General features: G+C 60.7%; 52 protein-coding genes. 18 read left to right on the forward strand and 34 right to left on the reverse strand.

Annotated elements, in window-relative coordinates; genetic code table 11:
* Positions 1–185: 185 nt before the first annotated feature.
* From MA04_RS18830 to pedF, 5 genes are all read right to left on the reverse strand, one after another.
* Positions 186–1,169, reverse strand: a complete 984-nt coding sequence (locus MA04_RS18830; RefSeq protein WP_163121426.1) for a zinc-dependent alcohol dehydrogenase family protein — start codon at positions 1,167–1,169, stop codon at positions 186–188.
* Between the two features lie 172 nt (positions 1,170–1,341).
* On the reverse strand, positions 1,342–2,862 hold the full coding sequence (exaC, locus tag MA04_RS18835) for an acetaldehyde dehydrogenase ExaC (protein ID WP_163121428.1): 1,521 nt from the start codon (positions 2,860–2,862) through the stop codon (positions 1,342–1,344).
* Between the two features lie 129 nt (positions 2,863–2,991).
* Entirely contained in the window at positions 2,992–3,978 is a 987-nt protein-coding gene (locus MA04_RS18840; protein WP_262462172.1) for a quinoprotein relay system zinc metallohydrolase 1, read from the reverse strand.
* Positions 3,965–4,729 (reverse strand): quinoprotein dehydrogenase-associated SoxYZ-like carrier, encoded by a 765-nt coding sequence (locus MA04_RS18845; protein WP_262462173.1) that lies wholly within the window; start codon positions 4,727–4,729, stop codon positions 3,965–3,967. Before MA04_RS18845 ends, MA04_RS18840 begins: the two co-directional genes overlap by 14 nt.
* Before the next feature lie 28 nt (positions 4,730–4,757).
* Positions 4,758–5,201 carry a cytochrome c-550 PedF gene (gene pedF, locus MA04_RS18850; RefSeq protein WP_026948930.1) on the reverse strand — a complete coding sequence of 148 codons (444 nt, stop codon included), beginning with the start codon at positions 5,199–5,201 and terminating at the stop codon, positions 4,758–4,760.
* Positions 5,202–5,555: 354 nt separating this feature from the next.
* On the opposite strand from pedF, the gene MA04_RS18855 reads away from it, so the two are divergent.
* From MA04_RS18855 to MA04_RS18865, 3 genes are all read left to right on the forward strand, one after another.
* Complete coding sequence (locus MA04_RS18855; RefSeq protein WP_262462222.1) at positions 5,556–7,376, forward strand: methanol/ethanol family PQQ-dependent dehydrogenase; 1,821 nt, start codon at positions 5,556–5,558, stop codon at positions 7,374–7,376.
* 100 nt (positions 7,377–7,476) lie between these two features.
* Positions 7,477–8,151 (forward strand): pentapeptide repeat-containing protein, encoded by a 675-nt coding sequence (locus MA04_RS18860; RefSeq protein ID WP_163121437.1) that lies wholly within the window; start codon positions 7,477–7,479, stop codon positions 8,149–8,151.
* Position 8,152: 1 nt separating this feature from the next.
* On the forward strand, positions 8,153–8,686 hold the full coding sequence (locus MA04_RS18865; protein WP_240342636.1) for a rhodanese-like domain-containing protein: 534 nt from the start codon (positions 8,153–8,155) through the stop codon (positions 8,684–8,686).
* A gap of 146 nt (positions 8,687–8,832) precedes the next feature.
* On the opposite strand, the gene MA04_RS18870 is transcribed toward MA04_RS18865, so the two are convergent.
* The 6 genes from MA04_RS18870 to MA04_RS18895 all read right to left on the reverse strand — a co-directional run bounded on the left by MA04_RS18870 (position 8,833) and on the right by MA04_RS18895 (position 14,664).
* On the reverse strand, positions 8,833–10,239 hold the full coding sequence (locus MA04_RS18870) for an ATP-binding response regulator (protein WP_262462177.1): 1,407 nt from the start codon (positions 10,237–10,239) through the stop codon (positions 8,833–8,835).
* Positions 10,232–11,449 (reverse strand): nitric oxide-sensing protein NosP, encoded by a 1,218-nt coding sequence (gene nosP / locus MA04_RS18875; protein ID WP_240342637.1) that lies wholly within the window; start codon positions 11,447–11,449, stop codon positions 10,232–10,234. The genes MA04_RS18870 and nosP overlap by 8 nt, the downstream gene beginning before the upstream one ends.
* Positions 11,450–11,522: 73 nt before the next feature.
* Positions 11,523–12,224 (reverse strand): response regulator, encoded by a 702-nt coding sequence (locus MA04_RS18880; protein ID WP_163121441.1) that lies wholly within the window; start codon positions 12,222–12,224, stop codon positions 11,523–11,525.
* Between the two features lie 201 nt (positions 12,225–12,425).
* Complete coding sequence (locus tag MA04_RS18885; protein ID WP_240342638.1) at positions 12,426–12,893, reverse strand: PaaI family thioesterase; 468 nt, start codon at positions 12,891–12,893, stop codon at positions 12,426–12,428.
* Positions 12,894–12,936: 43 nt separating this feature from the next.
* Entirely contained in the window at positions 12,937–13,746 is an 810-nt protein-coding gene (locus MA04_RS18890) for an IclR family transcriptional regulator (protein ID WP_031228102.1), read from the reverse strand.
* Between the two features lie 129 nt (positions 13,747–13,875).
* The gene (locus tag MA04_RS18895; RefSeq protein ID WP_262462180.1) at positions 13,876–14,664 is read right to left on the reverse strand and encodes an SDR family NAD(P)-dependent oxidoreductase; all 789 of its coding nucleotides are present in this window, start codon (positions 14,662–14,664) and stop codon (positions 13,876–13,878) included.
* 313 nt (positions 14,665–14,977) lie between these two features.
* Here MA04_RS18895 and MA04_RS18900 point away from each other — a divergent pair, with 313 nt between their 5' ends.
* Positions 14,978–16,402, forward strand: coding sequence for an aldehyde dehydrogenase family protein (locus tag MA04_RS18900; protein ID WP_163121443.1), 1,425 nt, complete (start codon positions 14,978–14,980; stop codon positions 16,400–16,402).
* A gap of 123 nt (positions 16,403–16,525) precedes the next feature.
* Entirely contained in the window at positions 16,526–17,917 is a 1,392-nt protein-coding gene (locus MA04_RS18905) for a sigma 54-interacting transcriptional regulator (RefSeq protein WP_163121445.1), read from the forward strand.
* A 3-nt stretch (positions 17,918–17,920) separates the two neighbouring features.
* On the opposite strand, the gene MA04_RS18910 is transcribed toward MA04_RS18905, so the two are convergent.
* From MA04_RS18910 to MA04_RS18945, 8 genes are all read right to left on the reverse strand, one after another.
* Positions 17,921–18,901 carry a carbon-nitrogen hydrolase family protein gene (locus MA04_RS18910; RefSeq protein WP_163121447.1) on the reverse strand — a complete coding sequence of 327 codons (981 nt, stop codon included), beginning with the start codon at positions 18,899–18,901 and terminating at the stop codon, positions 17,921–17,923.
* A 287-nt stretch (positions 18,902–19,188) separates the two neighbouring features.
* Positions 19,189–20,106 (reverse strand): SMP-30/gluconolactonase/LRE family protein, encoded by a 918-nt coding sequence (locus tag MA04_RS18915; protein ID WP_262462183.1) that lies wholly within the window; start codon positions 20,104–20,106, stop codon positions 19,189–19,191.
* A gap of 36 nt (positions 20,107–20,142) precedes the next feature.
* A complete protein-coding gene (locus MA04_RS18920; protein WP_262462185.1) occupies positions 20,143–20,943 on the reverse strand; it encodes an SDR family NAD(P)-dependent oxidoreductase in 801 nt (266 codons plus the stop codon).
* A gap of 55 nt (positions 20,944–20,998) precedes the next feature.
* Complete coding sequence (locus tag MA04_RS18925; protein ID WP_262462186.1) at positions 20,999–21,781, reverse strand: SDR family NAD(P)-dependent oxidoreductase; 783 nt, start codon at positions 21,779–21,781, stop codon at positions 20,999–21,001.
* A gap of 66 nt (positions 21,782–21,847) precedes the next feature.
* Positions 21,848–22,612, reverse strand: coding sequence for an SDR family oxidoreductase (locus MA04_RS18930; RefSeq protein ID WP_262462188.1), 765 nt, complete (start codon positions 22,610–22,612; stop codon positions 21,848–21,850).
* A gap of 49 nt (positions 22,613–22,661) precedes the next feature.
* Positions 22,662–23,693 (reverse strand): phosphotransferase family protein, encoded by a 1,032-nt coding sequence (locus MA04_RS18935; RefSeq protein WP_262462190.1) that lies wholly within the window; start codon positions 23,691–23,693, stop codon positions 22,662–22,664.
* A 115-nt stretch (positions 23,694–23,808) separates the two neighbouring features.
* Complete coding sequence (locus tag MA04_RS18940) at positions 23,809–25,017, reverse strand: acyl-CoA dehydrogenase family protein (protein ID WP_163121459.1); 1,209 nt, start codon at positions 25,015–25,017, stop codon at positions 23,809–23,811.
* 71 nt (positions 25,018–25,088) lie between these two features.
* On the reverse strand, positions 25,089–25,766 hold the full coding sequence (locus MA04_RS18945; RefSeq protein WP_262462193.1) for a histidine phosphatase family protein: 678 nt from the start codon (positions 25,764–25,766) through the stop codon (positions 25,089–25,091).
* Positions 25,767–26,094: 328 nt separating this feature from the next.
* On the opposite strand from MA04_RS18945, the gene MA04_RS18950 reads away from it, so the two are divergent.
* Positions 26,095–26,865, forward strand: a complete 771-nt coding sequence (locus MA04_RS18950; RefSeq protein WP_163121463.1) for an enoyl-CoA hydratase/isomerase family protein — start codon at positions 26,095–26,097, stop codon at positions 26,863–26,865.
* Between the two features lie 94 nt (positions 26,866–26,959).
* On the opposite strand, the gene MA04_RS18955 is transcribed toward MA04_RS18950, so the two are convergent.
* Positions 26,960–27,589: a TetR/AcrR family transcriptional regulator gene (locus MA04_RS18955; protein WP_063140152.1), complete on the reverse strand. Its 630-nt coding sequence runs from the start codon at positions 27,587–27,589 to the stop codon at positions 26,960–26,962.
* A gap of 316 nt (positions 27,590–27,905) precedes the next feature.
* Here MA04_RS18955 and MA04_RS18960 point away from each other — a divergent pair, with 316 nt between their 5' ends.
* Genes MA04_RS18960 through MA04_RS18980 form a run of 5 tightly spaced genes read left to right on the forward strand, consistent with a single transcriptional unit; the run spans position 27,906 to position 32,931 of the window.
* Positions 27,906–29,090, forward strand: coding sequence for an acyl-CoA dehydrogenase family protein (locus tag MA04_RS18960; RefSeq protein WP_022994027.1), 1,185 nt, complete (start codon positions 27,906–27,908; stop codon positions 29,088–29,090).
* A gap of 26 nt (positions 29,091–29,116) precedes the next feature.
* Positions 29,117–30,202, forward strand: a complete 1,086-nt coding sequence (locus MA04_RS18965) for an acyl-CoA dehydrogenase family protein (protein WP_262462198.1) — start codon at positions 29,117–29,119, stop codon at positions 30,200–30,202.
* A 55-nt stretch (positions 30,203–30,257) separates the two neighbouring features.
* Positions 30,258–30,725: a MaoC family dehydratase gene (locus MA04_RS18970; protein WP_014993971.1), complete on the forward strand. Its 468-nt coding sequence runs from the start codon at positions 30,258–30,260 to the stop codon at positions 30,723–30,725.
* A gap of 46 nt (positions 30,726–30,771) precedes the next feature.
* Complete coding sequence (locus MA04_RS18975; RefSeq protein ID WP_163121469.1) at positions 30,772–31,692, forward strand: SDR family oxidoreductase; 921 nt, start codon at positions 30,772–30,774, stop codon at positions 31,690–31,692.
* 36 nt (positions 31,693–31,728) lie between these two features.
* Positions 31,729–32,931: an acetyl-CoA C-acyltransferase gene (locus tag MA04_RS18980; RefSeq protein ID WP_014993969.1), complete on the forward strand. Its 1,203-nt coding sequence runs from the start codon at positions 31,729–31,731 to the stop codon at positions 32,929–32,931.
* 332 nt (positions 32,932–33,263) lie between these two features.
* On the opposite strand, the gene MA04_RS18985 is transcribed toward MA04_RS18980, so the two are convergent.
* The 7 genes from MA04_RS18985 to MA04_RS19015 form a co-directional block, all read right to left on the reverse strand.
* Complete coding sequence (locus MA04_RS18985) at positions 33,264–34,610, reverse strand: MFS transporter (RefSeq protein WP_262462200.1); 1,347 nt, start codon at positions 34,608–34,610, stop codon at positions 33,264–33,266.
* 57 nt (positions 34,611–34,667) lie between these two features.
* The gene (locus MA04_RS18990) at positions 34,668–36,407 is read right to left on the reverse strand and encodes a long-chain-fatty-acid--CoA ligase (RefSeq protein ID WP_262462202.1); all 1,740 of its coding nucleotides are present in this window, start codon (positions 36,405–36,407) and stop codon (positions 34,668–34,670) included.
* Between the two features lie 371 nt (positions 36,408–36,778).
* Complete coding sequence (locus tag MA04_RS18995; protein WP_262462203.1) at positions 36,779–37,477, reverse strand: ABC transporter ATP-binding protein; 699 nt, start codon at positions 37,475–37,477, stop codon at positions 36,779–36,781.
* Complete coding sequence (locus MA04_RS19000) at positions 37,474–38,220, reverse strand: ABC transporter ATP-binding protein (protein WP_163121477.1); 747 nt, start codon at positions 38,218–38,220, stop codon at positions 37,474–37,476. Before MA04_RS19000 ends, MA04_RS18995 begins: the two co-directional genes overlap by 4 nt.
* Entirely contained in the window at positions 38,217–39,485 is a 1,269-nt protein-coding gene (locus MA04_RS19005) for a branched-chain amino acid ABC transporter permease (protein WP_163121479.1), read from the reverse strand. Before MA04_RS19005 ends, MA04_RS19000 begins: the two co-directional genes overlap by 4 nt.
* Positions 39,482–40,423 carry a branched-chain amino acid ABC transporter permease gene (locus MA04_RS19010; protein ID WP_163121481.1) on the reverse strand — a complete coding sequence of 314 codons (942 nt, stop codon included), beginning with the start codon at positions 40,421–40,423 and terminating at the stop codon, positions 39,482–39,484. Before MA04_RS19010 ends, MA04_RS19005 begins: the two co-directional genes overlap by 4 nt.
* A 67-nt stretch (positions 40,424–40,490) precedes the next feature.
* Positions 40,491–41,714, reverse strand: a complete 1,224-nt coding sequence (locus MA04_RS19015) for a branched-chain amino acid ABC transporter substrate-binding protein (RefSeq protein ID WP_014993964.1) — start codon at positions 41,712–41,714, stop codon at positions 40,491–40,493.
* 1,235 nt (positions 41,715–42,949) lie between these two features.
* Between MA04_RS19015 and MA04_RS19020 the strand changes: the two genes are divergently transcribed.
* The 3 genes from MA04_RS19020 to MA04_RS19030 all read left to right on the forward strand — a co-directional run bounded on the left by MA04_RS19020 (position 42,950) and on the right by MA04_RS19030 (position 46,468).
* Positions 42,950–44,695 (forward strand): DUF1302 domain-containing protein, encoded by a 1,746-nt coding sequence (locus tag MA04_RS19020; RefSeq protein WP_262462205.1) that lies wholly within the window; start codon positions 42,950–42,952, stop codon positions 44,693–44,695.
* 55 nt (positions 44,696–44,750) lie between these two features.
* Positions 44,751–45,371 carry a hypothetical protein gene (locus MA04_RS19025; RefSeq protein ID WP_262462207.1) on the forward strand — a complete coding sequence of 207 codons (621 nt, stop codon included), beginning with the start codon at positions 44,751–44,753 and terminating at the stop codon, positions 45,369–45,371.
* Between the two features lie 128 nt (positions 45,372–45,499).
* A complete protein-coding gene (locus tag MA04_RS19030; RefSeq protein ID WP_240342640.1) occupies positions 45,500–46,468 on the forward strand; it encodes an alpha/beta fold hydrolase in 969 nt (322 codons plus the stop codon).
* Positions 46,469–46,513: 45 nt separating this feature from the next.
* Here the strand turns inward: MA04_RS19030 and MA04_RS19035 are convergent, their stop codons facing one another.
* Positions 46,514–47,458: a GlxA family transcriptional regulator gene (locus tag MA04_RS19035; RefSeq protein WP_262462209.1), complete on the reverse strand. Its 945-nt coding sequence runs from the start codon at positions 47,456–47,458 to the stop codon at positions 46,514–46,516.
* Between the two features lie 86 nt (positions 47,459–47,544).
* On the opposite strand from MA04_RS19035, the gene MA04_RS19040 reads away from it, so the two are divergent.
* Complete coding sequence (locus MA04_RS19040) at positions 47,545–48,687, forward strand: DJ-1/PfpI family protein (protein ID WP_262462211.1); 1,143 nt, start codon at positions 47,545–47,547, stop codon at positions 48,685–48,687.
* 19 nt (positions 48,688–48,706) lie between these two features.
* Here the strand turns inward: MA04_RS19040 and MA04_RS19045 are convergent, their stop codons facing one another.
* Positions 48,707–49,579, reverse strand: a complete 873-nt coding sequence (locus MA04_RS19045; protein WP_014993960.1) for a LysR family transcriptional regulator — start codon at positions 49,577–49,579, stop codon at positions 48,707–48,709.
* A 138-nt stretch (positions 49,580–49,717) separates the two neighbouring features.
* Here MA04_RS19045 and MA04_RS19050 point away from each other — a divergent pair, with 138 nt between their 5' ends.
* Together MA04_RS19050 and MA04_RS19055 are read left to right on the forward strand one after the other, a co-directional pair.
* On the forward strand, positions 49,718–50,110 hold the full coding sequence (locus MA04_RS19050; RefSeq protein WP_262462214.1) for a tautomerase family protein: 393 nt from the start codon (positions 49,718–49,720) through the stop codon (positions 50,108–50,110).
* 106 nt (positions 50,111–50,216) lie between these two features.
* Positions 50,217–50,399: a hypothetical protein gene (locus MA04_RS19055; protein ID WP_014993958.1), complete on the forward strand. Its 183-nt coding sequence runs from the start codon at positions 50,217–50,219 to the stop codon at positions 50,397–50,399.
* Positions 50,400–50,438: 39 nt separating this feature from the next.
* Here the strand turns inward: MA04_RS19055 and MA04_RS19060 are convergent, their stop codons facing one another.
* The 3 genes from MA04_RS19060 to MA04_RS19070 are packed head-to-tail and all read right to left on the reverse strand — an operon-like array spanning position 50,439 to position 52,947.
* Positions 50,439–50,894 (reverse strand): hypothetical protein, encoded by a 456-nt coding sequence (locus MA04_RS19060; protein WP_262462215.1) that lies wholly within the window; start codon positions 50,892–50,894, stop codon positions 50,439–50,441.
* Complete coding sequence (locus MA04_RS19065) at positions 50,888–51,889, reverse strand: putative solute-binding protein (RefSeq protein WP_163121498.1); 1,002 nt, start codon at positions 51,887–51,889, stop codon at positions 50,888–50,890. The genes MA04_RS19060 and MA04_RS19065 overlap by 7 nt, the downstream gene beginning before the upstream one ends.
* A 14-nt stretch (positions 51,890–51,903) precedes the next feature.
* The gene (locus MA04_RS19070) at positions 51,904–52,947 is read right to left on the reverse strand and encodes an oxygenase MpaB family protein (protein WP_262462217.1); all 1,044 of its coding nucleotides are present in this window, start codon (positions 52,945–52,947) and stop codon (positions 51,904–51,906) included.
* Between the two features lie 228 nt (positions 52,948–53,175).
* On the opposite strand from MA04_RS19070, the gene MA04_RS19075 reads away from it, so the two are divergent.
* A complete protein-coding gene (locus MA04_RS19075) occupies positions 53,176–53,850 on the forward strand; it encodes a PadR family transcriptional regulator (protein WP_262462219.1) in 675 nt (224 codons plus the stop codon).
* 25 nt (positions 53,851–53,875) lie between these two features.
* On the opposite strand, the gene MA04_RS19080 is transcribed toward MA04_RS19075, so the two are convergent.
* A complete protein-coding gene (locus MA04_RS19080) occupies positions 53,876–54,184 on the reverse strand; it encodes a HigA family addiction module antitoxin (RefSeq protein WP_055100557.1) in 309 nt (102 codons plus the stop codon).
* Positions 54,185–54,196: 12 nt separating this feature from the next.
* Positions 54,197–54,475, reverse strand: coding sequence for a type II toxin-antitoxin system RelE/ParE family toxin (locus MA04_RS19085; protein WP_055100556.1), 279 nt, complete (start codon positions 54,473–54,475; stop codon positions 54,197–54,199).
* Positions 54,476–54,709 lie beyond the last annotated feature (234 nt).

The following is a 54,709-nucleotide window of genomic DNA, read 5'->3' on the forward strand; positions in this document are numbered from 1 at the left end:
AAATACATCCCTGTAAGCTCCCGGTTTGACGGCCCTGTCAAACCGGGTCCCGGAAGGCCTCCGTGCAGACCCGTGCCCCGATGGAGACGCTCATTCCCGTCATTCCGCGATGAACCTTTTTTATGGGTGCCGTTGATATGAATGCAGAGGCAGCTACAAGGCCGCCGTGGGAGCTGGCTTGCTGCTCAAGGCACCAACACCGCCGCGCCGGTGAGACGGCCGGTGCGAAGATCGTCCAGCGCTTCGTTTGCCTCATCCAACCGATAGCTCCGCGTCGCGACCTCGATACCCGCCTGCGAGGCGAGACGCAGAAACTGCTCGCCATCCTCCCGGGTCAGATTGGCGACGGAACGGATCACTCGCTCACCCCACAAGTCGGCGTAGGGAAAACCCGGAATATCACTCATATGAATGCCGCCACAGACCACCACGCCGCCTTTGCGCACCGCGCGCAGAGCCAGGGGCACCAAAGCGCCCACCGGAGCAAAAAGAATGGCCGCGTCCAGTTCCACCGGCGGCGCCTGGTCTGATCCGCCGGCCCAGATTGCCCCCGTTTCCCGCGCGAACGCCTGCGCGGCGGCGTCTCCAGGACGGGTAAACGCGTAGATCTCACGCCCCTGCCAGCAGGCAAGCTGGGTCAGGATGTGCGCCGCCGCGCCGAAGCCGTAGAGCCCCAATCGCGGCGCCTCCCCGGCCATTCGATAGGAGCGGTAGCCAATCAGGCCGGCACACAGCAACGGCGCCAGACTGACGGGATCAGGTTCTTCCGGCAAGGCAAAAGCGTAGTCCTGTGAGGCCACACAATGTTCGGCGTAGCCTCCGTCAAGGGTGTAACCGGTGAACCCGGGCGTGTCACAAAGATTCTCCTGGCCCGCTTCGCAATAGCGGCATCGTCCACAGCTGTGTCCAAGCCAGGGGATACCAACGCGCTGGCCCATGGAAAAGCGGCTGGCACCCGGCCCCAGCTCCACAACCCGCCCAACGATTTCGTGACCCGGGACCAGAGGGAGTTTGGCACCGTTCAGCTCGCCGTCCACCACATGCAGATCGGTGCGGCAGACACCGCAGGCTTCGACCTGAAGGCGCAACTCGCCGGGGCCGGGACGGGCCGCCGGACAATCGACCAATTCGAGTGGCTCGCCAATCTTTCGCAAGCTCATGGCTCGCATGGGAATCTCCGTTGTTGTTGAAATACCGCCACCATGATCCAGTGTAGTGCAAGCGGGGGCCTTGATCGCAATCAAGCAACGGAGAGGGGGAATGGACAGAAAAGCGGCGGGGCCGGCGGAGAGGTCGGGAGAACGTTTCCCCTTCCCGCTGCCACCGGCTTATCCGTTGGCTTCAGAAGAAGCCAAGCGGGTTCACGTCATAGCTGACCAGAAGGTTCTTGGTCTGTTGGTAGTGGTCCAGGATCATCTTGTGGGTTTCCCGGCCGATACCGGATTTCTTGTAACCGCCAAAGGCGGCATGGGCCGGATAGGCATGATAGCAGTTGGTCCAGACCCGGCCGGCCTGAATGCCGCGGCCCATGCGGAATGCCACGTTGATATCGCGGCTCCAGACCCCGGCACCGAGGCCGAACTCGGTATCATTGGCGATCGCCAGTGCTTCCGCCTCGTCCTTGAAAGTGGTCACCGCCACCACCGGCCCGAAGATTTCCTCCTGGAACACCCGCATCTTGTTATGGCCCTTGAGCAGGGTCGGCTGGATATAGAAGCCTTCGCCGTGTTCACCGGCCAGGGATTCGCGATCACCACCGGCCAGGAACTCGGCACCTTCGCTACGGGCCACTTCCATGTAGGACATGATCTTGTCGAACTGCTCCTGGGAGGCCTGAGCGCCGACCTGGGTTTCGGTGTCCAGCGGATTGCCACGCTTGATCGTGGCGATGCGTGCCACCACCCGTTCCATGAAGTCGTCGTACATGCTTTCCTGGATCAGAGCCCGGGACGGGCAGGTGCAGACCTCGCCCTGGTTGAAGAACGCCAGCACCAGGCCTTCCACCGCCTTGTCGATGAACTCCGGCTCGGCATTGAGGATGTCGGCGAAGTAAATATTGGGCGATTTGCCGCCCAGTTCCACGGTGGAGGGAATGATGTTCTCCGCCGCGCACTTGAGGATGTGTGAGCCCACCGGCGTGGAGCCGGTGAAAGCGATCTTGGCGATGCGCTTGCTGGTGGCCAGGGCCTGGCCGGCTTCGTCGCCAAAACCGTTGACCACGTTCAACACACCCGCCGGCAGCAGATCACCGATCAGTTCCATCACCTTGAGGATCGACACCGGAGTTTGTTCCGCCGGCTTCAGCACCACGCAGTTGCCCGCCGCCAGCGCCGGCGCCAGTTTCCAGGCAGCCATCAGGATCGGGAAATTCCAGGGGATGATCTGCCCGACCACACCCAATGGCTCGTGAAAATGATAGGCCACGGTGTTGGCGTCAATATCCGCGAGCGTGCCTTCCTGGGCGCGGATACAGCCAGCGAAATAGCGGAAGTGGTCCACCGTCAGCGGGATATCGGCGTTGAGGGTTTCGCGCACCGCCTTGCCGTTATCCCAGGTTTCCGCCACCGCCAGGGACTCCAGGCTGCCCTCGATGCGGTCGGCGATTTTCAGCAACAGATTGGCACGCTCGGCCACCGAGGTTCGCGCCCAGCCCGGCGCGGCACGGTGAGCGGCGTCCAGTGCCAGATCGATGTCTTCAGCGGAGGAGCGGGGCACCTGACAGAACACCTTGCCATTGACCGGACTGATGTTGTCGAAGTACCGGCCCTTAACAGGCGCCACCCACTCACCGCCAATGTAGTTTTGGTAGCGCTCCTTGAAGGAGACCAGGGCGCCCTGACTACCGGGATTGTCGTAAATCATAGCCGTACTTCCTCGCTTTTTTATGCTGATCCTGAGTTTTTCCGCCACGCTCTCGAGCGGACTGTCTGGATATTCAGATTAGTGCCGCGCCGGCAACGCCCGCATGCTACCAAGGTACTAATTCGGCCCTTATTTGGTCGTATCCGGATCCGCCCACAACAGCGCTTCCTCATAGTCGGCGTAGAAATGGCTGACACTGCGGGTCAGTTCGTACCGCACCAGCGCCATGCCGGCGAAGCGTTCCGGTAACGGTGCCTGAATCACCTCGTTGCGGGTGGCGCCGCGAGTCGCCCCCTCGGCGAGACGCCGATCCAGCCAATCCAGATAGTCGAGCGTTTCTCGGATGGGTGAGTCGTTCGGCGATACCGGACCGTGGCCCGGCACCAATGTTTCGAATTGCAGCGCGCGCAGTTGCCTGAGCTGCTCCCGCCAGATGCCAATCCCCGGGGAATGCGGTGTGGTCGGTGCCCGGCGGTGGAATACCAGATCACCGGTGAACAACACCCCGGTGGCGGGATCGAGTACCACCAGGTCGGCGCCGGAATGGCCGCTGAAAGCAAACAATTGCAACGGATAATCGCCAAAGCGGCCCTCGCCTTGCTGTACGGACCGGGTTGGCAGTACCGTTTCGGTGCCGCGCACGGCGTCTCCCAGCCGTTGATAAAGCGTGGCGCGAAAGCTGTCGGCGTCCCGCTTCAGGGCGGCGCGGGTGGCAGGCAGCGCGGAAATTTCCGCGCCCTCGAAGGCCTGGTTGCCGAACACATGATCCGGGTGATGATGGGTGTTGATAATCCAGCGCACCGGCTGGTCGGTGACGGTGGCGATGGCCGCCCGCAGCGCCCGACCGTAATTCAGCGTGCTGCCGGTATCGATGACGACAACGCCATCACCGGTGGCGATGAACGCCGCATTGGCGATATCTCCGCCGTTGTCCTCGGAAAGTTCCTCGCGCCGCCCTTCCACTACCCAGGTGCGCTCCGCCACGGCCACCGGTTTCAGCTCATAATCGAAGGCCGGCGCGTACCTGGGTGGTAAAAGGACGGCACCCAACACCAGCGCCACAAACAGCACCGTCTTCGCCAGGCCGAGCCGGACCGCGCCGTCACGGGATGGCATGATCGAACTCGTTGCCATTGTTGTCCCGGGCCTGGAACCGATAGCTGGCGCCGGCTTTCCCCTTGAGCGTAAGCGCCAGCTCCGGGTTCTCACTCACCGAGGCCTGCCAAGCCATGGTCGCCGCCGGTTCGCCATCACGAATGAACGCCACCTGCTCCACGTAAAACGGCCGAGTACTCGGAATCAGACCGCTGTCCATGGGATGCGACAGCTTTACCCGCACCCGGCTGCCTGGCTCATGGTCAAACCGCCGGGCCATGATCTTGCCGAAATCCTTGGACCAGTTGTCCTCGGTCTTGGCGATGCCGGGCGTGGTACAGCCCCCGCCCTCGCCTTCGATACGAGTGCTGCCGACGTGCCAAACGCCGTCACTGAGCACCGCCACCCGCACCGCCGAGGACTGCTCCAGACGCACGTTGATGGAAAGATTCGCCAGGCCATCACTCAGTGGCCGGTAGTCGAACACCAATGGGATCGGGTTCAGTTCCACCCACAACAGCATGCGTTGGAATCGGCCGTTGAAATCCGAGGCGTCCACATCAATGGGAACCTGTCCGGAGTCCTCCGCGAAGGCCGGCGCCTGAATACGGACCCGCTGATCGAAACGTACCGGTGCGTCACCAAGAAAACGTTCGTGGTACCGCTCCCACATGAAGGAATCCAACGGGTCTTTTTGCGCTTCCCCGGCCATGCCCGAGGACGCGCAAAACACCATCAGCACCGCCAGCAGCGGCTTCAGGTAACCGGCCATGGCCATCCCTCCCTTGTTCACCGGTGACTCAATTGCCGCCGGTGGTTTCCAGGCTGACGGTTTCCAGCCAGGTACGGATCGCCCATAGCGCTTCCTGGCTGAGATAGTTAGCCATCGGCGGCATCAGCACCCGACCGTTACGGCTGGCGCCGTTGATCACGCGCTCTTTGTACCACTCGTCACCGTAATCGCCGTTTTCCAGCTCACGCAGATCCGGAGCGATACCGCCGGATTTCGCTTCCAGGCCATGGCAAGCGGCGCAGTTCTGGTTATAGGCGGACTTGCCCACATCCACCGCCAGTTCGTGTTGCGGATGCGATTCCCGGTAAGGGTTGGTATCACGCCACTCCTCGCCCAGCTCTTCCAGGCCTCGGATGTTGACCGACTGCGGCGTGACATTGCCGTGCCCCCAAGCCAGACCGGCCAGGGACAACAGGGAGGTGAGGGTGAGAATAAACATTGTTCTGGTCATTGTCGGGATCCTTCAGATCGCTGATTGCAATACGGCGGTAAAGCGCGAAGCCGGCTCAAAGGCCTCACATCGCATTTCAATCTAGCGATCCGTCCGCCATCGACCTACTCGTCCTTGGACCAAACCTGTCTACATCCTTGGTACTAGACCCAATTGGCTAGATTTCTCGGCCTGGTGTCGGTAGCGGCCAATCGCGCCCTCGGAGACTCTGAGTCCTGTCTTCATCCGCAGCGGGGCGGGAACACTCCGCGACCGATACCAACAAGCCGAGGAACAGGTATGAAAACAACAAGCCGCAACGCACCGTTTTCCGGAAAGGTCAAACGCCTTGCCGGCGCGGTTACCCTGGCCACCATGATCGGGGCCACCACGATCGGAGTAAGTGGCGCCGCGCATTCCGCCACCAAGACGGTAAGCTGGGAAGACATCGCCAATGATGCCGCCACCACCGACGACGTCCTGATGTACGGCCTGGGCATCCAGGCTCAGCGCTACAGCACACTCGACAACATCAACGCCGACAACGTCTCCATGCTGACACCGGCGTGGTCCTTCTCGTTTGGTGATGAGAAGCAGCGCGGACAGGAATCCCAGGCGCTGGTCCACGACGGCGTGATCTACGTCACCGGCTCCTATTCCCGCGTATTCGCCATCGACGCCCGCACCGGCAAGAAGCTGTGGGACTACGCCCATCGCCTGCCGGACGACATCCGTCCCTGCTGCGACGTGGTCAACCGTGGCGCCGCCATCTATGGCGACAAGATTTTCTTCGGCACCCTCGATGCCAGCATGGTGGCGCTGAACAAGGACACCGGCAAAGTGGTCTGGCGCAAAAAGTTCGCTGACCACAAAGTGGGTTACACCATGACCGGCGCTCCGACCATCGTTAAGGATCAGAAAACCGGAAAAGTTCTGTTGATCCACGGCTCTTCCGGTGATGAGTTCGGCGTGGTCGGCCGGCTGTTCGCTCGCGACCCGGATACCGGTGAGGAAATCTGGATGCGGCCGTTCGTGGAAGGCCACATGGGCCGCCTCAATGGCAAGGAGAGTACGCCCAGCGGTGATCCGCGCGCGCCGTCCTGGCCGGACGATCCCAACACCGAAACCGGCAAGGCCAAGGCCTGGAGTCACGGCGGCGGCGCCCCCTGGCAGAGCGCCACTTTCGATCCACAAACCAATACCATCGTTATCGGCGCGGGCAACCCGGCACCCTGGAACGGTTGGGCCCGCACCGCGCCCAACGGTGATCCCAAGGACTACGACAGCCTCTACACCTCCGGGCAGGTCGGCGTGGATCCGAGCACCGGCGAGATCAAGTGGTTCTATCAGCACACGCCCAATGACACCTGGGATTTCTCCGGCAACAACGAGATCGTGCTGTTCGATTACGTCGACAAGAAAGGCAAGCTCCACAAGGCCGGCGCTCACGCCGACCGTAACGGGTTCTTCTACGTCACCGACCGTACCAGCGGCAAACTGTTGAACGCGTTCCCGTTTGTCGACGGCATCACCTGGGCCAAGGGCATCGACTTGAAAACCGGTCGTCCGATCGAGAACAAAGGCCAGCGGCCGGCGCGCTTGAAGAAAGGCGAAACCCGCTCCGAAGCGGTGGAAGTGTCACCGCCGTTCCTCGGCGGCAAGAACTGGAACCCGATGGCCTACAGCCAGGACACCGGTTTGTTCTACGTGCCCGCCAACCATTGGAAGGAGGACTACTGGACCGAGGAAGTGGAATACACCCCGGGCTCCGCCTACCTCGGCATGGGCTTCCGCATCAAGCGGCTGTTCGACGATCACGTGGGTGTGCTGCGCGCCATGGATCCGACCACCGGCAAGGTGGTCTGGCAACACAAGGAAGAGATGCCGTTGTGGGCCGGCGTGCTGGCCACCAAGGGTAATCTGGTGTTCACCGGTACCGGCGACGGCTACTTCAAAGCCTTTGACGCCAAAAGCGGCAAGGAGCTTTGGAAGTTCCAGGTGGGCACCGGAATCATCTCCCCGCCCATCACCTGGGAAATGGACGGCGAGCAGTACATCGGCGTGACCGCCGGCTACGGTGGCGCGGTGCCACTGTGGGGCGGCGACATGGCGGAACTGACCCGGCCAATTTCCCAGGGCGGTTCCTTCTGGGTATTCAAACTACCCAGCTTCGCCAAGGACATGGCGAAGAAATAACAACGCCGATCAGCGCGGAAGGGAGCGGTGCCCAGAGGTGCCGCTCCTTCACCACAACAATAACACCGGCCCGGCGTAAACCGGGCCCTGGGAGCATGTCATGGCACTGCGATCCAAACTCCTGCTAAGCAGCCTTCTGGTGGTCGCCGGCGCAATGACGCTGGGCAAATCCCCGCGCGCCGCCGAAGACGACCTCTGGGCGCCACCGGAACACAATGGCTGCGTTCTTGAGGCCCAGACTCATTGTCCCGGCGCGGACCTGTCCGGCGCCGATCTTTCCAACCTGGATTTACGCGGCGCCGATTTCAGCAACGCCAATCTGCGTGGCACCGACCTGCGTCATACCGATCTGCGCGGCGCCAATCTGGAGCGCGCCGATCTGAGCGGCGCCGATCTGACCCGCGCCACGCTGTACAGCACCAACCTGCGCTCCGCCAATCTGAGTCAGGCCAAGCTGGTGGCGGTACAAAGCTGGAATCTGTTCGCCCAGAACGCGCGCTTCGATGGCGCCGATCTCACTGGCGCGGACTTGCAGTTCGGCCGTCTCACCCGGGCCAGTTGGCAACACGCCACACTGCGCGCCGCAAACCTGGAGATGGCCTGGATGAACAAGTCAAAACTGCAAAACGCGGACCTGCGCGACGCCAATTTGCAGGAAACCAAACTGAACCTGTCCACTCTGGAAGGCGCCGATGTCACTGGCGCGCGACTGCGCTTCACCAACTTTCAGGGCACTTACATGAAAAACTGCAGCGGCTGCCCACAGGACTGGTGAAATGATGGGTCGTCTTCTGCTCACTTTGCTCGTCGCCATCGTCGCGCTGCCTGCATTCAGCGGCGATGGCTTCGACGCCGAAGGTTATCGTCTGCCGCCCTACCGCTCCCCTACTCCAGAGGCAGTGGAAGGTGCCGTGACGCTGAATACCGAGGCACTGAAAACCATGCTGTCGACCGAACCCGGCGTGGTTCTGATCGACGTCTATAACGTTGGTTACGCCAACGGCGGTTTTCTACAGGACACGCCACATTGGACACTGCCCGGAGCAATCTGGTTACCCAACACCGGTAGCACACCGCTGGAGAATCGTTGGCGGAACTATCTGCATCAGCATCTGAAACGGCTCACGGAAGACAACAGGGATCGTGCTCTGGTGTTTTTCTGCCGCGCGGATTGCTGGTTGTCCTGGAATGTGGCGAAACGTATCGCGGCCGATGGCTACACTTCGGTGTATTGGTATCGCAATGGCGTGGACGGTTGGCGGGAAGCCGGCGGCAAGGTGGAAGCGGTGCGGCCGGAGCCCCTTCTCTGAATTCAGAGGCAGCTACAAAGCCGCTGTGGGAAGCTTGCTTGCAAGCGAATCTTCTGACGCCCGAAACCCAATTCGCTGCCAAGGCAGCTTCCCACAGCGGCTTCGTAGCTCTTTGTGGGAAGCTGCCTTGGCAGCGAATCAACCGATCATCCAGCCAGAACATGCTGTAGCGCCAGCTTCAGCTTCATCGGTTTGACCGGCTTATACAGCAACATATAGCCGTGGGTGGCACAGCGCTGCTTCAGTTCCTGTTCACGGTCGGCGGTGAGCATGATCACCGGTAAGGGTTCGCTGCGTGCGGCGTTGATCTGCCCGGCGACGGTCAAGCCGTCGTCGGTGTCCGGATCCAGATGGTAGTCCATGATCAATGCCTGGGCGTCCTCCGCACTGATATCCACCTGCTGGCACAGTTCCGGCAGAGACTCCGCCGCCGCCACCTGGCATCCCCACTGTTCCAGCAAGGTGCGCATACCGGCGCAGATGGCCCTGTCATTGTCCACCACCCAGACCCGCAAGCCGGTCAAGGCGGAAGGCTCCTCCGAGGACTGCGCCATGGCCTGCTGACGGGCCTGACTCAAGGTGGTCACGGGCAGTCGCAGCAGGAACCGGGAACCCTGGTTTTCCCGTGACGTCACCGACAAAGGATGCTCAAGAATACGGCTGATCTTTTCCACGATGGACAGCCCGAGGCCCAGGCCGCGCTCGTGATACTCCACCGCCCGCTTGCCGCGCTTGAACTCCTGGAAGATGGAACCAATCTGATCCTCGCCGATACCAATACCGGTGTCCGCCACCCACACTTCCACTTCGCCTCCCCGGCGACGACACCCCAGCAGCACCGTGCCACTGTCGGTATAGCGGATGGCATTGGAGAGCAGGTTACGCATGATACGGCTGAGCAGTTGTGGATCCGAACGCACCACCAGGGAGGTGGGCACGTAGCGGAAACGGAGCCCTTTCAGCGCCGCCATCTGTCTGAATTCTTCCGCCAGCACATCCAGCAACTGGCTTAACGGGAACGCCATGGTTTCCGCGCTGACCACCCCGGCATCCAGTTTCGAGGCGTCGGACAAGGTGGTGATCAGCGATTCCAGATCGCGCAGCGCGGTGTCGATATGATTCAACATCGGCGACGCTCGTTCGTCGAAGTCTTCCTGCAAGGCGCTGGTGAACAGACGGGCGGCGTTGAGCGGCTGCATCAGGTCATGACTGACCGCCGCCACGAACTTGGTTTTCGACAGATTGGCCTGCTCCGCTTTATCGGTGGCCTCACGCAGCCGCTGCTCCACCCGGCGGCGCTCCTCGATCTCCGCCATCAGTTGGCGATTGGTTTCGCGCAGCGCCTGGGTTCGTTCACGTACCTGCTGGGCCAGAACCACCGAGTGCTGAAACGCCGCGTAAGGTGCGGTGGGCGCCATGCCGCTGCCCTCCACGCGTTCGATCAGGGCATCGCAGATCCGCCGAAGGCGGGCATTCTCCGCCATCAGACGCGCTTCGTGCAGATCCCATGGGGACTGACGGGCGTTGTCGGAATCATTCCTGGTGTCACCCATCTCCGACATCCATCCTCTGGGCCGTCTCTGACGAGACGTCAAGAATCGCTCCCGGCGATTCCTTACGGCCAATCACCACGCCGGTCAGGGTGTGATTAATGTGCATGCCGTTATATTGCTCGCCATAGGTGCAGAACCCCACCACCCGGTGCTGGCGCAACAGCGCCGAAGCCTGGGGAATTTCGTCGTCGGCTTCCAGCTCCGCCCGGCGCAGACAGCAGTCACAGCCGATCACCACCCAGGGCGGCCCGAGCCGCGACTCTATGTCATCCAACGTATTGGTGAGATTGTCGTGCAGTGAGGCGTTGCGCATGGCGGTCAGCACGATGCCGTTCTCCACCGCGCAGTAGAACGACAGGCTCATGTCCCGATTGGCCTTTTGAATGGCGCGGGCGTAATAGTGATCGTTGATGCGTACCGCCAGCGGGTAGCGGGCGAATACCACATCATCGAGCTGTTCCACCGATACCCCAACCAGGCGGGCATAGGCCAGTGCCGCCGGCTCCGCATCCAGCTCGTGCACCACCCGGCGTTCGGCGTCGGCGGCGGTGACCACCAGTTTGGGCGTGGACGGGTGCAGGTGATGCGTGCTGAACACCTCGAAATCCAGCACCGTACTGATCATCACGACGATGGCGGCATCGCTGTAGAAGCGGCCATCGCAATAGACATAGGTTTGCGCGAGACGATAGTCATCACCGGCGGAACCGCCGAAGCTGGGAATCGACCCCAGTGCCGCGTTGAGCGTGGCAATGACGATCTCCTCGTTCACCGACAGACCATCGAGCAACGTCAATACAAAGGTATTGTCCTCGTTGGGCGTCAGGCCCCGGGCCCGTTCCCGGCATTGTGTCAGCAGACCGTCGGTGAGTTGCTGGGCGTCGAGCAGGCCGAAACCATCCATATGCTCGATCAAATGATGGCCGGCGGAAAAGAAGCGGGCATCAAAGCCGATCGCCACCAGCGTATTGCGGTCGTAGCCTCGGGCGGTGATTTCCCCTGCGGAGGTGCAGCCGCATAGGGGCAGGTTCTGGAACTCGCCATTCAGGGCGCCGGCGAGACGATCCAGGTCGTACTCGATGGAACAAAAAAACAGCACGAATCCCAGATGGGGATGAATCAGACTCTCAGCGATCTGGCGCGCCGCCACCTGTTCGTCGCGGGCATCGCTGTAGGCGGTCAACACCGCCTGCGGCGGGGCAGCGGTCATGGTCTACTCCCGGATACTTGTTGTTATTTACCCGGCTTTCGTTACCCGGTTTACGCGTTCCCGGCAGCCGAGGCTAACGGGGACTCACCGCCGAATCCCGCGCCATTACCGAGGGCGCTTTCAGATAGGCGGAAAAATCGATATCACTGGCGGACAGGATCGCCTGTACGCGATTGGTGGCTCCGAGCTTGCGCAGTATCGCCGAAACATGGGCCTTGACGGTGCTCTCTGCGATATTGAGCTTATAGGCGATGACCTTGTTGGATTCGCCCTGGGCCATGCGCTCGAACACCTGTAATTGTTTGCGGGTCAGAGTTTCCAGCAACGCCGGCAGGAACGAGGGATCGTAACGTCCCATCGCCGCCCCGGCGCCTTCCGCGCGGATAATATGCGAAGGCAGATACACCGAGCCGTCCAGAATCTGCCGCAACGCCTGAATCATCTGTTTACGGGGCGAGGATTTGGTAATAAAACCCACCGCGCCATAAGTGATGCACTGCAAAATAACGCTTTTTTCTTCTTCCGCCGAGACGATCACCGCCGGTACCGTGGGAAATTCGTTGCGCAGCCGCACCAGGCCACTGAGCCCCTGCATACCCGGCATGTGGATATCCAGCAGCACCAGGTCCAGGTCGTCGTTATCGGCCACCAGGCGCAGCGTGGAATCCAGATCCGATGCTTCCAGCAACGTAGTGCCGGGGAAACCATCGTCGATGACGCGGGCGATGGCTTCACGAAACAGCGGATGATCGTCGGCCACCAGAACCTGATACATGGGGGTTCCGCTCCTGCCTCAATCGGTCCAAGGTCGGTGTCCCCGCCCGCGGCGTCGCCGCCGGCCAGAGACACTTATACCATCGAGCATAGCACAGGGTTTTGACGGGCCCCGCCATCAAATGAGGGAATTAGCCGAAAGTACTATAAAGACGCGACTTAGGGATTAAAGGGCTGCCGGCGCGGAAATCGCGGGCTTCCCTCAGTAATCCACCGGCACGCCCTTGGGATCCTCGGAGCCGCCACGCAAGCGAAAAGTACCTTCACCGAATGCCAGCAACCGGTCGTTGGCATCCAGCACTTCCATGGACGAGTTAAAAATGCGGTTGCCGCCGGCCCGCTTCACGCCGATGGCGCGCACCAGACCAGGGCCTGCCTGACCGGTGAAGGTAGTGGTCAGCGACAGGGTCAGCGCCTTGCGCACCCGTCCCGGATAGGGGCAATAGGTGCCGGAACAGGCTCCGGAAACATCCAGCAGCGTGGCCAGTACACCACCGTGAATCACATTGCCCAGATTGAGGTGTTTCTCCACCACATTGAGCCCCAGCACCACCCGATCTTCTTCCCACTCCAGAAAGTGGAAGCCAATGGTGCCCAGAAACCCGTGTTTGAATTTTTCCGCGGCCTGGTTCAGGGCCGGCACCGCGTCCGGCGTCAAACTACTGCTCACTCATTACTCTCCCGGACCGGACGCGGAGTCGGATCACCGCTCATCACACGTCCCGGCCTTGCAACATTTCCTTGACTTGTCCCACCAGCTCCTTGAGCCGGGGGCCGAGATTTTCCACCAGAATCCGCCGGCTCAGGCGCAGCGAGGAGCCGCCGCAATTGAACGGAATCACGGTGGAGTCGTTATCCAGCACCAGGGGAACCCCCACGGCGCTGATATCGCGGTTCCATTCCCCGTCGGAGGTGCAGAAACCGTATTCTTCATATTCGCGATAAGCCCGTTCCAGACCCTTCTCCCACTCCGGCCAGCCTTCCGGATCGTGCTCGCGGATCAAACGGTGGTGAGTGGCGCGATCCTCTTCGGAGAGACCGGCCAGATAGGCCCGGCCCACCGCCGAACCCGCCATCGGCACTCGTGATCCCACGGTCAATCGCAGTACCAGCGGCCCGCTGCCCTGGCACACCTGGATGTAGCTCATCCACGGGCCGTTGGGAGCGGCGATCGCCACCATGCAATCGGTGGCGTCGGCCAGGTCCTGCATGAACGGGCGGGCGATATCGCGGACGCCTTCGCCGGCCAAATAGCGGTAGCCGAGATCCAGCACGCCAGGGCCGAGCCGGTATTTCTCCAGCCGCTCCACATAACGCAGGTAGCCCAGTTGCGTCAGGGTGGCGGTCATCCGCGATACCGTGGGACGGGGAATATTGGTGCGTTTAGCCAGTTCCGCGTTACCCAGGTAATCGTCGGAGGGACCGAAACAGCGCAGGATTTCCAGTCCCCGCGCCAGGGCGGTGACGAAGTTCCGGTCTTTTTCCGCCGACTGGGCCTCTTTACCCATAGGGGCTCGTCGCATCGTGTTCTTTCCTCGGTCAGGCTTCGGGATTATGGCGAGCGGGTTTATCCCGCTCTTTCTTTATAAATGAATTTTATAGTTGTCGATAAAAGCGCCAAATATACCAGACTAGCCCGGTACCCGCGCCAATCAGACTTTCATACCAGGCAGGTTCAACGAAGCGGTATTGCCACCGTCCACCGCCAACGCCTGACCGGTGACGTAACTGGCGTCGTCGCTGGCCAGGAACGCCATGGCGGCGGCGATTTCGGAAGGGCGCCCATAGCGGCGCAGTTCGCAACGGCTGCCCAGCTTTTCCTCTTTGTTGTTTTCGCGGGCGTAATCGAATACCGGCTTGGTCATGCCGGTCTCGATCAATCCCGGGCAGACCGCGTTGACGCGAACGTTATAGCCGCCCAGATCACAGGCGGTGGTTTTGGTCAGGCTGATCACACCAGCCTTGGAAGCGCTGTAGGCGTTACCGCCAGCGCCGGAGCGAATGCCCGCCACGGAGGCGGTATTGACGATGGCACCGCCGCCCTGCTCTTTCATGTAAGGCGCCACCGCGCGGATAAAGAACATGGGACCGAGCAGATTCACGGAAAGGATGGTGTTCCAGTTCTCGGTGTTGTTGTCGGTCACCGGAGAGTGGTCGTTACCGGCGGTGCCGGCGTTGTTGATCAGAACCTGGATGCCGCCGTGGGAAGCGGCGATGTCATCCACCAACGTCTTCACCGCCTGCTCGTCGGCCACATTCACTTCACGCAGCGTGGCCTCGGTCCCGGCAGGCAGCGTTGTCCGGGTTTCCTCGAGACCCGCCAGGTTACGGTCCACCAGCACCAGGCGCGCGCCTTCCTCGGCGAAACGCAAGGCGGCGGCACGGCCGATGCCGCTGGCGGCACCGGTGATCAAGACGGTCTTCTGATCGAAGCGGTTCATACACTCTCCTCGTTTATTATTCGGAACCCGCTGAAAACCACACCGTGTCGTCGCGGCCAAGACCGGGCCGACGGAACGATTCGGATTGGGAGCGTCCGGGGAAAGAGCGGTGCCAGGCAAAAATGGCCACCGGTTCGTTCAGGGGGTTCCTTGGATTGTCATTTTCCAGGAAGATGACATGAGCGGGCCGGCCGGTCAACATTTTGGAATAGTGTTTCATTAATTTGTTTTGACCCTCTGGCCGCCCCGGGAGCATTGTATTGCCCCTGTCCTCTCACGAATAACTGTATACCAAATAACAAGGAGCACTCTCATGGAGAACCTGGCTCGGTTTTATATTAATGGCGCCTGGGTAAAACCCGGCGACGACGCCCGAGAATACCCCGTCATCAACCCCGCTACCGAGGCCTCCGAGGGCACTCTGTATCTGGCTGGCAAAAGCGACACCGACCGTGCCATCCAAGCCGCGCGCGACGCTTTCGACGGCTTCGCCGCCACTCCGGTGGAAGAGCGTCTGGCGCTGCTGGAAAAAATCCTGGCCGTCTACAAACGCCGCCTGGACGACATGGCCGACGCCATCAGCAAGGAGATGGGCGCGCCGCGTCACGGCCTGGCCGCCAAAGTGCAGGCCCCCACCGGTCTTGGTCATCTGGCCACCGCTCTGGAAGTGGCACGGAATTTCGAGTTCGAAACCAACACCGGCAAAACCCTGATCCGGCATGAACCGGCCGGCGTGGTGTCCATGATCACGCCCTGGAACTGGCCCATGAACCAGGTCACCTGCAAGGTCGGCCCGGCCATCGCCGCCGGCTGCACCATGATTCTCAAGCCCAGCGAGTTCGCACCGCTGTCAGCCTGCGTATTCGCCGAAATCATGGACGAAGCCGGAGTGCCCGCCGGCGTCTTCAACATGATCTACGGTGACGGCGCCGAGATCGGCCCGATGCTCTCCTCCGATCCACGTGTGGACATGGTATCCCTGACCGGTTCCACCCGCGCCGGCTCTTCGGTGAGCCGTGAAGCCGCCGATACCTTCAAGAAGGTATCGCTGGAACTGGGTGGCAAGTCCGCCAATATCCTGACCGCGGACTGCGATCTGGAGAAGGCCGTGACCCACGGCGTCATGTCGATGATGACCAACACCGGGCAAAGCTGTAACGCACCGTCCCGCATGCTGGTGCCGGCGGACAAGCTGGCCCAGGCCGAGGAGATCGCCGCCAAGGTATGCGCCTCCATCAAGGTGGGCCCTTCCGCCGAGAAGGACACGCAGATGGGCCCCATCGCCAACGCCCGCCAGTTCGAGCGAGTGCAAACGCTGATCCAGCGTGGCATCGATGAAGGCGCCAAACTGGTTTGCGGCGGCCCGGGCAAACCGGAAGGTCTGGAGAAAGGCTACTTCGCCCGTCCCACCGTGTTCAGCGAAGTGAACAATCAGATGACCATCGCCCGTGAGGAAATCTTTGGTCCGGTGTTGACCATGCTGCCCTACAACACACTCGACGAAGCGGTGGCCATCGCCAACGACTCCGACTACGGGCTGTCCGGCTATGTCTACGCCGCGGATAAGGACGAGGCCGCCGCCATCGCCCGCCGTCTGCGTACCGGCATGGTGCATCTGAACGGCGCCCAGCTCGATCTCAACGCGCCGTTCGGCGGCTACAAACACTCCGGCGTCGGTCGCGAGTGGGGCAGCCGCGGCCTGGAGGAGTTCACCGAGGTGAAATCCATCATGTTGTAACGTTCCAGGGCGGTTGGATCGCGGTCCTTTCCCGGATGGAGAGATGGAGAGAACCGCGATCCTTGCTCCCCCTCCCCGACCCGCCCACCCACCTTCCACAATAATGAGAAACGGAGGCGTCCCATGACCGTCTCTCTGTCCGATATCACCAGAGCGGTGGAATCCTCCTACGACGGTATCTGGATCACCGATGCCATCGGCACCACCTTGTTCATCAATGAAGCGATCTGCCGCATCACCCGGCTTAAGCGGGAGAACGTGGTCGGCCTGAACATGCGCACCCTGGTCGAGCGGGGCATGTTCGACGTCAGCGCCACCCTGCTGGCGCTGGAGAAGCAGGACGTCGTCACCATCCTTCAACATGTCAGCACCGGGGTGGAGACCATCGTCACCGCGACACCGGTGTTCAACACCGACGGCACCATCGACAAAGTCATTTCCAACGTGCGCGACATTACCGAACTGAGCGCACTGAAAGAAAAGCTGGAACGGGCCGAGGCCCGCAACCTGGCCTACCAGAACGAAATCGCCCGCCTGAAATCCCGGCTCGAAGAAGACGGCAAGCTGATCGCCGAGGACCAGACCATGCAATCCGTGATGCGCCAGGCCGAACGTATCGCGGCCTTTGAAACGCCGGTGTTACTGCATGGCGAACCCGGCTCCGGCCGGCATCGTCTGGCCCGTTGGATTCATGATCACAGTGAGCGACGACGCCAGCCGTTCATCAAACTCGGCTGCGGCGCCTTGCCCGAGGAGCGGTTGGAGCGGGAACTGTTCGGCAGCGAGGAGATCGACGACACCCAGGGCGCGGCTCGAGTGCGACCGGGGCTGCTGGAGCTGGCCCGGGGCGGCACGCTTTATCTTGAGGATATCGCGGCCCTGCCCGTGGCGATCCAGATGAAGCTGGCCAATGCCTTCTCCTGCGGAGTCCATTATCGCCACGGCGGCGACAAACCGGTTGAGCTGGATTTGAGGGTGTTGTCCTCCAGCACTGACGATCTTGACCAGCAACGGCGCAATGGCGGTATCCGCAACGACTTGTATTACCAAGTCAATGTGTACCGTATCGACATCCCGCCGCTGCGCCGGCGCCGCAAGGACATTCCCCTGCTGGCCCGTCAGTTCCTCGACCAGCTGGCGAAACGCTACGGCAAGAAAATCGGCATCTCCACGGCGCTGTTGGCGAAACTTCGCGATGCGCCCTGGAATGGCAATATCCGCGAATTGCGCAATACCATGGAGCGCCTTTATGTGAACAGCGAAGGCCAAACCATTGTCAGCGGCCTGTCACCGGCGGAAGGCGCCACCCATGCCGCGCAGGGCACGCCGGAAGAGGCGTCGCTGAAACGCATCCTGGAAGACACCGAGCGGCGGGTCCTGCAGCAAGCCTACTCACGGTACGAGACCACCTACGGAGTGGCCAATGCGCTCGGCATCAGCCAGACCTCCGCGGTGAGAAAAGCGCGCAAGTACGCCATCAAGGTGCGCCAGCCGGGCCGGCCAGGAGTGGCCTGAACGTCAGTCATCGAACTCGAAGCTGACGGGTTGAGGACGGGTATTGGAGAAGCCCGTCACCGGTCGCTTGCTGCTATCATCAATGACCAGTCGCGCCACGTCCGGGCGGGCGTAGTGCCCGACGCAGTCGATCATGTGTTTGGCTTTGCGAATATCCCCCAGATCCAGGTCCGCGTAGACGATGCCTTCCTGGTCGGTCAGCGGCGTGCCGACCGGCTCGCCGAACGGGTTGTACACCGCCGCGATACCACCGCCCACGGCAAAGGTGTCCTTCAGTTCCGGGCACAGCTGGTGATAGAAACGCACTTCCTCCTCGCCGATACAGGACGACGACGCCACCACGAAAGTCTGGCCCTCGAAAGCGATGAAGCGGCACACGGTATCGATGGTGCGAGTGCGGTCGCGGGGCTGGCTTTTGAAATTGGAGCCGGGCCAGTTCGCCACATGGATCTGCAGCCCCTGGCTATAGAGCGCGTAACGGGACAGTGCCATGGAGTTCTCATAACAAATCAGGCCGCCCAGCCGCCCTATTTCGGTGTCCAGCACCAGCAGATCGCTACCGTCGCCTCGCCCCCATAACGTTCGTTCCTCGCCGGTGGGCACCAGTTTGCGGCGCAGGCCGATCAGATCGCCGCGGTTATCGATAAACGCCTGGCTGTTGTACAGAGTATCGCCACCGATTTCATTGATACCGATGACCACGTGAATATTACGGCGGCGCGCCTGGTAGCAGATCGATTTGAACACATCACCGTGCACATCCACCGATTCCCCGGCCAGGCGCTCGTACAGCTCGAGACGCTTGACGTTATCCACCGCCATCCAGATCCACCACGGATACATGGGCAGAAAGGTCTCCGGGAACACCACCAGCGAAGCGCCCTTGTCCGCCGCCTCGTTGATAATGTCACAGCACTTCTTCGCCGTGGCCTCCAGATCGAAGATCACCGGGGACGCTATCACCGTGGCTATCTTGTGTTTCATTACCGACCTCGCTCGTCTTTATTGTTGGACTACTCGAGCTTAGCGGTCGGCGGACGATGGCTTCATCACCGGAATCGAACCGCCTTTGGTTTGATTTCGGGAGCGTGAGAGGGGTTTGAAGGCGCCGTCTTGTCGAAACGGTACGTGCGCTGGAAAAGAGTCGTTTTCTACTTAATAAGTTTATTTTGACTTATTGGATTCGCCTGCAGGGCAGGCTCCTACAGGGGCTCCGTAGAGATCTCTGAGGAGCCTGTCGGGGCGGCCCTCCGCCTGCAGGCGAATGGCCCTTATTTATTAAGGAAATTCAGTGCCAGACCGGGCCTTTCCCACGGCACCGCCACCAGCCTTCCGGAGCTGGACAGGGTGATATAAGCGGTGCGCAGATCCTCGCCGCCGAAGCAGATGTTGGTGGTGATGGCGTCGTCGGTGGGGAAATGACGGATGCTGGAGCCGTCGGGAGCGAAAATGGTGATGCCCGGATTGAAGATGGTCGCCACGCAAACATTGCCGTCCCCATCCACCGCCAGGGAGTCAAAGAAGTTCAGCCCTGCGGGGGAGCCGACGAAGCGCCCGGGAAAGGGCCCCGGCGCCCGTTTGATCTCCCCTTCCCCGGCGATCTCGAAGGCCCACAGGCGACCGGGAATGGTGTCCGCCACGAATACGGTTTTCTCATCCGGTGACAACCCAACACCATTGGGACTGACGATGGGGAACACCACTTCCTTGACCATGGAGCCGTCGGCCCGGGCGTAGTACAAACCGCCCCGGTCCTGGGTACGGCCACGCCCCTTGCCCAAATCGGTGAACCAGAAACCACCGGCTTTATCGAAAACGATATCGTTGGGCCCCTTGAGCGGTTCGCCGTCCACCTCGGTGTACAGCACTTCAACCTTGCCGGTGCTCAGGTCAATGCGTTCGATGCGGCCGCCGCTGTAATCCTTCGGCATATCACCGGGAAACAGCAAACCGTTTTTTTCGTGGAAGCGCATGCCTCCGTTGTTGCACACATAGCAGGCGCCATCGGGGCCGATGGCGGCGCCATTGGGTCCACCACCGGGCTCGGCCACCACTTCCTTGTGGCCATCAGGGAATACCCGGGTCAAGCAGCCGGCGGCGATTTCCACCAGAATCACACTGCCGTCGGGCATGGCGATGGGGCCTTCAGGAAACTTCAGACCTTCGGCGATCACGGTCATCTCAGACATACGGCCCGTCCTTTTGTTATGGAATCGATGGGAGCCTCAGGGGTTCTCGTTGAACATGGCGATACGGCCGCCGTCCACCACCAGATCATGGCTGTTGATGAAGGAACCTTCATCGCTGGCCAGGAACACCGCCGCATAGGCGATATCATCGGCGAAACCGGAACGGGGCATCGGCGTGGCCTTGGCCAGATTGGCCTGCAACTTGGCCATTTTCTTTTCGTTTTCCTCATCGCTGAGGTTTTGAGCGCGCTGGGAACCGCCCCAGAAGATCGGCGTGGCCACAGCGCCTGGCGAGATCGCATTGACGTGAATGCCATAGGGACCGAGATCAGCACCGGCCAGACGGGTCATGTGCGCCACCGCCGCCTTCGCGGCGGAATACAGATAGCCGCCCTGGTTGCGGCGGTGTCCGGCGATGGAGGCGTTGTTGATGATGGCACCGCCGCCGCTGTTCTTCATCACCCGGGCGGCGTGCTTGATGCCGAATGCTGGCGCGCCCACCAGCAGCCGCATGATATGAGCGAATTCCGCTTCGTCGAAGGATTCGCAGGAAGTGCGGTCGCCGGCACCAGCGTTGTTGAACAGGCAGTCCAGCCGGCCAAATTTGTCCACGGTGAAATCCACCAGGGCGGCGATATCGTCTTCCTTCATGACGTCGGTGCGTTTGAACACCGCGCGCTCGCCCAGTTCCTTCGCCAGTTCCTGACCTTTCTCCTCGGAGCGGCCGGCCAGCACCACGGTGGCGCCCTGCTCGATGAAGCGGTGCGCGGTGGCTTCACCAATACCACTGGTGGCGCCGGTAATGATGGTAATCTTATCCGCCAAACGATTGCTCATGATTGTTCTCCTGTTATTTCGCTTGCACGCTTGCAAGCGTGCAAGCGGCCTCTAATCAAAACGCCGAAACTCCGCCGTCCACCGCCAACGCCTGACCATTCATATAGGTATTGGCCGGCGACAACAGCATCATCATCACGGCAACGATTTCCTCGGGGCGGCCCAGCCGTTTCATGGGCGTGCCGGAGGCCATCATCGACAGTGTTTTCTCGGCGTCACCGCCGGAGGCGATGCCGTCGCTGCCTTCCAGCATCGGCGTCAGCGTGTAATAGGGGCACACGGCGTTGACGCGAATATTGCGCCGGCCGTAGTCCACCGCCGCGGTGCGGGTGACACCGATCACCGCGTGTTTGGCGGCGGCATAGGGCGCCAGCTTGGGCGCGCCGCCGATACCAGCCATGGAGGCGGTGTTGACCACGGCGCCGCCACCGGCTTCGATCAACGCCGGCAGTTGGTATTTCATGCCGAAGATCACACCTTTGACATTGACGTTGATCTGCCGGTCCAGCAACGCTTCGTCGATGTCGTGCATGGCGACGAAGTCATGGGCGATGCCGGCGTTATTCACCGCCATGTCCAGGCGGCCGAACTCCTTCACAGCGGTGTCCACCATGGCCTTGCAGTCCGCTTCCCGTGACACGTCACAATGCAGTGCGCGCACCGGAATATCCTGCCCGGCCAGATCCTCCGCCACCTGCCGCAAGGCGGTTTCATTGATATCCCCGATCACCAGGGAGGCGCCACGGCGCCCCAGTTCCTCGGCCAGCATCTTGCCGAAGCCGCTGGCGGCGCCGGTGATCAGTCCCACCTTGCCGGTGAAGTCCAGCATCGGATCCATGGTTGCTCTCCTTAATTACTCACCAGCCTTAATTACTCACCAGCCTCGATAACTCACTGGTCCACATCAGATGGTGAAACCACCGTCCACCACCACGCATTCACCGGTGACATAACTGGAAGCATCGGACACCAGGTACAGCACCGTGCCCGCCATTTCACGCGGCTCGGCGTGACGGTGCATGGGAATTTGAGCGATGGCGCTGTTGTAGATCTCTTCCTGCTCGAACAGCGCGCCGGCGAACTTGGTTTTGGTCAGACCCGGCAGCAGAGCATTGACCCGCACATTGAACTGCGCGCATTCCTGGGCGAAGGATTTGGTCATGCTGATCACCGCCGCCTTGGAGATGGAATAGATGCCCTGCATGTTGCCCGGAGACAGGCCATTGATGGAGGCGGTGTTAACGATAGCGCCACCGCCATGGTCACGCATCAGTTTGGCACCTTCCACGGACATGTAGAAATAGCCGCGCAGGTTCACGTCCACGGTCTTGTCGAACGCGGTGACCGGGGTATCGAGGATGTGGCCGAAGTACGGGTTGGCCGCGGCATTGTTGATCAGGATGTCCAGCTTGCCATGCTTTTCCTTGATGAAGCTGAAGATGGCTTCGATCTGTCCCATTTCACCGATATGACAAGCGAAAGCCTCGGCACTGCCGCCAGCTCCGTTGATAGCGTCCGCCACCGCCTGGCAGCCATCAATCTTGCGGCTGGAGACGATCACGTGAGCGCCCTGCTCCGCCAGCAGCTTGGCGATTTCTTCACCGATGCCACGGCTGGCGCCGGTGACCAGGGCGATTTTTCCATTCAGATCAAACAGGTTGGTGCTCATTCATGCTCTCCGTAAAAAATTCTTGGAAGGACCTTAATCCTTTGCTATCTCAGGCGCCCTCGCGGACCACCTGCATGGCCATCTGTGATAGCGGCTCCACCACTTGGGCGGCCCACCCGGCGGTTTTGCTGGAAGCGTTACCGTCCAGAGCGCGCTTGGCCACGCCCTGGGCAATCGCCGCCAGGCGGAAGAAACTGAACGCCAGATAGAATTCCCAATGGTCGATGCCGTCGATACCGCGCCGTTCGCAGTACGCCGCCACATACTCTTTTTCCGAGGGAATACCCAGGGCCACCCGATCCTTGCCCTGCAGGCCGGACAGGTTGCCGCTCTTCGGCGGCATGCGCAGCTGCATGCACTGATAGGCCAGATCCGCCAGCGGATGCCCCAGGGTGGACAGCTCCCAGTCCAGCACCGCGATGACGCGGCTTTCCTTGGGAGCCCACATCATGTTGTCCAGACGATAGTCGCCGTGCACCAGCGAGACCTGGCCGTCATCGGCGGGCTGATTCGCTTCCAGCCAGGTCATCAGTTCCTCCATCGCTTCGATGCGACGGGTTTCGGAAGCCCGGTACTGTTTGCCCCAGCGGCCCAGCTGGCGCTCGAAATAATTGCCGGGCTTGCCGTAATCGGCCAGCCCCACCGCCGCCGGATCCACACTGTGCAAAGCGGCCAGCACGCGGTTCATTTCAGTGTACATAGTGGTACGCTGGGCGTTGTCCACTTCGGGAATCGCCGCGTCCCAGAAGATCCGGCCTTCACAGAACTCCATCAGATAGAACATGGAGCCGATCACGTCACGGTCCTCGCACAGATGAAATACCTTGGGCACCGGCACTTCGGTGTTCTTCAGCGCTTCCATCACGCGGTATTCCCGGTCCACCGCGTGGGCGGACTTGAGCAGCTTGCCCGGTGGCTGCCGGCGCAGTACATACTCGCCGGAACCGGCCTTGATGCGAAAAGTGGGATTGGATTGACCGCCGGCGAATTTTTCCGCGGTGACCGGGCCTTTGAACCCGTCCACATGCTGTTGCAAATAGTCCGCCAGACGTTGGGTATCCAGGGTATCCACCTGGGACATGCGATTCCTCCTTATAGCAAAGGCGACAATCCGATACGCAAAAGCCGGCAGCGTCGCTTAGCGACGCCGCCGGCGTTTGATTCAGCGTAACTCAGTGATAACCGGAAATCCGGCTTCAGCCGAGTTGTTTGGCCAGGTTACGACCCAGCTGCATCATATGCACCTGATCCGGACCATCAGCCAGACGCAGAGTACGGGCGTAGGCGAAGAAACCGGCCAGCGGGGTGTCCTGGCTGAGACCCACGGCACCGTGAATCTGCATGGCCCGGTCGATCACTCGCAGCGCCATGTTCGGAGCGATGACCTTGATCATGGCGATCAGATCCTTCGCTTCCTTGTTACCGAAGCGATCCATGGCGTCCGCCGCTTTCAGCGTCAGCAGACGAGCCTGTTCGATCTCGCAGGCGCTCTTGGCGATGTCCTCACGCACGGAACCATGCTTGATCATCGGCTGACCGAACACCACGCGCTCGTTGGCACGCTTGCACATCAGCTCCAGGGCGCGCTGGGAAGCGCCGATCAGACGCATGCAGTGGTGAATCCGGCCCGGGCCGAGGCGGCCCTGGGCGATTTCGAAACCACGCCCTTCACCCAGAATCATGTTTTCTTTCGGCACGCGCACGTTCTCGAAGATCACTTCGGCGTGACCTTCCGGCGCGTCCACTGAGCCCAGCACCTGCATCGCCCGTTTAACGGTAACACCCGGGGTGTTGGTGGGCACCAGAATCTGCGACTGCTGCTGGTGGCGGTTGGGGTTGTCCGGATCGGTCTTGCCCATCACGATCATGATTTCGCAGGACTTGCGCATGGCGCCGCTGATGTAGAATTTGCGGCCGTTGATCACGTAATCGTCGCCATCGCGGGTAATCGAGGTCTCGATATTGGTGGCGTCGGAAGAGGCCACTTCCGGCTCGGTCATGGCGAAGGCGGAACGGATCTTGCCTTCCAGCAGCGGTTTCAGCCATTGCTCCTGCTGCTGGGCGTTACCGTACTTGGCCAGCACTTCCATATTGCCGGTGTCCGGCGCGGCGCAGTTGAACGCCTCGGAAGCGATGTGGTGGCGCCCCATCAGTTCGGCCAGCGGCGCGTATTCCAGGTTGGTCAGGCCGGCGGTGAAATCACCGTGCTCCCGGGGCAGGAACAGGTTCCACAGCCCTTTCGCCTTGGCTTTCTCTTTCAGTTGATCCAGCACCGGCGGCGTTTCCCAGGGATTTTTCGCCAGTTGCTCTTCATAGGTCGGTTCCGCCGGCACCACTTCATTGTCGATGAAGTCGCGCACCTGGACGATCAGTTCCTTAACCTTATCGGAATACTCGAAGTTCATTTCTCTCTCCCCGGGGGTTGGCACCCCGTGTCACTGATTACGGCGTGTTTGTCATCACCGGCGGGGCCGGATCAGGTATAGGTGACGGCGTCCTGCCGGTCTTCGCGATCCAGGTGCGGAACCTGATTGAACGCGGACAGGCGAAACGCCTTCTGGTTGAAGAACCCTTCCGTGACGCTGGTGTTACGTATTTGCAGATTCAGCTCCACCACGGTCTCGTCAGCGGTTCTGAGCAAATGATGCATCCACATGGCGATGGCGCCGCCGGAGCTGACCACCAGCACTCGCTCGTGATCGCTATAACGGCCCTGCAGGTGAGCCATGGCGGCGGCCACGCGATCGGAGAATTCACGCCAAGTCTCCGGCAAATTGCCGCTCAGACGTTGTTCCCGCCATTCCACCATGGCCCGTTTGAGCAGGCGGTAAAAGGCGGCGACCGGCGCACCGGGCTCCGGCATTTGATCCGGGTAGGCGCTGAGATAGGCATCCACCAGGGCATGGAACTGGAATTCATTGAGGCCGGGTTGCCGGTCGGTGGGCAGGTCCTGCCCCAGCCCTTCGCAGATACCGGCGCCGGTTTCCACGTGGCGCACCAGATCGCCACTGATCAAGGCATCGAAGCGCACGCCCCGCTCGCGGAAATACTCACCCAGCCAGCGGGACTGCTGGTGTCCCAGATCAGAGAGCTTGTCGTAATTCGCCGCGCCGAAGGACGCCTGACCATGCCGGATGAGATAGAAACGGGCCATGTAACGACTCTGCCTGTGAGCAAATGATGGTCACAGCCTAGAGCAGGGGGGAAAGTTAGTGAAATTGATATTTTGAATTCCAGCGCATTAGTTTGATGCATGGAAGGCACCAACACGCTTGCACGCCAATAATAGCGTTGCCAGGCCTCACTACCTGTCAACCCCCGCTGAGATCAACATCAGCGCGACAGACAGGTCATCCCCTCATTTGCGTGCCAGCGTGCCGGCGTGTTGCATGCTAGCGCTCTTTTCTGTTGCAAAACGAAACCGAATTCCGATATTTTCCCAAGCCCTGCCCCACACAAATGATGCCAACCGGGAGACCGAAATGAGTTCACTGGAGCTGAAAAGCGGCCACATCCGCGTTACCGAGCACGACGCCTTGATGCAGGTCACCCTGGATCGCGCCGACAAGCTGAACGCGCTCACCGCCGAAATGTACCGGGATCTGGCCCGCGCCGTGGATCATTTCCGTGACCGTGATGACCTCAACGCGCTGTTGATCGACGGCGACGGCCGCTCCTTTTGCGCCGGCAACGACATCGGTGACTTTCTCAACGCCGACCCGGAATCCCGCAAGAACGGCAAGATCAGTCCCGCCATGGAAGTGGTGCACCGCCTGATCGATCTGGACAAGCCCGTGCTGGCCGCCGTACAAGGCAACTGCACCGGTATCGGCACTACTCTGCTGCTGCATTGCGACCTGGTAATGGCCGCCGACAGCGCCCGTTTCTATACTGCCTTCATTAATCTGGGCCTGGTGCCGGAGGCCGGTTCCAGCCTGATTCTGCCGGGCCTGTTGGGCCGCCAGAACGCCAATCGTCTGCTCATCGCCGGCGACACCCTGACCGCCGAGGAAGCCGAACGCATGGGCCTGATCGCCTACCGGGTGAGTGATGAGGAACTGCGCGAGCGCGCTCTGGAACTGGGCAAGAAGGTAGCGGCCAAGCCACCGCAGGCAATGCAGTACACCAAGCAACTGACCCGCCATGGCGCCGATGCCATCCGTGAACAAATCAAACGGGAAACCGTGCTGTTCGCCGACCGTCTGTTCAGCGACGAGACCCGCGCCATTTTTGACCGGTTCCTGAAGAAGTAACGCCGGCACCCTCCCATTCGCGGCCAAGGCCGCTTCCCACAGCGACTCCGTAGTGCCCTCTGTGGGAAGCGGCCTTGGCCGCGAAGTCAGCAGGCTATCCCTTACCCGGCACCACGACGCCGGCCAGGGCCACCCGCACCACTTCCTCGACGACCTCGTCACGCGCCCCCGGCCCGCTTTCCCGGCGTGGCTGGTACCAATTGATCACCGAGTTGAGCGCGCCGAACAGGGGCTTGATGGCAATGCGCGGCTGCTCCGCCCGTAATTTGCCTTCGCCGATGCCCTGCTCCAGCACCTCCAGGAACATTTGTTCATAACGGCGGCGGCGGTTCTGCAGACGGGTCAGCTGGGCTCTCTGGGCGCGGGTGGTGCTGATACGCAAATGCATTTGCACACCTTCAGCCACCGCACGCTGGTAATGCTGGGTCTGAATCAGGGAATGGACATGGGCCGCACTCATGGCCCGCAGTTTGCTCACGGCGTCATCCGTGCCCTCGGACAAGGGCTCCACGGCCTTGAACAGCGCATCCATGCCGATCTGATGGATCTCGAAGAACAGATCCGCTTTAGAGGAGAAGTAGTGATACACCATGCCTTTGGTGGCGCCCAGGCGACTGGCGATGTCATCAATGCTGGTGGCGTTGAAGCCACGATCCATGAAGCAGCGCGCGGAGGCATCCAGGATGGTATCGCGAGGGCTCGCGGTGAGGTCGATGTCCGTCATGGTTCTGGTTATTCCCTATTGGGGCGTTGGAAAGGCCTCATTCTGCCACAGCCGGTGAAGACCGACATATTATTGGCGAAAACGGACATTATGACCTATTCGTTCCAATCTTTGCATTGGCCTAAGGTCTACGCTCACTTGGCGTTGAGGCCTTTAAATACGCCCTCCCGCCTCCATCGGGCGGCATGTCGCTTTTCACCAATGACACAACTGCCTTTGCCAATGGCGTTTTTCACACTGGACGCTCCACACCCCGCCTCACATACTTCCGGCCGTGTCCATAAATGAAAAACTATTTCAAAAGAGGAGGTGGACGGTGTCGGACCTTGAACAGTTCCGTGCGGAAACCCGGGAATGGTTGCAAGCCAACTGTCCCGAAGAAATGCGCCAACCCGTACGCGGCCCCGAGGACCACTGCTGGGGCGGTCGCAAATGGCAATTCCAATCCGACGCCCAGCGTGTCTGGATGGAGCGGATGGCCGAGAAAGGCTGGACCGCGCCACAATGGCCGCAGGAATATGGCGGCGGTGGTCTGACGCCGGAACAGGCGGCGATCCTCGATGAAGAAATGAAGCGCATCAATGCGCGTACGCCGGTGAGCAACTTTGGTTTCTGGATGCTCGGCCCGGCGCTGCTGAAGTTCGGCAGCGACGAACTCAAGCGCAAACATCTGCCGCCGATCTGCCGCGGCGAAATCCGCTGGTGCCAGGGCTATTCCGAGCCGAATGCCGGTTCCGACCTGGCCAGCCTGCAAACCCGCGCCGAAGACAAAGGCGACCATTTCCTGGTCAATGGCCAGAAGATCTGGACCTCCTACGCGGATAAGGCGGACTGGATTTTCTGCCTGGTGCGCACCGACCCCAACGCCACCAAGCACAACGGCATTTCCTTTGTGCTGTTCGACATGGAAACCCCGGGCGTGACCACTCGTCCGATCGAGCTGATCTCCGGCGAGTCCCCGTTCTGCGAAACCTTCTTTGATGATGTCAAAGTAGAAAAAGATGCCGTGGTCGGTGAGCTGAACCGTGGCTGGGACGTGGCCAAGTATCTGCTGACCCATGAGCGCAACAACATCGGCGGCGAGCCGCCGGGCTACCTGAAAGGCCGTGCCCTGGGGCCGCTGGCCGCCGAGCATGTGGGCACCGAGAACGGCAAACTGGCGGATAGCGCCCTGCGCGCCGACATCGCCCGCCTGGAAACCGACCACATGGCATTCCGCGCCCTGGTCGCCAAGGTACGCGCCGAAGCGGAAGCCGGCGAAGGAGTGGGTGCCTTGTCCGCGGTACTTAAATACTACGGCACCGAGCTCAACAAACGCCGCTATGAGCTGATGATGGACGCCATGGGCGCCGAAGGCCTGGAATGGGAAAGCGAGCGCACCCAGGGCGGCATGTTCGCCAGTGAGTGGCTGCGTTCCAAGGGCAACTCCATCGAAGGCGGTACCTCCGAAGTGATGCTGGGCATCGTTTCCAAACGGGTACTGGGTCTGCCGGACGCTTAAGGAGCCCTTTTCTGGGAGTAAAGAATATGAGACTGAACGACGAACAACAGATGCTCCAGGACTCCGTGGCCCGGCTGATGGCCGACAAGGGCCCGGTGTCCCGCCTGCGCGAACTGCGTGACAGCCGCGACGAGAAAGGCTATGACCAGCCACTGTGGCAGGCCATGGTGGAAGCGGGTCTGACCGGCATTCTGGTACCCGAGGAACACGGCGGCATCGCCTTTGGCCTGGTCGGCGCCGGCCTGGTGGCCCAGGAAATCGGCCGCAACCTCTCGGTGACCCCGTTCCTGTCCACCGCGGTCCTGGGCGCCACCGCCCTGAGCACCGGCGCCACCGCCGAGCAGCAAAGCAAATGGCTGCCGGCCATCGCCGAAGGCACCGCGCTGGTGGCTCTGGCCGTGGACGAAGGCGCCAAACACCGTCCCGACAGCCTGAACACCCGCTATGAAGGCGGCAAGATCAGCGGCGACAAACTGCTGGTCCTGGACGGCCATGTGGCCGACCTGCTGCTGGTCGCCGCCACCGACGGCAGCGACAGCGCCCTCTACCTGGTGGATCCGAAAGCGTCCGGCGTTACCATCGAACGGACCATCATGGCCGACAATCGTAACGCCGCCCGCATCCAGTTCGACAACGTCGAAGCGGAACCCATGGCCGACGGCGCCGCCGCTTTGCAGGCCGCTCTGCGCGCCGGCCGCGCGGTACTGGCCGCGGAACTGGCGGGCTTGTCCCGGGAGGTGTTCGAGCGCACCCTGGGCTACCTCAAGGAACGCAAGCAGTTTGGCCGTCTGATCGGTACTTTCCAGGCATTGCAGCATCGTGCCGCGCAGTTGATGATCGATGTCACCATGACCGAAGCGCTGGCGCTGCAGGCCCTGGATGCCTGCGACAACAATGCCGACGATGCCGACGCCCAGGTGTTCGCCGCCAAGGGCAAGGCCGCCCGCACCGCCCTGCTGGCCGGTCAGGAAGGCGTGCAGATGCATGGTGGTATCGGCATGACCGACGAGTTCGATATCGGCTTCTTCCTCAAGCGCGCCCGCGCCGGTGGCGAGACCCTCGGTGACGCCAACTTCTGCGCCGACCGCTTCGCCACACTCGGCGGTTATTGAGCCCGGACCGGAGCGGGCCCGCCCGCTCCTTCAGTGACGATCAGGAGACAATAATATGTTCAACAACAAACTCAGCGTCGAACAACTGCGGGCCAAGGTGGGTGAGGATCTGGGCACCTCCCGTTGGTTTCCGGTATCCCAGGAACGCATCGATCAATTCGCCGACCTCACCGAGGATCCGCAGTGGATTCACATCGATCCGGAGCGGGCCGCCAAGGAAACGCCTTTCGGCGGCACTATCGCCCACGGTTTCCTGAGCCTGTCCCTGCTTTCCGCCATGGCCATGGACGTGGTGCCCGGCGTGCAAGGCACGGTGATGGGCATCAACTACGGGTTCGACAAGATTCGTTTTCTCAACCCGGTACGCTCCGGCTCCCAGGTACGCGGCCACTTCAAGCTGGCCCAGGTGGAACCCCGGGGCGACAACCAGCTGTTGATCCGCTATGCCATCTCCGTGGAGATCGACGGCGTGGACAAGCCCGCCATCGCCTGCGAATGGCTGAGCCTGGTGGTATTGGGTTAAGCACCGCGGTTAATCCGGTGCGCGAAGAAAAATCAGGAGAACATCGATGAGCATTAATTTCGAAGGCCGGGTGGCGATCGTCACCGGTGCCGCCAACGGCCTGGGCCGTTCCCACGCTCTGGAACTGGCCCGGCTGGGCGCCAAGGTGGTGGTCAATGATTTCGGCGGCGCCCGTGACGGCACCGGCGGCTCCAGCGAGGCCGCCGAGAAAGTCGTGGCGGAAATCGTCGAAGCCGGCGGTGAAGCCATCGCCAACGGCGCCGACGTGTCCAATCAGGAACAGGTGCAAGCCATGGTCCAGCAGACCCTGGATCAATGGGGCCGCATCGACATCCTGGTCAACAACGCCGGCATCCTGCGCGACAAAAGCTTCGCCAAGATGGAGATGAGCGACTGGGACAAAGTGATCGCCGTGCACCTTACCGGCTCCGCCATCTGCACCCGCGCTGTCTGGCCGGTGATGCGTGAACAAGGTTACGGCCGGGTGATCATGACCACGTCCACCTCCGGTCTGTATGGCAACTTCGGCCAGACCAACTACGGCGCCGCCAAGATGGGCGTGGCCGGAATGATGAACACCCTCTGTCTGGAAGGCGAGAAGTACGACATCAAGATCAACTGCGTGGCTCCCACCGCCGCCACCCGCATGACCGAGGATCTGATGCCCAAGGAAGTGCTGGCCCTGCTGGAACCCAGCGAGATCACTCCCGCGGTATTGTTCCTGGCCAGCGACCAGGCCCCCAACCGTCGCATCCTGCTGGCCGGCGCCGGCTGTTACGCCACCGTGCGTCTGATGGAGAGCGAAGGTATCTATCTGCAGGAAGGCGAGCGCACGCCGGACGCCATCGCCGCCCATTTCGAGGAACTCGCAGACATGAGCAACGCCCGTGAAATGCACAACGGCGGCGAACATGTCTCCAAGATCCTGACCAAAGCCGCCCAGGCCAAAGGCATTAAACTGGGCTAATCTGAACCCCCTTTTATTTGAGCAACGAGGCCCATCATGAGAGAAGCTGTCATTGTTTCCACCGCTCGTACCCCCATCGGCAAAGCCTACCGGGGTGCCTTCAACGATACCCAGGCCCAGGCCCTGGGTGGACACGCCATCAAGCACGCCGTCGAGCGCGCCAAGATCGATCCGGAAACCATCCAGGACGTGATCATGGGCGCCGCCCTGCAGCAAGGCAGCAGCGGCGGCAACACCGCTCGTCAGTGTGCCCTGCGCGCCGGCCTGCCGACTTCCGTTTCCGCCATGACCATGGACCGTCAGTGCTCTTCCGGCCTGATGTCCATCGCCACCGCCGCCAAGCAAATCATCGTCGATAACATGGACGTGGCCGTGGCCGGTGGCCTGGAGTCCATCTCCCTGGTGCAGAATGACAAGATGAACACTTTCCGCGCCGCCGATCCGTGGCTGAGAGAACATCGTCCGGACATCTACATCAGCATGCTGGAAACCGCCGAGCTGGTCGCCGACCGCTACAACGTTTCCCGTGAAGCCCAGGACGAATACGCTTATCAGTCCCAGATGCGCACCGCCGCCGCCCAGGAAGCCGGCAAGTTCGACGACGAAATCGCTCCCATGACCACCATCATGAAGGTCATGAACAAGGAGACCAAAGAGGTTTCCGACCAGGAAGTGACCCTGTCCAAGGACGAAGGCAACCGTCCGCAAACCAAACTCGAAGACCTGCAGAAACTGCAGCCGGTGTTCAAGGACGGCCAGCAAGTGAAAGAGGGCCGCTTCATCACCGCCGGTAACGCCTCCCAGCTGTCCGACGGTGCCAGCGCCAGCGTGCTGATGGAAGCCAAGGAAGCCGAGCGTCTCGGCCTGCAGCCGCTGGGCGCTTACCGTGGCATGGCAGTGGCCGGCTGTGACCCGGACGAAATGGGCATTGGTCCGGTGTTCGCCATTCCCAAATTGCTGCAGCGCTTCGGGCTGAAAGTCGACGACATTGGTCTGTGGGAACTGAACGAAGCCTTCGCCAGCCAGTGTCTGTACTGCCGTGACGAGCTGGGCATCGACCCGGAGAAGTACAACGTCAACGGCGGCGCCATCTCCATCGGTCACCCCTACGGCATGTCCGGTGCTCGCATGGTCGGCCACGCGCTGATCGAAGGTAAGCGTCGCGGCGCCAAGTACGTGGTGGTGAGCATGTGCATCGGCGGCGGCATGGGTGGCGCCGGTCTGTTCGAAGTATTCTGATCACGACCCCGCGATAATCTTCCGGCGGTCTTCCCCGGCCGCCGGATTCCCGGTTTTACCGCACCAGCCTGGACGGCCTCCCAACCGGCCGTCCGCGTTGGCCGTGCCCCTACCCTCTCCAGGGTACCCTTCCCCGGGCACGACCACATCATGAGGGCCGCTGGTGCGGTTTTTTTATGGCCGCCAATACATTCTCCAGAGAGCTACGAAGCCGCTGTGGGAGCTTGCCTGCAAGCGAAGAAAACCCTTCGCTTGCAGGCAGGCTCCCACAGTGGTGTTGTCGTCAGGGCCGGGCCCGTAAACGGTGTTTTCGGCGAGTCAGCAAGAGGGCATCACGTGGTCGCAAGTGCCGGCCGTGCCACAATCCTGGTCTTGACCACCGCCATGAGAATAAGCCCCGCCAGCAGCCAGAACCCCGCCACCAGGTAGAGCGAGGCGTTGGGCGTACCCGTGGCGGTGTTGACGAAAGCCACCACCGAGGGCATGACGGCAGGCCCCAGATTACCCAGGCTGCTGACCAGCGCGATGCCGCCGGCCGCGATCTTCTTGGGAATGACCTCACTGGTGGCGGCGAAGAACAGCGGCGTGGCTGACGACTGGCCAACAGTGAGAATGACCAGACCGAGGAGCGACAACACCAGCGTGCCTTGAGTGAAGACGAGAACCACCGCGCCAATGGCACACAGGGAGCAGCAGAACATGAAATGCCGGCGCCGTTCGTTATGTCTGTCGGAGCTGCGCCCGATCAATACCATGGCGAAGATGGTAACCGCGGGGGCGATGGACGAGAGCAGCCCGACGGTGAATACATCCTTCACTCCCCAGCTCTTGATCAGTGTCGGCGCCCAGAACACCATCACGTAAGTGGCGCCCAGAACCAGAAAGTACACAAGCGACATTACCCAGACCTTGGGGCTGGCAAGCAGTGCGCCGAATGCCCCGTGTGAGGTTCCCCGGCCGTCCAGTGCCGCGTCATCGTCAAGCAGTTGGCGCAGACGGGACTTTTCATCAGCGGACAGCCAGTTGGCATCTTCCGGTTTGTCCTTGAGATAAAAGAAGGCAAAGAGCCCCAGGAAGGTAGCGGGCAGGCCCTGGACAACGAACAACCATTGCCAGCCACGGTAGCCCATCAGACCGTCCATGTACGTCATGATGGCGCCCGACATTGGACCGGCGAGCAGATAGGCGATGGTGGCGCCGGTCATGAAGAGGGCGATCGCCTTGCCGCGCCGGGGTCCTGGGTACCAGTAGGTAAGATACAGAATGATGCCGGGGAAGAAGCCGGCTTCAAACGCACCGAGCAGGAAGCGCAGGATATAAAATACCGTCGTCGACTGAACGAACATCATGGCGGAAGCGACCAGGCCCCAGCAGAACATGATACGCAGCAGGGTCTTGCGCGCACCGATTCTCTCCAGGATCAGATTGCTGGGTACTTCGAACAGCAAATAGCCGATAAAGAACACGCCCGCGCCGAAGGCGTAGGCGGCGTCACTGAATGGCAGCGTCTCTCGCATCTGCAACTGCGCAAAACCGATGTTGACGCGGTCGAGAAAAGCAATGATGTAGCACACGATCAGCAGTGGCAGCAACCGCCAGCTGATCTTGGAAAACAACGCCTCGTCCTGTGGATCGTACTGAACGGCAGCCGTTTTCCGGTCTGGAGCGTAGTGAGCCATGACAGGTCTCCCTTTTTTGTTCTTTCGTTTTTTCGTTATTGGAATGCTCGACAGGCGTCACACGGCGACACGGCGCCGGGCTTCTTCATCGACCAGATCTTTCTTCGACAGCTTGCCCACGGCGGTCTTGGGCAGCGCTTCACGGATCTCCAGATCCCGCACCATCTCGTGCTTGCCCAGCTTGTCCTTGAGGAACGCCTGCAGCTGCTCCAGCGTGAAAGGCTTGGCGCCGTGCTTGAGCGTAATGAAAGCCTTGGGGGACTGGCCCCGGTACTCATCCGGCACGCCAATGACGGCCACCTCGGCTACCTCGGGGTGCTGGTAGATGGCTTCCTCAAGCACACGCGGATAGACGTTGTAACCGCTGCACAACAACATGTCCTTGCAGCGATCAACGATGAACACGAAGCCGTCCTCGTCCATATAGCCGATGTCACCAGTGCGGAAGAAGCCGTCGAAGGTGGTGCTCTCGGCCGTGGCCTCCGGCTTGTTCCAGTAACCCTTCATCACATTGGGTCCCTGAATGCAGATCTCGCCTTTCTCGCCCAGGGGCACATAACGCGCCGGGTCTTCCAGATCGAGCATCTTGATGGTCACGCCAGGATGCGGAATGCCGCAGGAGCCGGCCTTACGCTTACCCGGAATGGGTGAGAAAGTGCCCGTGGGAGAGGTCTCGGTCATACCCCAACCTTCCGCCAGCCAGGTGCCGGTGATAGCGTTGAAGCGATTGCCCACCTCCACTGGCAGCGGCGCCCCGCCCGAATTGCACATCTTGAGCGTGCGCAGGTCGTACTGAGCGGCATCGGGATCGTTGATGACGGCGGTGAACATGGTTGGCACGCCACAGAAGAAAGTGAGTTTCTTCTCGGTGATGTCACGCAGCGCGGCTTTTGGGTCGAAGCGTACGTGCTGCACGATCTCGGCGGCGAGACGCACGGCCAGCAACAGATTGACGGTAAGCGCGTAGATATGAAAAGGCGGCAGCACCGCGAGCACGCGTTCCTTGCCCATCTCGAACATCGGCGGCGTGCCCAATCCGGTCGTCACCACCTGCTCAACGGCCGATGATAAATTACCGTGCGTGAGCATCGCCCCCTTGGGCAGCCCCGTGGTGCCACCGGTGTACTGCAGAACAGCCAGGGTCTCGCGGGGATCGTCAACAACATGGGCCCGGTACTGCCCGTCATTATCAACCAGCTCGGCAAAGCGCATATGCCAGTCATCGGCGGGGATCGCCACCGTCTCGCCCCTGGCGGCCATTTCCACGGCCACCTGCTCGGGAGCGCCCGACATCTCGGCCAGGTTGCCGACGATGAGTTTTTTCAGCCGCGTTGCGCCCACCATGGTCGCCATTCGTGGGTACAGAGCGGCCATGTCCAAAGTGAAGAGGAAATCGGTCTGGCTGTCCTCGATCTTGTGCTTGAGCACGTTTTCGGCATCAAGCGGCGAGTAGTTCACCACCGTGCCGCCGGCTTGCAGTACGCCGAACAGGCAGGCCAGATAATGCGGTGTATTGGGCAGGAACAGGCCAACATGAACGCCCGGCCCGACACCGAGCTTCTGCAGCCCGGCGGCCACGCGATCGGTCAACGCGCCGAGCTCCCGGTAGTTCATGTTTCGCCCCATGAAATCGACCGCGGATTGCTCCGGGTGATTGGTCACCGAATCGGTCAGGATACGCTGCACCGGTTTAGGCAGGATTTCGGCGTCCCAACGCACACCCGCGGGGTAGGACTTCAGCCAGGGTTGGTTATTCATTGTATGTCTCCCGAAAAAAAAAGCCTGCACGCGCTCCATGGGCAGCGTGTCTTTGCGTCAAGGAAAAGCCGGCGGATACCGAAAGCGTTCGAGGCGAACCTTCATCGGCAAGGTGAACTTGTAGGGATGCGGGAAGACCATCCGCATCGTCTTTTCCTGACGCTCATCCATCTTTTCGCGCGCCTGGAGGTCTGAAAAGGTGCGAATAGCCGGTCTGCCGGTGAGTTCAGGTCAGATGCGCGGCAAGCGGGTTTTTTTCGTGGAGAGCCGTAAGGCGGTTCAGCCTCTTCGTTGAGGACAATCTCTTTTTTCTGAACCGTGACAAAAAAACCCGTCCGGAGGACGGGTCAGCTCATTGCTCAATGGAATGCGTAAAGAGTAGCGATGGCGGCCAGGGCCGCCATCGGAGTTCACACTTCGAGCCACTCCTTGCGGGTCGTATCGTCGGCGCGCAGTTCTTCCGGCGTGCCCTCGAAGACGATCTGGCCATGGCCCATTACCAGCACCCGGTGCGAAATATCCATGGCGATGGAGAGCTTCTGTTCCACCAGCAGAATGGACACACCGGCGTTGGCGATATCACTGATCAGCTCACCAATCTGTTTGACGATCAACGGCGCCAGCCCTTCGGTGGGTTCGTCGATCATCATCAGTTCCGGATCGCCCATCAGGGTCCGGCACATGGTCAGCATTTGCTTTTCCCCGCCGGAGAGCACCCCGGCCGGAGATTCCGCGCGGCGGGCCAGGTTGGGGAACATGTCCAACATCTGCTGGACCTTCCATTTACCCGGCTTTCTCGGATTCTTGATGCCCAGTTCCAGGTTCTGGCGCACGGTCAGGGTGGGAAAAATATCCCGGTCTTCCGGCACATACCCCAACCCACGCCGGGCGATGGCATGGCTGGGCAGTCCGGCGATTTCCTTGCCACGGAAACGGATCGATCCCTGCGGCGGCACTTCACCCATGATCGACTTCACCGTGGTGGAGCGCCCCACCCCGTTACGTCCCAGCAGTGAAACCACTTCGCCTTCGTTGAGATGGAAGTTCACCCCATTGAGAATGTGACTTTTGCCGTAGTAGGCGTGCAAATCGTTCACTTCCAGCATCATGCCGCCTCCTCGCCGAGATACGCTTCCCGCACCTTCGGATCATTGCGAATATCCTCCGGCTTGCCGGTGGCGATAATCTTGCCGTACACCAGTACCGAAATACGGTCGGCCAGCTCGAACACCACCCCCATATCGTGCTCCACGATCATCAGGGTTCGGCCTTCGGCCACCTGGCGGATCAGCTTAATGGCCTGGGCGGTCTCGGTGTTGCTCATGCCCGCCGTGGGCTCATCCAGCAGCACCACCGGTGCGTCGCAGGCAATGGTCATACCGATTTCCAGGGCACGTTGGCTGGCATACGGCAAAGAACCCGCCGGTACGTCACGCAGTGCTTGCAAGCCGATCATCTCCAGCACTTCCTCGGCACGCCGATTGGCTTCGCGCACCCGCGCCGCCGAACGCCAGAATACGTAACCGGCACGGCTTTGCTTGAAGCAGGCGCAGCGCAGATTCTCGAACACACTGAGATTGCCGAACACGTTGCTGACCTGGAAGGAACGGGACAGACCCCGTTTCTGGATCTTCTCTGGCGACAGACCGTCGATACGTTCACCGTACAACTGGATTTCCCCGCTGGTCGGAGGAAATGCGCCGGAAAGCAGATTGAAGAACGTGGATTTACCGGCCCCGTTGGGGCCGATCACAGCGTGAACCTCGTTCTTTTCCACCACCAGATCCACGCCACAGATGACTTCCGCGGGGCCGAACTGCTTCTTCAGGCCCTTGATGTTCAAGGCGCTCATGCGTTCACCTCCCGATTTTTCCTGGTCGCTCGCATTACCAGCACACCGACCACCAGGGCCACCACACCGGCCAACCAACCAGTAGCGCCACCGGCCTGGAACTGGATGCCGAAAACGTTCACGGTATCGCCGCCGCCATGGCCGGCGAACATCATTTCGATGACGATAATCAGGCCCAGGGCGATCAACAGCACCGCCGCCGCGCCTCCGATCCAGCCGGGCAGACGCCGCGCCAGGATGCCTTCACGATAAGCGGTCCGGACATGCTCGATACCACCGCCCAGACCACGTGGGGCGAACATCACGATGGACAGGAAGATCAGTCCCACATACAAAATGGACGCGTCCGAATAGTCGCTCAGCAATGAGTTCATCAGCGTCACCAGCACCGCGCCGACGATCGGACCATAAAACACGCCCAGACCACCCACCGCGGCCATCAGCAACGCCAGGCCAGAGGGAATCAAGCCCAGCGATTCCGGCGTGATGATCTCGTAGTTCACCGCCGCCATACCGCCAGCCAAACCACCAAAGGAACCGGATGCGATGAATACCAGAAAGCGAATGTTACGTGGCTGGTAGCCGATGAACTGCAAACGATCGGCGTTATCGCGCACGGCGTTGGACAAGCGCCCCAAAGGCGTGCGAGTGAACGCCCACATGGCCAATACACCGGCGAAGGTCCAGAACGCGATAAACCAATACACGTCCGCCGCCTGCGCCAGCTCCAGACCAAACCATTGCGGTCCGACCATGCGATTACCGTAGATACCCGCTTCGCCACCGAATACGGAAGGGAACATCTGACCAGCGGCGGCGATCATCTCGCCCAACCCGAGCGTAATCATGGCGAAGGCGGTACCAGCGCGGCGGCAGAACGGCCAGCCCAACACCAGCGCCACCAGGCCGCCACCGATCATGCCGATCAGCGGCATGGCGACCACCGGCACATGCGCCCAGAAGCCTTCGCCGGCATAGGAAGCGTCGTCGATGGCGATCATCGCGTGCATGGCGGCGTAGCTGCCCAGGCCAAAAAATACCGCGTGACCAAAGGACAGCATGCCACCCTGCCCCAACAGCATGTTGTACGACAGGGCGAAGACGATATTGATGCCAATGGCGTTCATCAGCGTGAAGCTGAAGCCATCGGTAAAGATGAAAGGCAGGATCAACAGTACCGCGGCAAATACCAGCCACGGCACCAGCCCGCGCAGAGCAAAACGTTGATTGGAGCGGATCATGGTAGCAGTCATGTCGTCACTCATGGTTCAAGCTCTCCCATCAAACCGCGGGGCCGGAAGATCAGCATCAGCACCAGCAGAATGAATGGTGTCATCGGAGCCAGGTTGGCCAGGGTGATGCGCGCCACTTCGCCGTATGGGTCGATCTGCAATCCGAAAATACCGAGGATGTCGGCGACGGAGGCATCGATGGCCACGAAGAAGGTTTGCAACAGACCGATCAGCAGGGAGGCATAGAAAGCACCGGGCAACGAGCCCATGCCGCCCACCACCACCACCACGAACACAATCGGTCCCAGAGTGGCCGCCATGCCCGGTTCCGTGGCCAGCAGAGGACCACCGATGACACCGGCGAGCCCGGCCAGGGCGCAGCCGAAACCGAACACCAACATGAACAGCCGCGGAACGTTATGCCCCAGATGGCCGACCATGGCGCCATGGGTAAGGGCGGCGCGGATCATCATGCCGACCCGGGTTTTCTTCAGCAGGTACCACAGCGCCACGAACATCAAAATGGAAATCAGGATGACCACGCCACGGAAAATGGAGTAGTCGGTGCCGAACAGGGTGAACAGAGGCTCACGTAAATAGTCCGGCTCACGGTATGGCACCGCCACCGTGCCCCAGGTGAGTTGCACCAGTTCGTCAATGACATAGGCCAGGCCAAAGGTAAACAGCAGCTCCGCCACGTGACCATTGACGTGCACCCGGCGCAAACCGAAACGCTCCACCAGGCTGCCTACCACGCCCACCAGAATGGGGGCCAGGATAAGAGCCGCCCAGAACCCGGTATGCATGCCCAGGGTGTAAGCAAAATAGGCACCCAGCATATAGAAACTGGCATGGGCGAAGTTAAGCACCCCCATCATGGAGAAGATCAGGGTGAGGCCACTGGACAGCATGAACAGCAAAAGACCGTACAAAATACCGTTCAGCAGGGAAAAGAGGATAATTTCGAGCATGAGCAGGCTCCCGGGGCAGCGGAATCTCCGCTGCCCTTACTGCATCAACAAGGAGTCATGGCCGCCTTTAGTTGGGACGGCGCATGCGGCAAGTGGTGGGCAGGGTCACGTCGTCACGAGCAATCTCCGCGACCTTGTGGAAGTTGTAGTCCGTGCCTTCCGCGCCGTACTTCATGCCGTCTTTCATCACCGAAATGAACATCGGCAACTGGATCTGGTGATCCTCGGCCCGCATGGTCACTTCACCGGTGGGAGTTTCAATGCTCAGGCCTTCCAACGCCTTGGCCAGATCCTTCGGATCGGTGGAGCCGGCTTTGTCAGCGGCGGCCTTGAGCATGTCGAGCATGGTGCTCAACCGCAGATAGTAGAAATCCCAATTGGTTTTCTCGTACATCTCCACTTGACGCTTGGCCATCTCCGGATCTTCGAAATCACCGTAGTACTCGTTGATTTGATAGATCCGGTCCACGCCCTTGTCACCCAACTGGGTCACCACGCCGGAGCTCGCACCGTAGTAGGTGTAAAACGGCGCTTTCAGACCGAATTCGGCGGCCGCTTTCACCAGCAGGGTGATGTCCTGCCCCCAGTTGCCTGAAATCACCGCGTCGGCGCCGGAAGCCTGAATCTTGGACACATACGGAGTGAAGTCCTTGACCTTGGCCAGCGGGTGGAAGTCATTGCCAACGATTTCGATATCCGGACGCTTCTGCTTCAGCATTTCCTGGGCGGACTTGGAAACCGCATGACCGAAGCTGTAGTCCTGGTTGATCAGATAGACTTTGTGGATATCTTCATTGTTGGCGATGTAGTTGGTCAGCGCGTTCATCTTCATGTCCGCGTTGGCGTCGAAACGGAAATGCCAGTAGGAACAGCGCTCATTGGTGAAAGCCGGGTCCACCGCCGCGTAGTTCAGATACAACACTTCCTTGCCCGGGTTACGGCGGTTGTGTTTCTCCACGGAAGTAATCAGCGCGGACGCAACGGAGGAACCGTTACCCTGGGTCACCAGTTGGACGCCATCGTTGATGGCCTTCTGCAGTTGTACCAGGCTCTCCTGCGGGTTGACCTTGTTATCCAGGCCAACGATTTCCAATTTGGCGCCATTCAGGCCGCCATTGGCGTTGATACGTTCAGCTTCAAGCTTGAGGTGCTCGAACGCCGGCTGGCCGGCGGCGGCCATGGGGCCGGTTAGCGGGTCGATCAAAGCGAGTTTCACCGTCTCCGCGGCGCTGACGGCACTACCTGCCAGCAGCAAGGAGGCGGTGACGAGGGTACGAACGGGCTTCAACATTTAAGCTCTCCACTTTGTTGTTGTTTTGCCGTTTTATTTCATCGCCGCGGGCACGCGACGATCCACTTTCGTGGAACATCCTTCCGTTTCACAGGCCAGGGATATTCCTTTAATGATGCCAAAGAGGCATTCAATGTCATTTCCACGTTACCACCAAGGGCAGCGGACGCGGGCATGCCGTTAAGTATGTTCCTAAGTTTTTTTACCTGTCCAGCCCCATCGTGCCTCCAATTTAAGAACACTAAGTTGCTGTTTTTCCTTCATCTTTCTTCTATTTCCGCCTCTATTTCTAAAGTAATGTGCCGCCCCCCGTCCACCAGCAAAACCGATAGAAATACGGTGAAAACCGTCATCCTTTAGTTCTTCCTGACCCATTTCCACTAATGACTGTCCGGTCATAACAAACGAAAGCAAAAGGCCAACGGCTTTTCCACACGAAACCCTTCATGTTTCGGCGAATTTACCGTCTTTACGCAGCAGACCGCCCCCGATTTTCAGCATGTGTTACCTTTTTTCCCACAAACAGTAACAGCGCTCCTCCCACCGCATTCGCGTCCTGTTTTTTCGTAGCACTCTCGTACCACACCGCGCTTTCCCCGCTTGCCTGCCCGTCATCCGCCGGACACCCGGAGTGTTACGTAAAGTAGCACCCAAGGAAAACAGATATACATTTCTGTTGGATTCTTCTCTTATTGTCTTCTTTTTAATCAAAAATACGCCAAATAGATCATTTTTCGATCAAAGCAACTTACTTGTCCTTGTTGACCCTCCCCCCAGTGAGAGGTTGAATGCGCCCTCCCGGCGATTTTCAAAACACTGATTCACAAAATCGTCGGGAACGATTTTGGACATCGCTTTAGCGATAGTCCGGAGGATGGCCGCCATGGACGGTGGCCACACAAAATCGTCGGGAACGATTTTGGACATCGCCTGCGACGGCCCGAAGGGTGACCGTCACGGACGGCGGCCAAAGCAAAAGAACAATGCCTGCCTGCTCCATTTTCGGCGTCATGGGATGTTGCCGGTCTTGCCGGACCACTCCCCCGCCGATATGGCCAGCCCCGGTGCCTTTCCCGGCACCGGCCCCCACTCCGAAGGATCGTTTTCTTGGTGCGGACGGTGACGTCGTCCGATTTTCACCGTTGGTCAGGACAGACCGGTTTGTCGTGACGCACAGAGAAAAACAGCAACGATCAGGGGCCGTTCGAGCGGCCCCCAGTGGAGAGTGAAATACAATGAGGATAAGAGTCTTGGCCGGGGTGGCCTGCACCCTCGGCACCCTGCCCCTGTGTATGCCGGCCTGGGCCGGCGAAAACCAACTGGGCGAGGACGCCAGCGTCGCCTGGACGGTGAAGGGCGCCCTCGGTACCGCCATGCGGGTGCAGTCCGCCAACAAGGACCTGCTGTTCGCGCCGGACGTGCCCAATGGCGGCCAAACCAATTCGGCGGTGGCCGACGACGGCAATATGAACTACGACGCCGGCGATCTGGTCAATGGCGTGGCGCAATTGTTCGGTCGCTTCGATTTCAAATACCGAAATTATGGCGCGGTGATCAGCGCCAAGGCCTGGTACGACTATGTCCTCAAGGAACAGGACGTTCCCCATGGCCATTTCCCCAACGACTATCAGCCGGATACGCCGCTCAACGATGACGACTTCGACCGGCGCGCCCGATTTTCCGGCGGCAACCTTCAGGAAGCTTACGTTTACGGTAACTTCGAGGTGAACGGCCGGCCGTTGTCGGTGAAGGTCGGGGATCAGTTCCTGATGTGGGGCCGCAGCCTGTATTCCCGTGGTTCACTGTCGTCATTGAACGCGGTGGATCTGGCCGCATTGCACCGGCCGGGCTCCGGTTATCAGGAATATCTGATTCCCTCCGGCATGGTGAGCCTGGAATTCAGTCCGTTCGAGCACCTTTCCGCCAAGGCTTTCTACCAATATGACTGGGAGAAAGCGGTACTCGATGGCTGCGGGACTTTCTATTCCTCCCTGGACAACACAGCCATTGGCTGTAACGGCACCTTCTCCGGCAGCACACCGCTACCGAGCCAGGACGCCAAGGAACAGGACCTGTATTTCGTGCGGGAAGGAGACGACGACGCTCGCGGCGACGGCCAGTACGGCTTCAAGTTCGACTACCAGTTCGCCAAAGCCAGGGCCAAGGTCGGCGCCTATTATTTCAACTACCACATGCGTTTGCCGATCTACTCCACCCGTAAACTGGATACGCCCAGTGCACAGCCGGCACCGTTCAACCAGGTACACTATTTCTACGAATATCCGGAAGACATCAAGGTGTTTGGTCTGACCGCCGACAAGACCTTCGCCGGCATCGGCAACCTGTCCATGAACCTGAGTTACCTGAAGGACATGCCGATCCAGATCAACACCTCGGACCTGACCTCGCAAACCGCCAGCAGCACCCTCGGCGGTAACAATGCCAAAGTACCCTCCGGCACTCAGGACTACATCAACGGCGTTGCATCGGGCGATGTGGTTCACGGCTACCGAGAGTTCGACATCCAGCGAGCCGAATTCACCTTCACCACGGTAATTCCTGAATTCCTCAAGGCGCAGAAAACAGTGCTGTCCCTGCAAACCGCGTTTGAATGGATTCCGGACTTGCCCAGCACCAGCGAGATGCGTTTCCGCCGTCACACCCAATACGGCGTCGGCGACCCGGGCGACAAAGGTTACGTCACCGATTTCAGTTGGGGCTACCAGGTCTCGGTGAAATCCACCTACGCCAACCTGATTGGTCCGGTCACCGTGACCCCGGGACTGTCGTTCCGTCATGGCGTGGACGGTTACGCCAGCGATGACGCCCTGCAGGAAGATCAGCGCTCGCTGGGCCTGTCGCTGGGCTTCGATTACCGCAACACCACCACCACGCTGTCCTACACCACTTATAATGATCAGGCCTACAGCACCGTCTCCGATCGTGATTATGTGGCCCTGAGCACCAGCGTAACGTTCTGACTTTTTTCACAAGGAAACCGGCGGCCAGGGTCGCCGTCGAGCAAGAGGAAAACCGATGAAAGCATGGAAATACGCCCTTCCCGCTCTGTTGTTGACGTTACTGAGCGGCTGTCTTTCGGTGTACAGCAACACCAGGCTGGTGGAGGTGAAAGCCAACACCGAAAAGACGGCCCAGCCTCCTTACCAATCGGTGGTGGTGGGCCTGCTGGTGGATCATGAAATACGGCCATTGCTGGAACACGCCATCGTTGAGCGGCTGCGCGCCCGGGGCGTCGACGCCCGCGCGGCGCTGGATGTTTATGGCCACAAAGGCATTGAAGGCAAAAGCCGTGACTATCTCGCGCAACGCATGCGTGACGAAGGTTTCGACAGTGCCGTGGCGATTCATTTACTCGACAAAAATGTCGAGGATGTGCACGTGGGTGGCGAGGCGTCCTCCCAGGCACCGGTCACCGCCGGCCTCACCATGCAACCGGAAACCTTCGGCCCGGATTTCTTCATTACCGAAACCCTGTATGTGACCCGCACCGATTTCTGGGACGTAGCGCAACAGGCGATTGTCTGGCAGGGCACCACGGTAACGGCGAATCAACGTGGACTGGAAGCCGGCGCGGAGAAATTCGCCAACACCATCGCCAACGGCCTGGTCGAGGCGGGCTTGTTTCACCGCCAATAGACCCAGGCCCCGGGCGGAGCATCCGGCGTTTTTGTTTTGTTCCGCCCATTCCCCACGGTATGCTGTTGTTCCTGTCGGGCCGGGACAAGCCGCGCCCCCATTCCAATAACAGCAGGCAGCATTTCGACATGGCAAACGCTACAGAGCAGCGCGTGGAAGCAAACGGTCTCACGTTCCACGTCAGTGAATACGGTGAACGGGGCCGTCCCGCCATTATTCTGTTGCACGGTTTCCCCGAGTGCGGGTACTCCTGGCGTTATCAGGCGCCCTTTCTCGCCGGGCAAGGCTATCACGTGCTGGTACCGGATCTGCGCGGCTACGGCTACAGCGACGCGCCCAAGGAGCCGATGGCCTACCGGCAAAGCGAACTGGTCAAGGACGTGATCGGCATTCTCGACGCTTTCGGTGCCGGGCAAGCGGTGGTGATCGGCCACGACTGGGGCTGTGCCCTGGCCTGGCAGGTGGCTCGTGAGTATCCGCAACGGGTCCGCGCCGTGGTCGGACTTTCCGTTCCCTATCCCGGCATCGGTCCGCGCCGGCCTACCGAGCAAATGCGCCAGGCCTTCGGCGAGCGTTTCTTCTACCAACTGTATTTCCAGCAACCACAAATCCCGGAACAGGAACTGGAAGCGGATGTGCGCGATTTCCTGCGCCGTATGTATCATGCGTTATCCGGCCCCGGCATGCGGGAAAAACACCGCGCCGCCAAGCCGGTCACCGGCTTCCTGGACATTCTGCAGCCCCCGCAAGGGCCGCAACCGTCCTGGATGACCGAGTCGGATCTGGATGTCTATGTGGAACGCTTCGAAAACAGCGGCCTGACCGGACCGATCAACTGGTACCGGGCCATGGACGCATCCTGGGAAGAACAGCATGCCGACGGCCGCCAGCGTATCCAGCCCACCGCCCTGTTCATTGGTGGCGAGGAAGATCCGGTGATCCAGTTCGCCGCCAAGGCACTGGAGCGCATGCCGTCACAGATGGACGACCTCACTGAGGTCATCATCCTCGACGGCATCGGCCATTGGATTCAGATGGAAGCGCCGGATCAGGTCAATCAGCACCTCAAGACGTTCCTGGACGGACTGGCGAGTTAGTGGGGAGTTAGTGGAAAGTAATCGGTGTCAGCGGCGGTGCCAGCCTCATCGCCGCTGATGTCTCGCTGATCGTCTTAGCGCCTGTGGCGGCAGTTCAAAGGCACGAAGAAAAGCCCTGCGCATACGACCCGGGTCCTTGAAGCCGGCTTCCTCGGCAATCCGTTCAAATGAGGCATATCCCGTCTCCACCGCATTACGCGCCACTTCCAGACGCAGCCGTTCCAGCGCTTTTGCCGGCGTCACCCCGGTTTCCGCCATGAAACTGCGAGCGAAATGCCGGGGGCTCATGGCGGCGCGTTCGGCCAGACACTCCACCGTCAATGGCTCCGACAGATGCGCCCGCATCCACTGGATCAGCTCGGCGAAGCGGCCGCTGCGCCCACCCAGCGCCACCAGAGCCGAGAACTGCGACTGTCCTCCCGGCCGGCGATGATGCACCACCAATTGTTGCGCGGTACGGCGCGCCAGCTCTTCTCCCAGATCGTCCTCGATCAAGGCCAGAGCCAGATCAATGCCGGCGGAAATCCCCGCTGAAGTCCAGATATTCCCGTCCCTGACAAAGATGCATTCGGCATCCAGTCGCACCCGTGGATAACGCCGGCGGAACCAGTCGCACCCGCCCCAATGGGTGGTGGCGCGGCGCCCGTCCAGCAAACCGGCTTCCGCCAGCAGGAAGGCTCCGGAACAGACACTGGTGATACGGCGTGCCCTCACCTGCGCCAGCCAGCCGATCAACTCCCTGACCGCGGACGGCGAGCGCACGATCTCTCCCCCTGACACCAGCACCGTGTCGAAAGGGCCGTCATCCAGCGATTCGGCCATCACTCTTGCCTGAGATGAGCTCACCACTTCCCCCGCCTCCGGTGCCAGCCATCGGAGCCGGTAGCTGCCGGGGCAAAACCGCTCGGCGATCTCGAATGCCGTGGCCGGGCCGGTGGCGTCCAGCATCTGAAAGCCCGGATGGATAACGACAGCAACGGTTCGAGTCATGGCAGTTTTTGCCTGATTTATGACATTTCAGACAAAGCCTAGCCGGTCTAGGGTAAAGATCAAGCAAACTCTTGGGAGACGCCACGATGACTCGGCGACATTGGTTATGGGGTGGCCTTGGCGCCGCCAGCTTGCTTGTTGTCCTGGCTGGCGGCGGGTTGCTGTCTCTGCCGCCGACACCGGCCACCAGTTCACCGCCGCCGATCGCCCGACAGGAAATCGACGCCACGCTCCGGGCTCTGGCGCCACCGAAACGCGCGCGTCCCCTGATCGCCATCATCGGCATCAACGATGCCACCGAAACCACCGATTATCTGACCAGCTACGGCATCCTGCGGCGTGCCGACGTGGCGGACGTGGTGGCGGTGGCCACCAGCACCGGCCCCATGCAGCTCTATCCGGCGCTGAAACTGGAGCCGCAAGCCACCATCGCCGATTTCGACCGGCGCCACCCGGACGGCGCCGACTATGTGGTGGTGCCGGCCATGAGCCGCGATGACGACCCCGTGGCGCTACGCTGGATTCAGCAACAGGCCGCCAGCGGCGCGATCATCATCGGCGTCTGCGCCGGCGCCAAGGTGGTCGGCGCCGCCGGCCTGCTGGACGGCAAGCGGGCCACCACGCACTGGTATTATCTCGAGGCGCTGCTGAAGCGAAGCCCGTCCGCCCGCTATGTGCCGAACCGCCGCTTCGTGGTCGACCGGGGGGTGGCGACCACCACCGGCATTTCCGCCTCCATGCCGATGATGCTGACGCTGGTCGAGGCCATCGCCGGCACCGACCGGGCCCGGCAGGTTGCCAAAGACCTTGGCATGACGCGCTGGGACGCACGCCACGACAGCCGCCGCTTCACCTTCAGCCGCCCTTTCGCGCTCACCGTGATCGGCAACACCCTGGCGTTCTGGAATCGGGAACAATGGGCCATGCCATTGCGCGCCGGCGTGGATGAAGTGTCTCTGGCGCTGACCATGGACGCTTGGTCGCGCACCTATCGCTCAACCGCGATCACCTTCGCCGCCAGCGCCAGCGTGGAAAGCCGCAACGGTATTCGCCTGCTCGCCGATCAAGTGCGGCCGGACTGGCCACGGTCACAACGCCTGCCAGCCCCGGCGGCACAACCGCCCGCCCGGGTACTGGATCAAACCCTGCGGGACATCCATAACCGCTACGGTGAAGGCACCGCCCGGGTGGTCGCCATGCAGCTTGAGTACCCGCGCGAATCCCCCTGACCTCGAAGCACGGCGTCCTTTAGCATGCGGACTGCGCCAACATGCCTCGCACCTCCGCCACCAGCGCCGACACCGCCGGCGTGGCGGAGGACATGTGAAAACGGACCGGCGGCAACCGGGGCAGATTGAGTGCCCCACCGATCCGTGTCAGCCCTTCGGGCACCGCCGAGGCGTTCAGGCAAGCGACGCCAAGCCCCGCCGACAACGCCAGATGCATACCCGCCACCCCGGACGCCGAATGGGCGATGTAATAGGGTCGCCGGTGGGATTCCAGCATGCTCATGGTATAACGGTGCAAGGCGCAACTGGCCGGCAGCGCCACTATCGGCACCGGCTCGGAAGGCGTCAATTCCAGCGAAGAATGGGCCACCCAGAACAACGGCTCACGGCGTAACAGCCGCCGTTGCTCCGCGTCGGTGGGCGGCTCCGGCGTCGCGTCCGGCAGCATCATGGAAATGCCCAGATCGTATTCCCGCGCCGTCACTTCCTCTTCGACGAAGGCGCTTTTCAGGATCGCCACATGCAAACGCAAGCGCGGATAACGGCCCCGGATACGGCGTAGCAGGGTGGGCACCCAGTCCGGGCGAAAATAATCGGTGATCGCCAGCCGCACATCCCCGGCCAGCAACAGTCCCTGCATATCCTGATAAGCGACGTCGTTCAAAGCCAATAGTTTGCGCGCGTGGTCCACCAGCCTTTGCCCCGCCGGGGTCGGCACCACGCCCTGCTTGCCACGCACCAGCAGCGGCACACCGCACTGCTCCTCCAGCTTCCTCACCTGCTCGCTGAGGGTGGACTGGGAACGGCACAGGATCGGCACCGCCGCCGACAGGCTGCCCTGCTCCACCGCCGTCACCAGGGTGTTCAACAATTCCAGATCGAAGCGTTTCATCGCCCATCATTCCAAGTTTGCGCCATCCATCGGCCTAACCGATGGATTACATCTTATATTCCCGTTATTCGGATATCCAAATCTACTCTAGCCTGTCCCTTCCTTACCACCTGAAAGCCCGATCTGGAGAATTGAGTCATGCCCGGGATTGATCTGACCCTGTCCGGCACCCCCGACCCCGCACAGGCCCGCCATATCGCCAAAACCCTCACCGCCCTGACCTGCCGTGTGCTGGACAAGGAAGAGCAACGCACCATGGTGCAGATCCGATATCTGCCCAGGGAGCAATGGTTCATCGCCGGGCGCTCACTGGTCGAGTTGAATAAGGACTCTTTCCGGCTGGTGGTGACCATCACCGATGAGACCAACACCAAACAACAGAAAGCGGACTACCAGGACCAAGCGTTTCGGGAACTGAGCCGCCTGCTCGGCGATGTGCATCCCCACTCGAATATCCACATCGTCGACTGCCGCGCCGCCGCCTATGGCTATGGCGGCATCTCCCAGGAGGCCTACAGTTATCGCGATTGACGCGTCATTGGCGACCAACCGGAAGCGGCCCGGCTTCCGGTTTGCTTTGCCCCCGCCTCTCGGCTAGCCTCTGCGGCTCCGTCCACTACCGATTCACGAGAACACCGTGTCCGCTTCCCGACTTGTCGCCCTGCTCCTTGGCCTCACCGCCGTTATTCTTGCCGCCTGGTTCTTCTTCGGCTTCGATGAAATGTGGCGCCTGATCCCCACCGGCCTGCTGATCGGCTTCGCCTATGCGGCGCTGAAAACCGCCGCGTCCAAACGAGAGGACGGTTCGGGCAAGCAATAAGCCGGTTCGCGGGAGTCGTCGAGAGCTCCCGCCACAGGTTCACCATTGCTTGATACGCGCCTGTATCTCCGTGATGGCGCTTTTCCCATCCCGGGTCGTTCGTAAGGTCATCTGGCTATTCCGGTTCAGCGTCCCCTGCAACAGCTGATAACGTTCCTTTTGCTCAAACGTCACCGCCGCGCCTTCCCCTTTTTCCGGAACACTCCGGTCGCTCACCGTAACCGCGTAGTCGTTGGCAAAGTTCCATAATGCGCGCTGCTGCTGAAGATACTCCGCGCGGGTCAGGGAGATGACCATAGGCGGTTCCCGCCCCATCAGCAGCGTCACCTTGATCCTGGCATCCGCTCCCAGCAACGTGGCCAGTGCCGCACCGTCCTTCTGCTGCAAGGCCTGCACATACCGCTCCATCAATCGGGAAGCAACATCGGCATGGACCAGAGTCGACGACGCCAGCAGTCCCAGCAGGCATAAACCATATATCCAGCGCATCACCATTCCCCTCCGTTCACGCACTCCGCCCGGGCGGGAGACACCTTGCAGCGCACTTTTTTCAGCCAACGCATCATGTCCTTGTCGTACACGCCGGCCTCAATCAGGAAGCGGCGCGATTCGTTCATCATCTCCGCATATCGCTCCCGGTCCTTGTCAGGCGGCGGATAGAAAAACAGGAGGTCGTCTTCCGCGGCCCGGATCACTTTCAGGGTCCGATCAAACTGGCCGGAAAAATAGCGCCGGGAGCGCGCCATGAATTCCGGCGAAAAGCGTTCATGACGCAATACCAGCTGCAGCGTCAGTTGAACCGTGGTCAGCTTCAGCACCACACCTTGCAGGCCCACGCCCCGATAGAGCTCCAGCGGCCTATACGCCAACGCCGGCGCGGCAATGACATCGACGACACCGTTGTTGAATTTCGATGAGAAATTACTCACGTCGGACAATACCGGGCGCACACCAATATGCTCCGCCATCAGAATCTGAGCCCGGTCGTTATCGAACACCGCCATGGTATGACCCGCCATTTTTTCCACGCTGTTGATGGCGCGGTCGTTGATATGCAGATAAGCCGCTCCCAACGGCAAAATGCCCGCGGTCTCATAGGCGCCATGGCGCATGGAGGCCGCCAGCCTCGGATCCGCCAGCAATTCGATCAGAACCTGCAAGCTTTGGTAGTTATGCAAGCCGCCAATGGCGTCGATACTGCCCGTGAACGGCACGAACTGGCGTGCCCGCATGCCGGTCATCATCAGGCCATCGCATAACCCCGCCTTGAGGTCTTCCGCCGCGATCCGTTCATCGGTGAAGACCCGTAATGACAGCGGCTCGCCCCACTGCAGAGCCGCCACCCGGTAATCTTCCATCTGCTCCCAGAGTTCCCCCTGAGCACCGACCAGACTGAACACACAGAGTGTTCGCGCCGACAGCGATGGCGGCATCACCAACAGCAACAAGAGCGCCAGATTCCGTATTGTCTTCCAGGTCGTTATTCTCATTATTTACCCCTTTCCTATTTGGCAGTGCCGGCGGATGCCGGGCTGACCAGTCCTTCGGTAGCTAGCCGGCTGAGGATGCGTTGCCCCAAGTGCCGCAACCCCGTGGACGTACCTGGAACCCTTTGCAGGCGGGAGAGACCGGCCAACATCGGCCGCGTCATCGATAGTGCTTTTTCGCCTCCGCGACTGACCGGAATCCCGAAGCCCTCCGCCATCTCATCGCCCAACATGCGGCGGAACAACGCAACCTGCAGGGATCGAGGTAATCGTGATGTGGGCGGCAGCGAACACAGCCCATCCAACAGTGAGGCCATGATCGTCTTGGCGGTGTCGTCCGGGGCGAAAAACCGGCTCATCAGCCAGCTGTCAAAGCCATCCTGCTGCTGTTGCGTCTCCCCCAGTAATTCCAACGACACACCCAGCAGCCGCGTGGTATATCGCCATATCAGGCAATAGCCGGCCGCTTCTTCATCACTGATGCGGGCTCCCAGACGGCGCATGCAATCCAGTAAGTGAGAGCCAAAAAAGGCCGGACCGGCGGCGGTGGCCAACTGACTTACCGGCATGCCGTGATTGAGCTGATCCCATCCGTCCGACAGACATTTCGTTCTGACCAGCGCGTGGACCAGGCGAACGTGTAAGCAGGCTTCCCACATGGCCTTTCCCGGTGCCAGAGCATCACTGTCACATACACCGAAAAACAGCGAGGCCGATTCATTCAGACGACGGCTGATATTGGCTTGCATACGACCGGTACCGACGAAGATCGCCGCCGCGTCCGGATGAGCGAAAGTCAGGGGCAGACAACCGTAGGTCAGCCCCAGAATCAGATGCGGGAAATGACGTTGCGCCATGGCGCCACCCCGGCGCATCAGGCCAAAATCCACCCAATCCGGCACCGCTTCCATATCCGCCCACAGCCGCTGGCAGTCCACATCCCCTTCGTCCGCCAACCGACGAACCGTTGCCGCGGCGCCCCCCAGGGAAGCACGCCGCTCCCGAAGCCGACCGGTTACCGCTTCCGCCAATGGATCGCCCCGGTAATGCCAGGGCATCATCCTTTCCTCCCAATCCGCGCTACTTCCCAGCCGGTCTGGCCTGACCGCCGCTGTATCGGCTGGGCCGCGACCGTGCTCCGAGGTAGCCGGGGTCGACCCCGATGTCACATCCATGACGTCCTCCTTTGGGTGTTTTTTAAGCAACCCTACGCCATCTTGCCCATCCATTCAACATGTTGAGTATTAATCAAGTTTAGCGATGTGTACCATCAGCGGAGGAGGAAAAAGATGTCCCTACGCCACGTTTTGCTGGTCTACCTGGGTAGCGGCGGCGCTGCCGGTTACGACATCGTCAAAGGCTTTCAGCACACCTATGGCTATCTGTGGAATGCCAGCTTTCAGCAGATTTATCGGGATCTTGCCAAGCTGCATAAGGATGGGCTGCTGGATTGCGAGACGGTGGACAACGCCCCGCGACCGCCGCGCAAGGTTTACCATCTGAATCAGGCCGGCTGGCAGGCCATGCAGGAATGGCTCGCCAAGCCGATTGCGGTACCCCGGCTCAATGACGGCTTCATGGTGAAGGTCGCCGCCATGCATCTGCAGGACCCGGATACCCTGGCCACGGAACTGAACCAGCTGCGGGAGCATTACCGGCGGACACTGGAGCACCTGTACCGCAAACGGGCCGTATTCGAATCGCTGCCGGCCACCGTGCTTGGCAAATTCATGGGGGTGTTCCTGACCCTCAAACGGGGGATCCGGCTGGCGGAAACCTGGCTGGAATGGGCCGAGGAAGTCGATCAGGTACTCGCCGCCCGGGAGTGGCAGCATATTACACCGGAGCAAGTCCGGCTGTTTCTGGATACCCTGCAGGGGGACGGCCTGCCGCAACCCAATAGCAGTGAGCCTGCCGCCCGCAAGGGTACGGCAAGAAAAAAGAAGTCTGGCCGCGCAACATAGAGCGACACAATCGACATCAGAAGCCTTACACGCAAGCCGCTTTGTAGGGCTCAACCTCCTCGGCGATCACCTTCGCGGACATGTTTTCGGCGACACGAATATCGTACTCCGCTTGCAGGTTCATCCAGAAATGCGGCGTTGTGTTGAAAAAGCGGGCCAATCGCATCGCCGTATCCGCGGTAATGCCGCGCCTCTCGCGTACGATCTCATTGACGCGCGGCGCCGAGACATGCAGCGCCCGCGATAGAGCATGGGCGCTGATACCCAGCGGCTCCAGGAATTCCTCACGCAATACTTCGCCCGGATGGACCGGACGCATTCCATTCTGAATCATGGCCTGGCCTCCTTAGTGATAATCCACAATTTCCACATCCTCCGGCCCGACACTTGTCCAACGGAAACAGATTCGCCATTGGTCATTGATGCGGATGCTGTGCTGTCCCAAACGGTCTCCTTTAAGCGCCTCCAACCTGTTACCCGGCGGTGACAACAAATCCCGCAGCTCTCTGGCGGCATGCAGCATGGCCAGTTTGCGTTGAGCCACTCTGCCAATCCCGCTCCAACGGCGGGTCTTGCCAGTCTCAAACAAGCTGCGAGTGTCCGGGCAACAAAAGCTCTTAATCATTGAGAGAAAGTATAACGCTTAACGTTAAACGTCAAGGCCATGAGGAGGTGGCGGAGTTCTTTATTTGACGGTGAGGGAGGGATTGTCGCTGACGCTCGGGGCTTCGCCCCGTCGCCCAAGGGCGACGTCCTGCGCCGGCCAAAGGCCGGCTGGTCGAACCGGAGGGCTCTCATCAAAACCGCCCACGACCGCCAAATAAAAAAGGTTCATCGCGGTTTAGAGGGAAACGGCCTT

Origin of the sequence: Alloalcanivorax balearicus MACL04 (assembly GCF_025532145.1) — a bacterium.
Lineage (GTDB): Bacteria > Pseudomonadota > Gammaproteobacteria > Pseudomonadales > Alcanivoracaceae > Alloalcanivorax > Alloalcanivorax balearicus.

What these genes read in the sequence shown, in the direction of transcription:
- MA04_RS18830 (WP_163121426.1), bottom strand. Translation starts at nt 1,169, where the DNA reads ATGCGAGCCATGAGCTTGCGAAAGATTGGCGAGCCACTCGAATTGGTC.
- exaC (WP_163121428.1), bottom strand. Translation starts at nt 2,862, where the DNA reads ATGATTTACGACAATCCCGGTAGTCAGGGCGCCCTGGTCTCCTTCAAG.
- MA04_RS18840 (WP_262462172.1), bottom strand. Translation starts at nt 3,978, where the DNA reads ATGCCATCCCGTGACGGCGCGGTCCGGCTCGGCCTGGCGAAGACGGTG.
- MA04_RS18845 (WP_262462173.1), bottom strand. Translation starts at nt 4,729, where the DNA reads ATGGCCGGTTACCTGAAGCCGCTGCTGGCGGTGCTGATGGTGTTTTGC.
- pedF (WP_026948930.1), bottom strand. Translation starts at nt 5,201, where the DNA reads ATGACCAGAACAATGTTTATTCTCACCCTCACCTCCCTGTTGTCCCTG.
- MA04_RS18855 (WP_262462222.1), top strand. Translation starts at nt 5,556, where the DNA reads ATGATCGGGGCCACCACGATCGGAGTAAGTGGCGCCGCGCATTCCGCC.
- MA04_RS18860 (WP_163121437.1), top strand. Translation starts at nt 7,477, where the DNA reads ATGGCACTGCGATCCAAACTCCTGCTAAGCAGCCTTCTGGTGGTCGCC.
- MA04_RS18865 (WP_240342636.1), top strand. Translation starts at nt 8,153, where the DNA reads ATGATGGGTCGTCTTCTGCTCACTTTGCTCGTCGCCATCGTCGCGCTG.
- MA04_RS18870 (WP_262462177.1), bottom strand. Translation starts at nt 10,239, where the DNA reads ATGGGTGACACCAGGAATGATTCCGACAACGCCCGTCAGTCCCCATGG.
- nosP (WP_240342637.1), bottom strand. Translation starts at nt 11,449, where the DNA reads ATGACCGCTGCCCCGCCGCAGGCGGTGTTGACCGCCTACAGCGATGCC.
- MA04_RS18880 (WP_163121441.1), bottom strand. Translation starts at nt 12,224, where the DNA reads ATGTATCAGGTTCTGGTGGCCGACGATCATCCGCTGTTTCGTGAAGCC.
- MA04_RS18890 (WP_031228102.1), bottom strand. Translation starts at nt 13,746, where the DNA reads ATGCGACGAGCCCCTATGGGTAAAGAGGCCCAGTCGGCGGAAAAAGAC.
- MA04_RS18895 (WP_262462180.1), bottom strand. Translation starts at nt 14,664, where the DNA reads ATGAACCGCTTCGATCAGAAGACCGTCTTGATCACCGGTGCCGCCAGC.
- MA04_RS18900 (WP_163121443.1), top strand. Translation starts at nt 14,978, where the DNA reads ATGGAGAACCTGGCTCGGTTTTATATTAATGGCGCCTGGGTAAAACCC.
- MA04_RS18905 (WP_163121445.1), top strand. Translation starts at nt 16,526, where the DNA reads ATGACCGTCTCTCTGTCCGATATCACCAGAGCGGTGGAATCCTCCTAC.
- MA04_RS18910 (WP_163121447.1), bottom strand. Translation starts at nt 18,901, where the DNA reads ATGAAACACAAGATAGCCACGGTGATAGCGTCCCCGGTGATCTTCGAT.
- MA04_RS18915 (WP_262462183.1), bottom strand. Translation starts at nt 20,106, where the DNA reads ATGTCTGAGATGACCGTGATCGCCGAAGGTCTGAAGTTTCCTGAAGGC.
- MA04_RS18920 (WP_262462185.1), bottom strand. Translation starts at nt 20,943, where the DNA reads ATGAGCAATCGTTTGGCGGATAAGATTACCATCATTACCGGCGCCACC.
- MA04_RS18925 (WP_262462186.1), bottom strand. Translation starts at nt 21,781, where the DNA reads ATGGATCCGATGCTGGACTTCACCGGCAAGGTGGGACTGATCACCGGC.
- MA04_RS18930 (WP_262462188.1), bottom strand. Translation starts at nt 22,612, where the DNA reads ATGAGCACCAACCTGTTTGATCTGAATGGAAAAATCGCCCTGGTCACC.
- MA04_RS18935 (WP_262462190.1), bottom strand. Translation starts at nt 23,693, where the DNA reads ATGTCCCAGGTGGATACCCTGGATACCCAACGTCTGGCGGACTATTTG.
- MA04_RS18940 (WP_163121459.1), bottom strand. Translation starts at nt 25,017, where the DNA reads ATGAACTTCGAGTATTCCGATAAGGTTAAGGAACTGATCGTCCAGGTG.
- MA04_RS18945 (WP_262462193.1), bottom strand. Translation starts at nt 25,766, where the DNA reads ATGGCCCGTTTCTATCTCATCCGGCATGGTCAGGCGTCCTTCGGCGCG.
- MA04_RS18950 (WP_163121463.1), top strand. Translation starts at nt 26,095, where the DNA reads ATGAGTTCACTGGAGCTGAAAAGCGGCCACATCCGCGTTACCGAGCAC.
- MA04_RS18955 (WP_063140152.1), bottom strand. Translation starts at nt 27,589, where the DNA reads ATGACGGACATCGACCTCACCGCGAGCCCTCGCGATACCATCCTGGAT.
- MA04_RS18965 (WP_262462198.1), top strand. Translation starts at nt 29,117, where the DNA reads ATGAGACTGAACGACGAACAACAGATGCTCCAGGACTCCGTGGCCCGG.
- MA04_RS18970 (WP_014993971.1), top strand. Translation starts at nt 30,258, where the DNA reads ATGTTCAACAACAAACTCAGCGTCGAACAACTGCGGGCCAAGGTGGGT.
- MA04_RS18975 (WP_163121469.1), top strand. Translation starts at nt 30,772, where the DNA reads ATGAGCATTAATTTCGAAGGCCGGGTGGCGATCGTCACCGGTGCCGCC.
- MA04_RS18980 (WP_014993969.1), top strand. Translation starts at nt 31,729, where the DNA reads ATGAGAGAAGCTGTCATTGTTTCCACCGCTCGTACCCCCATCGGCAAA.
- MA04_RS18985 (WP_262462200.1), bottom strand. Translation starts at nt 34,610, where the DNA reads ATGGCTCACTACGCTCCAGACCGGAAAACGGCTGCCGTTCAGTACGAT.
- MA04_RS18990 (WP_262462202.1), bottom strand. Translation starts at nt 36,407, where the DNA reads ATGGAGCGCGTGCAGGCTTTTTTTTTCGGGAGACATACAATGAATAAC.
- MA04_RS18995 (WP_262462203.1), bottom strand. Translation starts at nt 37,477, where the DNA reads ATGATGCTGGAAGTGAACGATTTGCACGCCTACTACGGCAAAAGTCAC.
- MA04_RS19000 (WP_163121477.1), bottom strand. Translation starts at nt 38,220, where the DNA reads ATGAGCGCCTTGAACATCAAGGGCCTGAAGAAGCAGTTCGGCCCCGCG.
- MA04_RS19005 (WP_163121479.1), bottom strand. Translation starts at nt 39,485, where the DNA reads ATGAGTGACGACATGACTGCTACCATGATCCGCTCCAATCAACGTTTT.
- MA04_RS19010 (WP_163121481.1), bottom strand. Translation starts at nt 40,423, where the DNA reads ATGCTCGAAATTATCCTCTTTTCCCTGCTGAACGGTATTTTGTACGGT.
- MA04_RS19015 (WP_014993964.1), bottom strand. Translation starts at nt 41,714, where the DNA reads ATGTTGAAGCCCGTTCGTACCCTCGTCACCGCCTCCTTGCTGCTGGCA.
- MA04_RS19020 (WP_262462205.1), top strand. Translation starts at nt 42,950, where the DNA reads ATGAGGATAAGAGTCTTGGCCGGGGTGGCCTGCACCCTCGGCACCCTG.
- MA04_RS19025 (WP_262462207.1), top strand. Translation starts at nt 44,751, where the DNA reads ATGAAAGCATGGAAATACGCCCTTCCCGCTCTGTTGTTGACGTTACTG.
- MA04_RS19030 (WP_240342640.1), top strand. Translation starts at nt 45,500, where the DNA reads ATGGCAAACGCTACAGAGCAGCGCGTGGAAGCAAACGGTCTCACGTTC.
- MA04_RS19035 (WP_262462209.1), bottom strand. Translation starts at nt 47,458, where the DNA reads ATGACTCGAACCGTTGCTGTCGTTATCCATCCGGGCTTTCAGATGCTG.
- MA04_RS19040 (WP_262462211.1), top strand. Translation starts at nt 47,545, where the DNA reads ATGACTCGGCGACATTGGTTATGGGGTGGCCTTGGCGCCGCCAGCTTG.
- MA04_RS19045 (WP_014993960.1), bottom strand. Translation starts at nt 49,579, where the DNA reads ATGAAACGCTTCGATCTGGAATTGTTGAACACCCTGGTGACGGCGGTG.
- MA04_RS19050 (WP_262462214.1), top strand. Translation starts at nt 49,718, where the DNA reads ATGCCCGGGATTGATCTGACCCTGTCCGGCACCCCCGACCCCGCACAG.
- MA04_RS19060 (WP_262462215.1), bottom strand. Translation starts at nt 50,894, where the DNA reads ATGGTGATGCGCTGGATATATGGTTTATGCCTGCTGGGACTGCTGGCG.
- MA04_RS19065 (WP_163121498.1), bottom strand. Translation starts at nt 51,889, where the DNA reads ATGAGAATAACGACCTGGAAGACAATACGGAATCTGGCGCTCTTGTTG.
- MA04_RS19070 (WP_262462217.1), bottom strand. Translation starts at nt 52,947, where the DNA reads ATGATGCCCTGGCATTACCGGGGCGATCCATTGGCGGAAGCGGTAACC.
- MA04_RS19075 (WP_262462219.1), top strand. Translation starts at nt 53,176, where the DNA reads ATGTCCCTACGCCACGTTTTGCTGGTCTACCTGGGTAGCGGCGGCGCT.
- MA04_RS19080 (WP_055100557.1), bottom strand. Translation starts at nt 54,184, where the DNA reads ATGATTCAGAATGGAATGCGTCCGGTCCATCCGGGCGAAGTATTGCGT.
- MA04_RS19085 (WP_055100556.1), bottom strand. Translation starts at nt 54,475, where the DNA reads ATGATTAAGAGCTTTTGTTGCCCGGACACTCGCAGCTTGTTTGAGACT.